General features: G+C 64.1%; 60 protein-coding genes, 1 tRNA gene and 3 pseudogenes (1 of these 64 running past the window's edge). 51 read left to right on the top strand and 13 right to left on the bottom strand.

The features are described from left to right. The 22 genes from rpsC to AC629_RS05455 all read left to right on the top strand — a co-directional run. On the top strand, nucleotides 1-207 hold the end of the coding sequence (gene rpsC, locus AC629_RS05560) for a 30S ribosomal protein S3 (protein WP_084803760.1). 516 nt of this gene lie to the left of the window's left edge; only the last 207 of its 723 coding nucleotides appear in the window; its start codon lies beyond the left edge, outside the window; its stop codon occupies nucleotides 205-207. A gap of 30 nt (nucleotides 208-237) precedes the next feature. Beyond that, nucleotides 238-651, top strand: a complete 414-nt coding sequence (gene rplP / locus AC629_RS05555) for a 50S ribosomal protein L16 (RefSeq protein ID WP_008136349.1) — start codon at nucleotides 238-240, stop codon at nucleotides 649-651. Between the two features lie 5 nt (nucleotides 652-656). Continuing rightward, nucleotides 657-863: a 50S ribosomal protein L29 gene (gene rpmC / locus AC629_RS05550; protein WP_011088144.1), complete on the top strand. Its 207-nt coding sequence runs from the start codon at nucleotides 657-659 to the stop codon at nucleotides 861-863. 13 nt (nucleotides 864-876) lie between these two features. Then, nucleotides 877-1125 (top strand): 30S ribosomal protein S17, encoded by a 249-nt coding sequence (rpsQ, locus tag AC629_RS05545; RefSeq protein ID WP_084803759.1) that lies wholly within the window; start codon nucleotides 877-879, stop codon nucleotides 1123-1125. A gap of 84 nt (nucleotides 1126-1209) precedes the next feature. Beyond that, nucleotides 1210-1578: a 50S ribosomal protein L14 gene (gene rplN / locus AC629_RS05540; RefSeq protein ID WP_084803758.1), complete on the top strand. Its 369-nt coding sequence runs from the start codon at nucleotides 1210-1212 to the stop codon at nucleotides 1576-1578. Then, on the top strand, nucleotides 1578-1892 hold the full coding sequence (gene rplX / locus AC629_RS05535) for a 50S ribosomal protein L24 (RefSeq protein WP_011088142.1): 315 nt from the start codon (nucleotides 1578-1580) through the stop codon (nucleotides 1890-1892). Before rplN ends, rplX begins: the two co-directional genes overlap by 1 nt. After that, the gene (gene rplE / locus AC629_RS05530; RefSeq protein ID WP_084803757.1) at nucleotides 1885-2442 is read left to right on the top strand and encodes a 50S ribosomal protein L5; all 558 of its coding nucleotides are present in this window, start codon (nucleotides 1885-1887) and stop codon (nucleotides 2440-2442) included. The genes rplX and rplE overlap by 8 nt, the downstream gene beginning before the upstream one ends. 46 nt (nucleotides 2443-2488) lie before the next feature. Continuing rightward, a complete protein-coding gene (gene rpsN / locus AC629_RS05525) occupies nucleotides 2489-2794 on the top strand; it encodes a 30S ribosomal protein S14 (RefSeq protein WP_018322268.1) in 306 nt (101 codons plus the stop codon). Nucleotides 2795-2808: 14 nt separating this feature from the next. After that, nucleotides 2809-3207 carry a 30S ribosomal protein S8 gene (gene rpsH, locus AC629_RS05520; protein WP_027554158.1) on the top strand — a complete coding sequence of 133 codons (399 nt, stop codon included), beginning with the start codon at nucleotides 2809-2811 and terminating at the stop codon, nucleotides 3205-3207. Between the two features lie 16 nt (nucleotides 3208-3223). Then, nucleotides 3224-3757, top strand: a complete 534-nt coding sequence (gene rplF / locus AC629_RS05515; protein ID WP_084803756.1) for a 50S ribosomal protein L6 — start codon at nucleotides 3224-3226, stop codon at nucleotides 3755-3757. Between the two features lie 11 nt (nucleotides 3758-3768). Further along, nucleotides 3769-4131, top strand: a complete 363-nt coding sequence (rplR, locus tag AC629_RS05510) for a 50S ribosomal protein L18 (RefSeq protein WP_008549238.1) — start codon at nucleotides 3769-3771, stop codon at nucleotides 4129-4131. A 47-nt stretch (nucleotides 4132-4178) separates the two neighbouring features. Beyond that, nucleotides 4179-4775 (top strand): 30S ribosomal protein S5, encoded by a 597-nt coding sequence (rpsE, locus tag AC629_RS05505; RefSeq protein WP_014494507.1) that lies wholly within the window; start codon nucleotides 4179-4181, stop codon nucleotides 4773-4775. 23 nt (nucleotides 4776-4798) lie between these two features. Then, nucleotides 4799-4993, top strand: a complete 195-nt coding sequence (gene rpmD / locus AC629_RS05500; protein WP_074116734.1) for a 50S ribosomal protein L30 — start codon at nucleotides 4799-4801, stop codon at nucleotides 4991-4993. A 75-nt stretch (nucleotides 4994-5068) separates the two neighbouring features. Beyond that, the gene (gene rplO, locus AC629_RS05495) at nucleotides 5069-5554 is read left to right on the top strand and encodes a 50S ribosomal protein L15 (RefSeq protein ID WP_018322273.1); all 486 of its coding nucleotides are present in this window, start codon (nucleotides 5069-5071) and stop codon (nucleotides 5552-5554) included. 148 nt (nucleotides 5555-5702) lie between these two features. Continuing rightward, the gene (gene secY / locus AC629_RS05490; protein ID WP_084803755.1) at nucleotides 5703-7034 is read left to right on the top strand and encodes a preprotein translocase subunit SecY; all 1332 of its coding nucleotides are present in this window, start codon (nucleotides 5703-5705) and stop codon (nucleotides 7032-7034) included. Nucleotides 7035-7309: 275 nt separating this feature from the next. Continuing rightward, complete coding sequence (locus tag AC629_RS05485) at nucleotides 7310-8179, top strand: adenylate kinase (RefSeq protein ID WP_084803754.1); 870 nt, start codon at nucleotides 7310-7312, stop codon at nucleotides 8177-8179. A 187-nt stretch (nucleotides 8180-8366) separates the two neighbouring features. Continuing rightward, nucleotides 8367-8735 carry a 30S ribosomal protein S13 gene (gene rpsM, locus AC629_RS05480; protein WP_084803753.1) on the top strand — a complete coding sequence of 123 codons (369 nt, stop codon included), beginning with the start codon at nucleotides 8367-8369 and terminating at the stop codon, nucleotides 8733-8735. A gap of 122 nt (nucleotides 8736-8857) precedes the next feature. Beyond that, nucleotides 8858-9247 carry a 30S ribosomal protein S11 gene (gene rpsK, locus AC629_RS05475; RefSeq protein ID WP_012045029.1) on the top strand — a complete coding sequence of 130 codons (390 nt, stop codon included), beginning with the start codon at nucleotides 8858-8860 and terminating at the stop codon, nucleotides 9245-9247. Between the two features lie 112 nt (nucleotides 9248-9359). Continuing rightward, complete coding sequence (locus tag AC629_RS05470) at nucleotides 9360-10391, top strand: DNA-directed RNA polymerase subunit alpha (protein ID WP_084803752.1); 1032 nt, start codon at nucleotides 9360-9362, stop codon at nucleotides 10389-10391. A 144-nt stretch (nucleotides 10392-10535) separates the two neighbouring features. Further along, nucleotides 10536-10952: a 50S ribosomal protein L17 gene (gene rplQ / locus AC629_RS05465; protein ID WP_084803751.1), complete on the top strand. Its 417-nt coding sequence runs from the start codon at nucleotides 10536-10538 to the stop codon at nucleotides 10950-10952. 177 nt (nucleotides 10953-11129) lie between these two features. Continuing rightward, nucleotides 11130-11654, top strand: a complete 525-nt coding sequence (locus tag AC629_RS05460) for a hypothetical protein (protein WP_245331723.1) — start codon at nucleotides 11130-11132, stop codon at nucleotides 11652-11654. 160 nt (nucleotides 11655-11814) lie between these two features. Next, nucleotides 11815-12603, top strand: a complete 789-nt coding sequence (locus tag AC629_RS05455) for an SDR family NAD(P)-dependent oxidoreductase (protein ID WP_084803749.1) — start codon at nucleotides 11815-11817, stop codon at nucleotides 12601-12603. A 186-nt stretch (nucleotides 12604-12789) separates the two neighbouring features. Here the strand turns inward: AC629_RS05455 and AC629_RS05450 are convergent, their stop codons facing one another. Beyond that, entirely contained in the window at nucleotides 12790-13803 is a 1014-nt protein-coding gene (locus tag AC629_RS05450) for a zinc-binding alcohol dehydrogenase family protein (protein ID WP_084803748.1), read from the bottom strand. A 213-nt stretch (nucleotides 13804-14016) separates the two neighbouring features. Then, nucleotides 14017-15618 carry an OprO/OprP family phosphate-selective porin gene (locus AC629_RS05445; protein WP_084803747.1) on the bottom strand — a complete coding sequence of 534 codons (1602 nt, stop codon included), beginning with the start codon at nucleotides 15616-15618 and terminating at the stop codon, nucleotides 14017-14019. Between the two features lie 314 nt (nucleotides 15619-15932). Here AC629_RS05445 and AC629_RS05440 point away from each other — a divergent pair, with 314 nt between their 5' ends. The 3 genes from AC629_RS05440 to AC629_RS05430 are packed head-to-tail and all read left to right on the top strand — an operon-like array spanning nucleotide 15933 to nucleotide 19940. Then, the gene (locus AC629_RS05440; RefSeq protein ID WP_084803746.1) at nucleotides 15933-17339 is read left to right on the top strand and encodes a DegQ family serine endoprotease; all 1407 of its coding nucleotides are present in this window, start codon (nucleotides 15933-15935) and stop codon (nucleotides 17337-17339) included. Then, nucleotides 17336-18673 (top strand): replication-associated recombination protein A, encoded by a 1338-nt coding sequence (locus AC629_RS05435; RefSeq protein ID WP_084803745.1) that lies wholly within the window; start codon nucleotides 17336-17338, stop codon nucleotides 18671-18673. The genes AC629_RS05440 and AC629_RS05435 overlap by 4 nt, the downstream gene beginning before the upstream one ends. A gap of 52 nt (nucleotides 18674-18725) precedes the next feature. Then, the gene (locus AC629_RS05430) at nucleotides 18726-19940 is read left to right on the top strand and encodes an RluA family pseudouridine synthase (RefSeq protein ID WP_084803744.1); all 1215 of its coding nucleotides are present in this window, start codon (nucleotides 18726-18728) and stop codon (nucleotides 19938-19940) included. A gap of 219 nt (nucleotides 19941-20159) precedes the next feature. On the opposite strand, the gene AC629_RS05425 is transcribed toward AC629_RS05430, so the two are convergent. Further along, nucleotides 20160-20606, bottom strand: coding sequence for a hypothetical protein (locus AC629_RS05425; RefSeq protein WP_084803743.1), 447 nt, complete (start codon nucleotides 20604-20606; stop codon nucleotides 20160-20162). Between the two features lie 76 nt (nucleotides 20607-20682). Between AC629_RS05425 and AC629_RS05420 the strand changes: the two genes are divergently transcribed. The 5 genes from AC629_RS05420 (at nucleotide 20683) to AC629_RS05400 (ending at nucleotide 25047) form a co-directional block, all read left to right on the top strand. After that, entirely contained in the window at nucleotides 20683-21477 is a 795-nt protein-coding gene (locus AC629_RS05420) for an ATP12 family chaperone protein (protein WP_084803742.1), read from the top strand. 58 nt (nucleotides 21478-21535) lie between these two features. Then, nucleotides 21536-23161 (top strand): flagellar hook-length control protein FliK, encoded by a 1626-nt coding sequence (gene fliK / locus AC629_RS05415; protein WP_084803741.1) that lies wholly within the window; start codon nucleotides 21536-21538, stop codon nucleotides 23159-23161. Further along, entirely contained in the window at nucleotides 23158-23421 is a 264-nt protein-coding gene (locus AC629_RS05410) for an EscU/YscU/HrcU family type III secretion system export apparatus switch protein (protein ID WP_084803740.1), read from the top strand. Before fliK ends, AC629_RS05410 begins: the two co-directional genes overlap by 4 nt. A gap of 71 nt (nucleotides 23422-23492) precedes the next feature. Then, nucleotides 23493-24311 (top strand): class D beta-lactamase, encoded by an 819-nt coding sequence (gene blaOXA, locus AC629_RS05405; RefSeq protein ID WP_084803739.1) that lies wholly within the window; start codon nucleotides 23493-23495, stop codon nucleotides 24309-24311. A 79-nt stretch (nucleotides 24312-24390) separates the two neighbouring features. Then, entirely contained in the window at nucleotides 24391-25047 is a 657-nt protein-coding gene (locus tag AC629_RS05400) for a carboxymuconolactone decarboxylase family protein (protein ID WP_084803738.1), read from the top strand. A gap of 211 nt (nucleotides 25048-25258) precedes the next feature. Here the strand turns inward: AC629_RS05400 and AC629_RS05395 are convergent, their stop codons facing one another. Continuing rightward, nucleotides 25259-25840: a nucleotide exchange factor GrpE gene (locus AC629_RS05395; RefSeq protein ID WP_084803737.1), complete on the bottom strand. Its 582-nt coding sequence runs from the start codon at nucleotides 25838-25840 to the stop codon at nucleotides 25259-25261. Nucleotides 25841-26004: 164 nt separating this feature from the next. Continuing rightward, on the bottom strand, nucleotides 26005-26409 hold the full coding sequence (locus AC629_RS05390) for a DUF4260 domain-containing protein (RefSeq protein WP_084803736.1): 405 nt from the start codon (nucleotides 26407-26409) through the stop codon (nucleotides 26005-26007). Nucleotides 26410-26558: 149 nt separating this feature from the next. On the opposite strand from AC629_RS05390, the gene AC629_RS05385 reads away from it, so the two are divergent. After that, entirely contained in the window at nucleotides 26559-28091 is a 1533-nt protein-coding gene (locus AC629_RS05385; protein ID WP_084803735.1) for an acyl-CoA carboxylase subunit beta, read from the top strand. 111 nt (nucleotides 28092-28202) lie between these two features. After that, a complete protein-coding gene (locus AC629_RS05380) occupies nucleotides 28203-28550 on the top strand; it encodes a hypothetical protein (protein ID WP_074117538.1) in 348 nt (115 codons plus the stop codon). 301 nt (nucleotides 28551-28851) lie between these two features. Here the strand turns inward: AC629_RS05380 and AC629_RS44950 are convergent, their stop codons facing one another. After that, a complete protein-coding gene (locus AC629_RS44950) occupies nucleotides 28852-29121 on the bottom strand; it encodes a hypothetical protein (protein WP_143198930.1) in 270 nt (89 codons plus the stop codon). 263 nt (nucleotides 29122-29384) lie between these two features. Beyond that, nucleotides 29385-30031, bottom strand: a pseudogene (locus AC629_RS05370) (glutathione S-transferase family protein). Between the two features lie 177 nt (nucleotides 30032-30208). On the opposite strand from AC629_RS05370, the gene AC629_RS05365 reads away from it, so the two are divergent. Together AC629_RS05365 and AC629_RS05360 are read left to right on the top strand one after the other, a co-directional pair. Next, complete coding sequence (locus tag AC629_RS05365) at nucleotides 30209-30523, top strand: DUF4286 family protein (RefSeq protein ID WP_084803733.1); 315 nt, start codon at nucleotides 30209-30211, stop codon at nucleotides 30521-30523. Between the two features lie 182 nt (nucleotides 30524-30705). Then, nucleotides 30706-30990 (top strand): twin-arginine translocation signal domain-containing protein, encoded by a 285-nt coding sequence (locus AC629_RS05360; RefSeq protein WP_084803782.1) that lies wholly within the window; start codon nucleotides 30706-30708, stop codon nucleotides 30988-30990. Nucleotides 30991-31125: 135 nt separating this feature from the next. Here the strand turns inward: AC629_RS05360 and AC629_RS05355 are convergent, their stop codons facing one another. Then, entirely contained in the window at nucleotides 31126-31374 is a 249-nt protein-coding gene (locus AC629_RS05355) for a GCG_CRPN prefix-to-repeats domain-containing protein (RefSeq protein ID WP_084803732.1), read from the bottom strand. A gap of 287 nt (nucleotides 31375-31661) precedes the next feature. Continuing rightward, entirely contained in the window at nucleotides 31662-32360 is a 699-nt protein-coding gene (locus AC629_RS05350; RefSeq protein ID WP_084803781.1) for an ArsR family transcriptional regulator, read from the bottom strand. Between the two features lie 156 nt (nucleotides 32361-32516). On the opposite strand from AC629_RS05350, the gene AC629_RS05345 reads away from it, so the two are divergent. From AC629_RS05345 to AC629_RS05335, 3 genes are read left to right on the top strand one after another with little or no spacing between them, the layout of a single operon-like run. Next, the gene (locus AC629_RS05345; RefSeq protein WP_084803731.1) at nucleotides 32517-32825 is read left to right on the top strand and encodes an NIPSNAP family protein; all 309 of its coding nucleotides are present in this window, start codon (nucleotides 32517-32519) and stop codon (nucleotides 32823-32825) included. Nucleotides 32826-32867: 42 nt separating this feature from the next. Further along, nucleotides 32868-33218, top strand: coding sequence for an antibiotic biosynthesis monooxygenase family protein (locus tag AC629_RS05340; RefSeq protein ID WP_084803730.1), 351 nt, complete (start codon nucleotides 32868-32870; stop codon nucleotides 33216-33218). 51 nt (nucleotides 33219-33269) lie between these two features. Further along, nucleotides 33270-34079, top strand: a complete 810-nt coding sequence (locus AC629_RS05335) for an isocitrate lyase/PEP mutase family protein (RefSeq protein WP_084803729.1) — start codon at nucleotides 33270-33272, stop codon at nucleotides 34077-34079. A gap of 186 nt (nucleotides 34080-34265) precedes the next feature. Here AC629_RS05335 and AC629_RS05330 read toward each other — a convergent pair whose 3' ends face one another. Further along, a complete protein-coding gene (locus AC629_RS05330) occupies nucleotides 34266-34661 on the bottom strand; it encodes a hypothetical protein (RefSeq protein WP_084803728.1) in 396 nt (131 codons plus the stop codon). 184 nt (nucleotides 34662-34845) lie between these two features. Between AC629_RS05330 and AC629_RS05325 the strand changes: the two are divergent. Beyond that, nucleotides 34846-35484 (top strand): annotated as a pseudogene (locus AC629_RS05325) (trimeric intracellular cation channel family protein); the annotation flags it as partial. Nucleotides 35485-35494: 10 nt separating this feature from the next. Here the strand turns inward: AC629_RS05325 and AC629_RS05320 are convergent. Next, nucleotides 35495-36721 (bottom strand): c-type cytochrome, encoded by a 1227-nt coding sequence (locus AC629_RS05320; protein WP_084803780.1) that lies wholly within the window; start codon nucleotides 36719-36721, stop codon nucleotides 35495-35497. 282 nt (nucleotides 36722-37003) lie between these two features. Here AC629_RS05320 and AC629_RS05315 point away from each other — a divergent pair, with 282 nt between their 5' ends. The 9 genes and pseudogenes from AC629_RS05315 to AC629_RS05275 all read left to right on the top strand — a co-directional run bounded on the left by AC629_RS05315 (nucleotide 37004) and on the right by AC629_RS05275 (nucleotide 50566). Next, nucleotides 37004-40495, top strand: a complete 3492-nt coding sequence (locus AC629_RS05315; protein WP_084803727.1) for an indolepyruvate ferredoxin oxidoreductase family protein — start codon at nucleotides 37004-37006, stop codon at nucleotides 40493-40495. Between the two features lie 726 nt (nucleotides 40496-41221). After that, nucleotides 41222-42380: pseudogene (locus AC629_RS05310) on the top strand (thiolase family protein). Continuing rightward, nucleotides 42380-42769, top strand: a complete 390-nt coding sequence (locus AC629_RS05305; protein ID WP_084803726.1) for a Zn-ribbon domain-containing OB-fold protein — start codon at nucleotides 42380-42382, stop codon at nucleotides 42767-42769. Before AC629_RS05310 ends, AC629_RS05305 begins: the two are co-directional and overlap by 1 nt. Before the next feature lie 184 nt (nucleotides 42770-42953). After that, nucleotides 42954-43814 carry a MaoC family dehydratase gene (locus tag AC629_RS05300; protein WP_084803725.1) on the top strand — a complete coding sequence of 287 codons (861 nt, stop codon included), beginning with the start codon at nucleotides 42954-42956 and terminating at the stop codon, nucleotides 43812-43814. 191 nt (nucleotides 43815-44005) lie between these two features. After that, complete coding sequence (locus tag AC629_RS05295; protein WP_084803724.1) at nucleotides 44006-44884, top strand: SDR family oxidoreductase; 879 nt, start codon at nucleotides 44006-44008, stop codon at nucleotides 44882-44884. 123 nt (nucleotides 44885-45007) lie between these two features. Beyond that, nucleotides 45008-45961 carry a dihydrodipicolinate synthase family protein gene (locus AC629_RS05290; RefSeq protein ID WP_084803723.1) on the top strand — a complete coding sequence of 318 codons (954 nt, stop codon included), beginning with the start codon at nucleotides 45008-45010 and terminating at the stop codon, nucleotides 45959-45961. Between the two features lie 4 nt (nucleotides 45962-45965). Beyond that, nucleotides 45966-46760, top strand: a complete 795-nt coding sequence (locus tag AC629_RS05285) for an NUDIX hydrolase (RefSeq protein ID WP_084803722.1) — start codon at nucleotides 45966-45968, stop codon at nucleotides 46758-46760. 80 nt (nucleotides 46761-46840) lie between these two features. Beyond that, complete coding sequence (locus AC629_RS05280) at nucleotides 46841-47755, top strand: DMT family transporter (protein ID WP_084803779.1); 915 nt, start codon at nucleotides 46841-46843, stop codon at nucleotides 47753-47755. A gap of 123 nt (nucleotides 47756-47878) precedes the next feature. Continuing rightward, entirely contained in the window at nucleotides 47879-50566 is a 2688-nt protein-coding gene (locus tag AC629_RS05275) for a PAS domain S-box protein (protein WP_084803721.1), read from the top strand. 103 nt (nucleotides 50567-50669) lie between these two features. Here AC629_RS05275 and AC629_RS05270 read toward each other — a convergent pair whose 3' ends face one another. Continuing rightward, nucleotides 50670-51023 carry a GrlR family regulatory protein gene (locus AC629_RS05270; RefSeq protein WP_084803720.1) on the bottom strand — a complete coding sequence of 118 codons (354 nt, stop codon included), beginning with the start codon at nucleotides 51021-51023 and terminating at the stop codon, nucleotides 50670-50672. Between the two features lie 259 nt (nucleotides 51024-51282). Between AC629_RS05270 and AC629_RS05265 the strand changes: the two genes are divergently transcribed. Continuing rightward, entirely contained in the window at nucleotides 51283-51780 is a 498-nt protein-coding gene (locus tag AC629_RS05265) for a hypothetical protein (protein WP_084803719.1), read from the top strand. Between the two features lie 48 nt (nucleotides 51781-51828). On the opposite strand, the gene AC629_RS05260 is transcribed toward AC629_RS05265, so the two are convergent. Then, the gene (locus AC629_RS05260) at nucleotides 51829-52215 is read right to left on the bottom strand and encodes a VOC family protein (protein ID WP_084803718.1); all 387 of its coding nucleotides are present in this window, start codon (nucleotides 52213-52215) and stop codon (nucleotides 51829-51831) included. 178 nt (nucleotides 52216-52393) lie between these two features. Between AC629_RS05260 and AC629_RS05255 the strand changes: the two genes are divergently transcribed. The 3 genes from AC629_RS05255 to AC629_RS05245 all read left to right on the top strand — a co-directional run bounded on the left by AC629_RS05255 (nucleotide 52394) and on the right by AC629_RS05245 (nucleotide 53831). Next, on the top strand, nucleotides 52394-52966 hold the full coding sequence (locus AC629_RS05255; RefSeq protein ID WP_084803717.1) for a hypothetical protein: 573 nt from the start codon (nucleotides 52394-52396) through the stop codon (nucleotides 52964-52966). 168 nt (nucleotides 52967-53134) lie between these two features. After that, nucleotides 53135-53602: a hypothetical protein gene (locus AC629_RS05250; RefSeq protein WP_084803716.1), complete on the top strand. Its 468-nt coding sequence runs from the start codon at nucleotides 53135-53137 to the stop codon at nucleotides 53600-53602. A gap of 152 nt (nucleotides 53603-53754) precedes the next feature. Beyond that, nucleotides 53755-53831 (top strand) — tRNA-Arg (locus tag AC629_RS05245). The last annotated feature ends 126 nt before the right edge of the window (nucleotides 53832-53957 follow it).

The raw sequence follows: 53957 nt of genomic DNA, 5'->3' as shown, positions 1-53957 counted from the left end.
GTGCCGCTGCACACGCTGCGCGCCGATATCGACTACGGCGTCGCGACCGCGTTCACGACCTTCGGCACCTGCGGCGTCAAGGTCTGGATCTTCAAGGGTGAGATCCTCGAGCACGATCCGATGGCCCAGGACAAGAGAATGGCCGAAGGCGAGGGCAGTGGTAGCGGTGGTGGCGGCCGGCAGCGCCGCGACGCGGCTGCAGCCTGAGCCAGCACAGGAATTTGAGGGCTTAAAGCCATGATGCAACCTAAGAAAACGAAGTTCCGGAAGGCGCATAAGGGCCGCATCCACGGCGTTGCGTCCTCGGGCGCGACGTTGGCGTTCGGCCAGTTCGGCCTGAAGGCGACCGAGCCTGAGCGCGTCACCGCGCGCCAGATCGAAGCCGCTCGCCGCGCGCTGACCCGCCACATGAAGCGCGCCGGCCGCGTCTGGATCCGCGTGTTCCCGGACGTTCCGGTGTCGAAGAAGCCGGCCGAAGTCCGCATGGGCTCCGGCAAGGGTTCGCCGGAACTGTGGGTCGCGCGCGTCAAGCCGGGCCGGGTGCTGTTCGAGATCGACGGCGTCAACACCCAGACGGCGCGCGAGGCGCTGACCTTGGCGGCCGCCAAGCTGCCGATCAAGACGCGCTTCGTCGAGCGCATTGCGGAGTAATGGCCATGGCCCAGATGAAGATCGAAGACATCCGCGCGATGAGCCCCGACCAGCAGGATGATGCCATCCTGAACCTGAAGAAGGAGCGCTTCAACCTGCGCTTCCAGCGCGCCACCGGGCAGCTCGAGAACACCTCGCGCCTGCGCGAGGCTCGCCGTGACATCGCCCGGATCAAGACCGTCGCCGCGCAGACGCGCGCGAAGAAGAAGTAAGAGGCTTACGAAGATGCCGAAACGTACTTTGCAGGGCGTGGTCGTCAGCGACAAGCAAGCCAAGACCATCGTGGTGCGCGTCGATCGCCGCTTCACGCACCCGATCTACAAGAAGACGATCCGCCGTTCGAAGAACTATCACGCGCACGACGAGAGCAACGAGTTCAAGCCGGGCGACATGGTGTGGATCGAGGAATCGAAGCCGATTTCGAAGTTGAAGCGCTGGATCGTGGTCCGGGGCGAACACAAGAAAAGCGCCTGATCTGTTGGCTTTAGCCGACTGACTTCAGGGAAATGTTGAGCGCCGGCTGGGCTGGCGCAAATAGAAAGAGGACGAGGTGCATCAATGATTCAGATGCAGACCAACCTCGACGTGGCCGACAATTCTGGCGCACGCCGTGTCATGTGTATCAAGGTGCTCGGGGGCTCCAAGCGCCGCTACGCCACGATCGGCGACGTCATTGTCGTCTCGATCAAGGAAGCGATTCCGCGTGGCAAGGTGAAGAAGGGCGACGTGATGAAGGCCGTCGTGGTGCGCGTCCGCAAGGACATCCGCCGCGCCGACGGTTCGGTCATCCGCTTCGACCGCAACGCCGCCGTTCTGATCAACAACCAGGCCGAGCCGGTCGGCACCCGTATCTTCGGGCCCGTGCCGCGCGAGCTGCGCGCCAAGAACCACATGAAGATCATTTCGCTCGCGCCGGAGGTGCTGTGATGGCTGCGAAGATCCGCAAGGGCGACAAGGTCGTCGTGCTGACCGGTCGCGACAAGGGTCGTACCGGCGAGGTGTTCGAGGTGCGCCCGGACGCCGGCACCGCGCTCGTGCGCGGCATCAACATGGTCAAGCGTCACCAGAAGCAGACGCAGGCCCAGGAGGGCGGCATCATCTCGAAAGAGGCGCCGATCCAACTGTCCAACATCGCGTATGTCGGCAAGGACGGAAAGCCGACCCGCGTCGGATTCAAGATTCTGGCGGACGGCAAGAAGGTTCGCATCGCCAAGAGCTCGGGAGCTGAGATCGATGGCTGAGACCGCTTACACGCCGCGCCTGCGCGCGGAATACGACGCGAAGATCCGCACGGCGCTGACCGAGAAGTTCGGTTATGAGAACGTCATGCAGGTTCCGCGCCTGGACAAGGTCGTCCTGAACATGGGCGTTGGCGATTCCGTCAACGACCGCAAGAAGGCCGAGACCGCCGCCGCCGAGCTGACCCAGATCGCCGGCCAGAAGGCGATCGTGACCTACTCGCGTTTCGCGATCGCGACGTTCAAGCTGCGTGAGAACCAGCCGATCGGCTGCAAGGTCACGCTGCGCAAGGCCCGCATGTACGAGTTCATCGACCGCCTGGTGACGGTTGCGCTGCCGCGCGTCCGCGACTTCCGCGGCCTGAACCCGAAGAGCTTCGACGGCCGCGGCAACTACTCGCTCGGCATCAAGGAACACATCATTTTCCCCGAGATCGACTTCGACAAGGTCACGGAAGCCCGCGGTATGGACATCACCGTCTGCACCACGGCCAAGACCGACGAAGAGGCGAGGGCCTTGTTGACCGCTTTCAATTTCCCGTTCCGGCAGTGAGACGCTGACCTAAAGCCTCTCAAACGCGGATACCCAGGAGCCAAGCATGGCAAAGAAGAGTTCAGTCGAGAAGAACAACCGGCGCAAGCGGATGGTGAAGAACGCCGCCGCGAAGCGTGAGCGGTTGAAGGCGATCATCGCCGACAAGAAGCTGCCGATGGAAGAGCGTTTCGCTGCGACGTTGAAGCTGGCGGAAATGCCGCGCAACTCGTCGGCGACCCGCATCCGCCTGCGTTGCGAGCTGTCGGGCCGCCCGCGCTCGAACTACCGCAAGAACAAGCTGTCCCGTATCGCGCTGCGCGAACTTGGCTCCAAGGGCATGGTCCCGGGCCTCGTGAAGTCCAGCTGGTAAGGAGGGTCGTTTAGATGTCTACGCACGATCCAATCAGCGATCTGATCACCCGCATCCGCAACGCCCAGATGCGCTCCAAGACCAAGGTGTCCACGCCTGGTTCGAAGATGCGCGAGAACGTGCTCGAGGTCCTCAAGACCGAGGGCTACATCCGCGGCTACGCCACGCTCGAGCATTCCTCGGGCCGCAGCGAGATCGAGATCGAGCTGAAGTATTTCGACGGCGAGCCCGTCATCCGCGAGATCGAACGTGTCTCCAAGCCCGGGCGTCGCGTTTACGCCTCGGTGAAGAACCTGCCGCGGGTCAATAACGGGCTCGGCATTTCGGTGTTGTCGACGCCGAAGGGGATCATGGCCGACCACAGCGCGCGCGACGCGAATGTGGGCGGTGAAGTCCTCTTCACGGTGTTCTGAGAAGGATTTTTGATCCATGTCACGTGTTGGCAAAAGGCCTGTGGCGGTGCCGTCGGGTGTTACCGCGACCGTCGATGGGCAGACCGTCAAGATGAAGGGGCCGAAGGGCCAGCTTCAGTTCGTCGTCCATGACGAAGTCGAGGTGAAGCTCGAGAACGGCCAGGTGAAGGTCAAGCCGCGGGCTGAGACCAACCGCGCGCGGGCGCTGTACGGCACCGCTCGCGCCCAGGTCGCGAATCTGGTCGAAGGCGTCACCAAGGGCTTCGAGAAGAAGCTCGAAATCACCGGCGTCGGTTACCGCGCCGCGATGCAGGGCAAGAACCTGCAGCTCGCGCTCGGCTACAGCCACGACGTGGTCTATCCGATCCCGGAGGGGATCACGATCACAGTGCCGAAGCCGACCGAGATCACGGTGACCGGCAGCGACATCCAGCGCGTCGGTCAGGTCGCCGCCGAGATCCGCGCCTATCGTCCGCCGGAGCCCTACAAGGGCAAGGGCGTGAAGTATGTTGGCGAATTCATCTTCCGCAAGGAAGGCAAGAAGAAGTAACGGAGCCGGTCATGTCGAAAGCCAAGGTTACGAATGCCCGGCGCAAGCGGAGTGTGCGGCTGAAGCTGCGCCGCTCCGGTGGCGGCCGTCCGCGCCTGTCGGTGTTCCGCTCGTCCAAGCACATCTACGCCCAGGTCATCGACGACCTGAAGGGCGAGACGCTGGCCTCTGCCTCGTCGCTCGAGAAAGCGATGCGCGACGGCGGCAAGACCGGCGCCGACATCGATGCGGCGAAGGCGGTCGGCAAGCTGCTGGCCGAGCGCGCCGCCGAGAAGGGCGTCAAGGAAGTCGTGTTCGATCGCGGCAGCTATCTCTATCACGGGCGCGTCAAGGCTCTTGCCGACGCTGCGCGTGAGAGCGGGCTGAGCTTCTAACAGAATTTGAGGATTGAGGCGTAAGCCTCTGAAGGATTGGAAAAACCATGGCAGCTGAACGCGAACAACGTGGTGGACGCGATCAACGCGGCGGCGGACGTGAACGCAGGGAGCGCGAGGAGCGCGACAGCGAGTTCGTCGACAAGCTCGTCCACATCAATCGCGTGGCCAAGGTCGTCAAGGGCGGCAAGCGCTTCGGTTTCGCAGCGCTGGTCGTGATCGGCGACCAGAAGGGCCGCGCCGGCTTCGGTCACGGCAAGGCGCGCGAAGTGCCTGAGGCGATCCGCAAGGCAACCGAGTCCGCCAAGCGCAACCTGACCCGCGTGTCGCTGCGGGAGGGCCGCACGCTTCATCACGACATCGCCGGCCGTCATGGCGCGGGCCGTGTCTACCTGCGTGCAGCTCCAGCCGGTACCGGCATCATCGCCGGTGGCCCGATGCGCGCCGTGTTCGAGACGCTCGGCGTTCAGGACGTGGTGGCGAAGTCGATCGGCTCGTCGAACCCGTACAACATGGTTCGCGCGACTTTCGACGCGCTGAAGCATCAGGATTCGCCGCGTTCGGTCGCAGCCCGCCGCAACATCAAGGTGTCCACTCTGCAGTCCCGCCGTATCGGCGGCGATGCCGAGGCGGCTGCCGACTAACGGAAGCTTTGGAGTAGACTCCCATGGCCAAGGCCAGCAAGACGATCAAGCTCGAGCAGACCGGCAGCGCGATCCGCCGCCATCACTCGCAGCGCTCGACGCTGATCGGGCTCAAGCTCAACAAGATCGGTCGCACCAGTGAACTGCCGGACACCCCGGCGGTCCGTGGCATGATCGAGAAGGTTCACCATCTCGTCCGTATCGTCGACGAGAAGTAAGCAAAGGCGCTTGATCCCGAAAAGCGGGCACCGGTTTTCGGTGATGATCATGCGCAAGACACAAGGAGAAGGGCGATGAAGCTCAGCGATATCGCCGACAACGCCGGCTCGCGCAAAAAGCGTATGCGCGTCGGCCGCGGCATCGGTTCGGGCAAGGGCAAGCAGTCCGGCCGCGGCGGCAAGGGCCAGACCGCGCGTTCGGGCGTGCGCATCAAGGGTTTCGAGGGCGGCCAGATGCCGATGCATCGCCGTCTGCCCAAGCGCGGCTTCAACAACATCTTCCGCGTGGAGTTCGCCGAGATCAATCTCGACCGGCTCCAGGAAGCGGTCGATGCCAAGAAGATCGACGCCGGCAGCGTCGTGAACGTCGAAGCGCTGGTGAAGGGCGGCGTGCTGCGGCGCGCCAAGGCCGGCCTGCGGCTGCTTGGCCGCGGCGAGCTCAAGTCCAAGCTCAACATCGAAGTCCACGGCGCCACGAAGACCGCGATTGCAGCGGTCGAGAAGGCGGGCGGCTCGGTGAAGATCCTCGCCCCTGCCAAGGAAGAAGGCGAGGCGGCGTAACATCTGCGTCATTGGCCCGCGGCTCGCGGGCCTTTACGCATGCGGGACGTGGACTTATCGAAGCCGAGCCCCAGATAATGTCCGGCGTCCGCTAAAGTAGCCCGGCCGCGGGCATAACGGCGCGTAAGGCGGCGGGAGAAAGTCCAAGATGGTCTCTGCAGCGGAACAACTGGCAGCCAATCTCAATTTCGGCGCGTTTGCCAAGGCCGACGAACTGAAGAAGCGCATCTGGTTCACGCTGGGTGCGCTGCTCGTTTACCGGCTCGGAACCTACATTCCGCTGCCCGGTATCGATCCCAACATCTGGGAACAGGTGTTCCGCTCGCAGGCGGGCGGTATCCTCGGCATGTTCAACATGTTCGCCGGCGGCGGCATCCACCGCATGGCGATATTCGCGCTGAACATCATGCCGTACATCTCGGCCTCGATCATCATCCAGCTCCTGACCACCGTCTCGCCCCAGCTCGAGGCGCTGAAGAAGGAAGGCGAGGCCGGCCGCAAGACCCTGAACCAGTACACGCGCTACCTGACGGTCATCCTGGCAGCATTCCAGTCCTACGGTATCGCGGTGGGCCTCGAAGGCGCCGGCAACGTCGTCAGCGAGCCCGGCATGTTCTTCCGCCTGTCCACGGCGATCACGCTGACCGGCGGCACCATGTTCCTGATGTGGCTGGGCGAACAGATCACCTCGCGCGGCATCGGCAACGGGATCTCGCTCATCATTCTCTCCGGCATCGTCGCCGAGCTGCCCGCGGCGCTCGCCAACATGCTCGAGCTCGGCCGTCAAGGCGCGATGTCGACCGGCCTGATCCTTGTCGTCATCATCATGGCGATCGCCGTGATCGCCTTCATCGTGTTCATGGAGCGCGCTCAGCGCCGGCTGCTGATCCAGTATCCGAAGCGCCAGGTCGGCAACAAGATGTTCGAGGGCCAGTCCTCGCATCTGCCGCTCAAGCTCAACACCTCGGGCGTGATCCCGCCGATCTTCGCGTCATCGTTGCTCCTGCTGCCGACGACGGTTGCGAACTTCAACGCGGGCAGTGGGCCGGAATGGTTCCAGTGGATCACCACGCAGCTCGGTCACGGCCGTCCGCTGTTCCTGATCCTCTATCTCGCGCTGATCGTGTTCTTCGCGTTCTTCTACACCGCGATCGTGTTCAACCCGACCGAGACCGCGGACAATCTGAAGAAGCACGGCGGCTTCATCCCGGGCATCCGTCCCGGCGAGCGCACCGCGGAATATATCGACTACGTGCTGTCGCGCATCACTGTGCTCGGCGCGATCTATCTGGCGATCGTCTGCTTGATCCCGGAGATCCTGATCTCCTACGCCTCGGTGCCATTCTATTTCGGCGGCACCTCGCTGCTGATCGTCGTCAGCGTCACCATGGACACGGTGGCGCAGGTGCAGGGCTATCTGCTAGCCCATCAGTACGAAGGCCTGATCCGGAAGTCGAAGCTGCGGGGCCGCCGCCGCTAAGCGCGGCGCCCTCTTATGTCGGCGCGAATGCGCCGCCGATTCGCCGCGCGAGCAACGCGCGGCGCCCGCCGAGGCCATCACCCAGGCATTCGATCGCATCGGCAGAGCTGCTCTCACTGCAGCGAAACACTGATTTCAAAGGCCTTGTTGGCGTCCGCCCATTCGCTCCCCTATGATATGGGTAGCGGTGCGGCGCCGATTATGGTTTGCACTGTTCTCGAACTTCAAACACAGGTGCGCGACGTATCGCTCACCAATCCGGGGGGCGTACGCCGATGAGAATTATACTTCTGGGGCCGCCGGGGTCGGGCAAGGGGACCCAGGCGCAACTTCTGGTGCAGCGCTATGGCATCGTCCAGCTCTCGACCGGCGAGATGTTGCGCGCAGCCGTTGCGGCGGGAACGCCGGTCGGACTCAAGGCCAAGGAGATCATGGCCGGCGGCGGCCTCGTGCCCGACGAGATCGTGGTCGGAATCATCTCCGACCGAATCGACCAGCCGGACGCCAGGAACGGCTTCATCCTGGACGGTTTCCCGCGCACCGTTCCGCAGGCCGAGGCGCTCGACGAACTGCTCAGGCACAAGCACCTCAAGCTCGATGCGGTGATCGAGCTGCGCGTCAACGAAAGCGCGCTTCTGAGTCGCGTCGAGACTCGCGTCGCCCAGATGCGGGAGCGCGGGGAGGAGGTTCGGGTCGACGACACCCCGGAGGTCCTGACCAAGCGGCTTGCCAGCTACCGCAGCCAGACGGAGCCACTGATTCACTACTATTCCGAGCGGCGGAAGCTCTCGACCATCGACGGCATGATGGCTATCGACGAGGTCACCCGCGCCATCCATCGCCAGCTGCTGGCGCTCGGGGCGGTCGAACCCAAGACGCATGCCCGAAGCGCAGCCAAGGCTGCCCCCGCCAAAAAGGCCAAGGCCGCGAACAAAGCGGCCCAAAAGCCGGCGAAAACGGCCAAAAAGGCCGCCAAATCCGCGAAAAAGGCCCCCAAGAAGGCCGTTAAGGGCACCTACAAGGCAGCCAAGAAGACCGCCAAGAAGACGGTAAAGAAAGCGGCCAAAAAGACCGCCAAGAAGGTTGTCAAAAAGGGTGCCAAAAAGGCCGCAAAAAAGGTCACGAAAAAGCGAGCCAGGCGCTAGCAGCGGTTGACGGAAGCCCCCGGAATCCCTTAATAAGCCCCGCATCCAAGTCGGATAGTTTCAGACGATGCCGGGCCCCAGGAAGACCGGGGGTGGGCGTCGTGTTCGCGTTTGTGAACACCTGCCCGAGAAAGCAAGCACTTAAAGACCGATTCCTGACGAGGGATCGGCAACAGGAGAGAAGGCCGTGGCCCGTATTGCCGGCGTGAACATTCCCACCAACAAGCGCGTGCTGATCGCGCTCCAGTACATCCATGGCATCGGCGCGAAGAACGCCGGTGAGATCCTGGAGAAGGTGAAGATCCCCGAGGATCGTCGCGTCAATCAGCTCAGCGACGCCGAAGTGCTCCAGATCCGCGAAGTGATCGACCGCGACTATCTCGTCGAGGGCGACCTGCGTCGTGAGGTCGGCATCAACATCAAGCGTCTGATGGACCTCGGCTGCTATCGCGGCCTGCGTCATCGTCGCGGCCTGCCGGTGCGCGGTCAGCGTACCCACACCAATGCGCGTACGCGCAAGGGCCCGGCCAAGGCCATCGCCGGCAAGAAGAAGTAAGTTTTCGAATCCAATCGCGGCGTGTGGCGAAAGGGGATGACCCGTTCGCCACGCGCCTTTCGTTCCACAGGTGTAGCCGCTGGCGTTACGGCGGCGTTTGAGATCTCCAGGAAAGGTAGTCAATGGCCAAGGAAGCCACCCGCGTTCGTCGTCGTGAGCGCAAGAACATCGCCTCCGGCGTCGCGCATGTGAACTCGTCGTTCAACAACACGACCATCACCATCACCGACGCGCAGGGCAACACGATTGCCTGGTCCTCCGCCGGCACGATGGGCTTCAAGGGCTCGCGCAAGTCGACCCCGTACGCCGCGCAGGTTGCCGCCGAGGACGTGTCGAAGAAGGCGCAGGAGCACGGCATGCGCACGCTGGAAGTCGAAGTCGCCGGTCCCGGTTCAGGCCGCGAGTCGGCGCTGCGCGCACTCCAGGCCGCAGGCTTCACCGTCACCTCGATCCGCGACGTGACCACGATCCCGCACAACGGTTGCCGTCCCCGCAAGCGTCGGCGCGTTTGATACCAAGTTGCGGGCGCATTGACGCCCGCGATGACTTTTTGCGAAGCCGCGGGAATGATCTGCGGCCTTTCTCCAACGCCAGTATTTTGAACTGTCAAATTGACTGGCCTGTATGGGTGAAACAGTGACGATCCAGAAAAATTGGCAAGAACTGATTCGACCGAACAAGCTCCAGGTCACGCCCGGCAGCGATTCGACCCGTTTCGCGACCATCGTCGCCGAGCCGCTCGAGCGCGGCTTCGGCCAGACGCTCGGCAACGCGCTGCGCCGCATCCTGCTCTCCTCGCTCCAGGGCGCGGCGGTGCAGTCGGTGCACATCGACGGTGTGCTGCACGAGTTCTCCTCGATTGCTGGCGTCCGTGAAGACGTCACCGACATCGTGCTCAACATCAAGGACATCTCGATCAAGATGCAGGGCGAGGGCCCCAAGCGCATGGTCGTGAAGAAGCAGGGCCCGGGCGTTGTCACCGCCGGCGACATCCAGACCGTCGGCGACGTCACCGTGCTCAACCCGGACCTCCAGATCTGCACCCTCGACGAGGGCGCCGAGATCCGCATGGAGTTCACGGTCGCCACCGGCAAGGGCTATGTGCCCGCCGAGCGCAACCGTCCCGAGGACGCGCCGATCGGCCTGATCCCGGTCGACAGCCTGTACTCGCCGGTCCGCAAGGTCTCCTACAAGGTCGAGAACACCCGTGAGGGCCAGATCCTCGACTACGACAAGCTGACCATGACGATCGAGACCAACGGCGCGATCTCGCCGGATGACTCCGTGGCTTACGCCGCGCGTATCCTGCAGGATCAGCTCAACGTGTTCGTCAACTTCGAAGAGCCGCGCAAGGAAGTCGCCCAGGAGATCATCCCGGACCTCGCCTTCAACCCGGCCTTCCTCAAGAAGGTGGACGAGCTCGAGCTGTCGGTGCGTTCGGCCAACTGCTTGAAGAACGACAACATCGTCTACATCGGCGACCTCGTGCAGAAGTCGGAAGCCGAAATGCTTCGCACCCCGAACTTCGGCCGCAAGTCGCTGAACGAGATCAAGGAAGTGCTGGCCCAGATGGGTCTGCACCTCGGCATGGAAGTGCCGGGCTGGCCGCCGGAGAACATCGACGAGCTCGCCAAGCGCTTCGAGGATCACTACTAAGTTTGGCGAATAGGGAGAGGCGAATAGCGAATAACAACTCGCTACTCGCCATTCGCTACTAGCTATCTGGGCGAACGCAGGCAGCCCACCTGAGCAACATGTCCGACGAACCGTCGCGGCAGTTTTAACGTAAGGACTAATCACATGCGTCACGGCAAGGTTCATCGGAAGCTCAACCGCACCGCCGAGCACCGCAAGGCGATGTTCGCCAACATGGCGGCCGCGCTGATCAAGCACGAGCAGATCGTCACCACGCTGCCGAAGGCCAAGGAGCTGCGCCCGATCGTCGAGAAGCTCGTTACGCTCGGCAAGAAGGGCGGTCTGTCGCTTCGCCGCCAGGCGATCGCGGAGCTGCGCGATGTCGACATGGTCAAGAAGCTCTTCGACACGCTGGCGACCCGCTACAAGGACCGCCAGGGCGGCTACACCCGCATCATCAAGGCCGGCTTCCGTTACGGCGACAACGCTGCGATGGCCGTAATCGAGTTCGTCGATCGCGACGTCGATGCCAAGGGCCAGGACTCCGGCCCGGTGCAGGAGAAGGAAGCCGACGCGGCTTAAGTTCTTCGCGATCTGGAAAAATCAAAAGCGGCGCCTGGTGCGCCGCTTTTTTATTTTTGGTCATGGGCATTGCATCCGCGCCTTCGAGCCCGGGATTTCTAGCGCCACGACGGGTTGCCATTGAACCTAAGGCGCGATGATTCATCCTAAGAGTCATAGCGCTTTGGACTAGTGGAGATGAGATTGAGAATATTCGTTAAGCCGCAATACTGGGCTCTATGTTTTTTTGCGGCGCTGTTGGCCTTCTGGCCACTTTCAACCGTGCGCGCCGACCAGCCGTTTCAACGCTTCGAGCCGCTTTTGATTGATCTGAACGGTTGGAAGGGCAAGAAGCCGGAAGGCATGTCGATGCAAATGTCCGACGCAAGCATGACCTCCGCAACGCGCGAGTACGAGCGCGGTTCGGGGCAGCTGCATGCTTCTGTCTTGGTCGGGCAGGCCGCCGTCGGAGCCTTGCCGCAGGTCGAGAGCGGGATGAACATTTCGACATCTGAAGGTCACGCGATCTCAACGACCATCAATGGCATGCCGGTGCTCAAGAGTTACAACATCGCGGACAAGTCCGGCATGCTCATCGTGGCGTTGAGCAAGAGCGCCGTGTTCAGTCTTGGCTATGAAAACATCTCTGAGGATGAAGCGCTGGCGCTCGCCGAGAAATTCGACTGGAAGGCGCTCCAGCAGATGGCCGCTCAAATAAAGTGACGGCGCAGGTGCGTTAAGCGGAAGCGGCGAGAGCTTTTCCGAGAATCTTGAAAGCGGCGCCTCGGGCGCCGCTTTCTGTTTGCCTCACTGATTGGTGAGCGGCGATTGCGACAGCCTGAGCTCCGCCCGATATCTCCATCAGCATCAATGGAGATAACGCATGAAGATCGACCTTTCCGGAAAGACTGCCCTCGTGACCGGCTCGACTGCCGGCATCGGCCACGCCATCGCCAAGGGTCTCGCAGGCTCGGGCGCGAGCGTGGTGATCAACGGCCGCGGTCAGGACAAGGTCGACGCGGCCGTGCGCAAGCTGGAAGGCGTGGGGGCTAAAGTGCGCGGCATCGCCGCTGACGTCTCGACCGAGGCGGGTTGCAAGGCGCTTGTATCGGCGCTGCCGGAGGTCGACATCCTCATCAACAATGCCGGCATCTTCGAGCCAAAGGATTTTTTCGAGATCCCGGACGAGGACTGGAGCCGCTTCTTCGAGGTCAACGTCATGAGCGGCGTGCGGCTGTCGCGCGCTTACCTGAAGGGTATGCTCAAGCGCAATTGGGGTCGCATCGTCTTCATCTCATCTGAATCCGGCCTCAACATTCCTGTCGAGATGATCCACTACGGCATGAGCAAGACGGCCCAGCTCTCGGTTGCGCGCGGCCTCGCGCAGCTCACCCGCGGCACCGGCGTTACCGTCAATTCCGTACTGCCGGGTCCGACCATGTCGGAGGGCGTTGAGACCTTCGTGAAGGATCTCGCCAGGCAGAATGGGCAATCGGTGGAGGAGGCCGCGGCCAATTTCGTCAAGCAGCATCGCCCGAGCTCGCTGATCCAGCGCTTCGCCAGCGTCGACGAGATCGCCAATATGGTGGTCTATGTTGCGTCGAAGGAAGCGTCCGCGACCAACGGCGCGGCGCTGCGGGCTGAGGGCGGCATCGTCAATACGATCGCTTGAGGTCCGCGCATGAGGCGCCCAAGCTACGGCAGACGGCGCTGGAGCGGCGGCTGATGTTCGTCGAGGGCGTGTTGGAAGCGTAGGGTGGGTTAGCCGAAGGCGTAACCCACCATTTCTGCGTCGAGGCTGAGAGCGAAAGGTGGGGTACGCTGCGCTAACCCACCCTACACACCTGCGTTGCGGCCGCTACCACCCCTCCAGCACGATCTTGCCGCGCGATTTCCCGCTCTCGAGCAGCGCGTGCGCGCGCTTGAGATTGGCTGCGTTGATCGTGCCAAAAGTCTGGTCGAGCGTTGTGCGCAAGACGCCCTTGTCGATGAGGTCGGCGACGTCATTGAGCAGATGATGCTGCGCGATCATGTCTGGCGTCTGGAACGAGGAGCGGGTGAACATCGATTCCCAGTGCACAGAGATCGCCTTGCCCTTGAATGCGGCAATCGCGAATTCCGGCGGATCGTCGATCAGGCCGAACCGGCCCTGCGGCGCCATGAACTCGGCGATCGACTTGTAGTGCTGGTCGGTGAAGGTCAGGCTCGCCACCAGCGCAACCGGCGGCAGCTTCAGTTTCTCGATCTGCTCCTTCATCGGCTTGGCGTGGTCGATGACCGCGTGCGCGCCAAGATCGAGGCACCATTTCCGCGACTCCGGCCGCGTCGCGGTCGTGAGTACCGTGAGCCCGGTAAGGCGGCGCGCGAGCTGGATCAGGATTGAGCCGACGCCGCCCGCGCCGCCCGTGATCAGCAGCGTGCGCGGATCAACGCTCTTTCCGGGCACTGCGCCGAGACGATCGAACAGCAACTCCCAGGCGGTGATGGAGGTGAGGGGAAGGGCAGCAGCCTGCGCGAACGAGAGCGACTTCGGCTTGTTGCCGACGATGCGCTCGTCGACCAGATGGAATTCTGAGTTGGTGCCCTGGCGCAGGATGGAGCCCGCGTAAAACACCTCATCGCCCGGTTTGAACAGCGTGACCTCGGGGCCGACGGCATCGACCACGCCGGCCGCATCATAGCCCAGAATCTTCACCTCGCCCTCGGGCGGGGCGGCGCGCTTGCGCACCTTGTAATCGACCGGATTGGCCGAGATCGCCTTTACGGCGACGCGGATGTCGCGCCCCCTGGGCTCGGACTTCGCGGTCTCGAAATCGATCAGCGCGTCCTGATCCTCGATCGGAAGCGATTTCTTGTAGCCGACGGCCTTCATGGCTTGTCTCCATCAGATGGCGCTTTAGCTCAGGCTGGGCGCCTTGGCTTGCTAACTGTCCCGCTGGCTCCGCTTTGGCAAGTACTGTAAATTCGGGGACATAGTCCCTGTCTGGATACTAGTGCCGAAGCGCGCGGCCTGAAAGAAGGAAGCCGGGAGCGGTCGTGCCGCTCCCGGCTTTTGCGTCTCGGCGACGGAATGCGCGACTTCAGATCAGAAAGCGACCTGGGTCCGCATCGCTATCGCGTCGAACTTCGAGCCCGCATTCACCGCAGAGGTGGGGCTCGCCTGCTTGGAGATGTCGCCATGCAGGTAGTTCAGCATGAAACGGACGTTGTTGTTGACGTACCAGTTCAGCGCGGCGGTGTAGATGGTTTGCCGTCCACCCGCGATGCCGGCTGCCGTCGCGAGCTGATCGTTCAGGTTCATCATGCTCACGCGTCCGGCGATTTCCCATGCACCCCAGCCGCCGCCGGTGAGTGAGAACGGATTCGCCGGCTTGATGCCGCCATAAGCGGCCACCGCCGGATTGTAGGCACGTGTCTCGCCGGTCAGCGCGTAGCCGACCTGCGCGTAGCCGCCATCGAATTTCAGGTTCGGCGCACCGAACGGCGGCAGGCCGGTATTCGCAGTGCGCTCGACATTGAACCAGTAGTATTCGCCCTGCGCGATGAGCGGGCCATAGGTCCCCGCCGCTTCGACGCCGTAGACCTGTGCCCCGGAAACGTTGGCGATCGCACCGGTCGATATCAGGTTGGTCGGATCGATCCGCAGCTCAGGGCGGTCGCTGAGCGTGAGCGTCTGCGCCTGCGTCACCAGATTGCGCGGCGGCTGGATCAGCCACTCCGCATCGGCACCGAAATGCAGCGAGTAGCCGTTACCGTTGATCGGATTGCCGGCGATACGGACGGCCGCGCCAAATTGCTCGCTGGTGCCGGGCGGAGAAACGCTGGACGCAGAGTGGATCTGGCCCGTGGTCGGTCCGGTGACATAGGCACCCATCCAGAGTTGGTCATTCCACCAGCGGGTGCCGACGGCCGAACGGAAGTCACCGGCTGCGATATTTTGTGCGATGAGGCCAACCGAAGCACGCTCCATGAACAGGATGTCGTTGGAGCTTGTGGATTCGTCGAGCGTCCAGGCCAGGTCCATGATGCCGGCTTCGATCGCCATCTTGCCGCCGAATGGCTTGAGGCCGGTGTAGCTCAGATAGGCATTCTCGACGCCTGATGTCCCGCCGCCCGGCAGCGAGCCGGGCGCCGTGCCGCCGAAGCCGTCGGACGAGCCGCCGAAGTCATAGATCAGGGCGTAGTTCCAGTCGCCAAAGAACTTGCCGACGATGCCGATACGTGCACGGCGAAGGTTCTCGCCGCTGTCGAGCTGTTGCGGCACCGTCGATGCCGTGTTGGGACGATAATTGTAACCGCCGACATCCCAGTGTACGCGGCTCGTAATGGCGACGCAGTTCTGTTCGTCCGCGGTGCAGATGGTCGGCCGGTTGTTCGGCATCGTCACCACGACCCCGGACGCCGGTGCCGGGGCTTTGACCGGGATCGCCGCATTGGCGCTGGCGACCGCGGCCTTCGCCTCCGATCTCGCTTCGGCCTTTGCTTCGGCCTTGGCTTTCGCCGTTGCCGCCGTGTTCGCCGCGGTCTGACTTTGGAGCTTGTCGAGCTTCTGCTCCAACATCTTCAGCTGCTGCTTCAGGAGCGCGATCTCCTGTTCGCTGTTGCTTGCCGATTGGGCATGGGCCTGCGAGGCCGCCAGCGCGCCGGCGAGACCGATCGCCGTGGCTGCAATTCTTGTCCTGCTCACATCATGACTCCATCGTTTGACGAACTTCCCCAAGTCGCAACGGAGAGCCTAAGAATGATCGATGACTACCCCGCGACGCTGCGCCCCGGTTGCGTGGGTTCCCACTGAAGCAAATTCGCCGCAACCGAATCCGCCGTGGACCAGAATGCAAGATGACGCGTGTCATGCCAATCCGCGGCCCAGGGCAAATTGCCATTTCGCACGCTGGGCTTGCATTTGGGAGACACTGGAAGGGGGCCGATTATTGCCGCCCGGCGCCCTTCTATTGGCGGGCGAACGGGCCTATATTCCGTCGTCTTTTCCGAGAGGTAGGAATGTTTCGATCGACCTGGACCGCCGCCGTCACGGCATTGTGCATAGCCTTTACGACCCACTTCAATCCGGCCGCCGCACAGGACCGCCGCGTCCCGTCGTCGCCGGCCGAGCTGCGGCTGTCCTATGCGCCGATCGTGCAGCGGGTGCAGCCGGCGGTCGTCAACGTCTATGCCGCCAAGGTGGTTCAGAACCGCAATCCGCTGCTTGACGACCCGATCTTCCGCCGCTTCTTCGGCGTACCGGGCCAGCAGCAGGAGCAGGTGCAGCGGTCGCTCGGTTCGGGCGTGATCGTCGATTCGTCCGGGCTCGTCGTCACCAACGTCCACGTCATCGAAGGTGCCGACCAGGTCAAGGTTTCGCTGTCGGACAAGCGTGAGTTCGAGGCCGAGATCGTGCTGAAGGATTCCCGCAGCGATCTTGCGGTGCTGCGCCTCAAGGACAGCCGCGAGAAGTTTCCGGCTCTCGAGTTCACCAATTCGGACGAGCTGATGGTGGGCGATGTCGTGATGGCGATCGGCAATCCCTTTGGTGTCGGCCAAACGGTAACCCACGGCATCATCTCGGCACTCGCGCGCACGCAGGTCGGCATCACCGACTACCAGTTCTTCATCCAGACCGATGCGGCGATCAATCCTGGCAATTCCGGCGGCGCGCTGGTCGACATGAACGGCCGGCTCGCCGGCATCAACACCGCGATCTATTCGCGTTCCGGCGGCTCGCAAGGCATCGGCTTTGCGATCCCGGCCAACATGGTGCGCGTCGTCGTTGCCTCCGCCAAGAGCGGCGGCAAGGCGGTGAAGCGCCCATGGCTTGGTGCGAAGCTGCAGGCGGTGACGCCCGAGATCGCTGAAAGCCTCGGCCTGCGTTCGCCGACCGGTGCGCTGGTCGCGAGCGTGGTGCAGAACGGGCCCGCGGCGAAGGCGGGCCTGAAATCCTCCGATCTCATCATCGGGATCGACGGCCAGACCGTGGACGATCCCAACGCCTTCGACTACCGCTTCGCGACGCGTCCACTCGGCGGCTCCGCGCAGGTCGACGTGCAGCGCGGGGGCAAGCCGGTCAAGCTGACGGTGGCGCTGGAGACGGCGCCCGACATCGGCCGCAACGAACTCGTCGTCACCGCGCGCTCGCCGTTCCAGGGCGCGAAGGTCTCGACCATCACGCCGGCAGTCGCCGACGAGCTGCATCTGGACGCCGACACCGAAGGCGTCGTGATCACCGATCTCGGCAGCGACAGTGCGGCCGCGAGTGTCGGCTTCCAGAAGGGCGACATCATTCTGGCGGTCAACAACCAGAAGATCGGTAAGACCGGCGACCTCGAGAAGGCCGCAGGCGAGCGCCCGCGGATCTGGCGCATCACGCTGGTGCGCGGTGGCCAGCAGATCAACGTCACGCTGGGCGGATGAGTCCGAAGCGACCACAGGAGACGCCAACTCTCTTTGCCGCTGCTGGGCTCGATCACGAGGCTCCGCATCCGCTGCCGGACCGGCTGCGCCCGCGCGCGCTCTCGGAGGTTGTCGGCCAGGATCACATCCTCGGTCCCGACGGCGCGCTGACGCGCATGCTGGAGACGCGCACGCTCGGCTCGCTGGTGTTCTGGGGCCCGCCCGGCACCGGCAAGACCACGGTGGCGCGGCTGCTGGCGGACGCGACGGACCTGCATTTCGAGCAGATCTCCGCGGTGTTCTCCGGCGTCGCCGACCTGAAGAAGGCGTTCGACGCCGCGCGGGCCCGCCGCGAGATGGGCAAGGGCACGCTGCTGTTCGTCGACGAGGTGCATCGCTTCAACCGTGCCCAGCAGGATTCCTTTCTGCCGGTCATGGAAGACGGCACCGTGGTCATGGTCGGCGCCACCACCGAAAACCCGTCCTTCGAGCTCAACGCGGCGTTGCTCTCTCGCGCGCGCGTGCTGGTGTTTCGCTCGCTCGATGCGGCCGCGATCGAAAAACTGTTCGTGCATGCCGAGGAGGTCGAGGGCCGCAAGCTGCCGCTCGATTCGGAGGCGCGCGCGGTGCTGGTTCGCATGGCCGACGGCGACGGCCGGGCCTCGCTGACGCTCGCCGAGGAGGTCTGGCGCGCCGCGCGCAGGGACGAGATCTTCGACGCCGCGCAATTGCAGGAGATCCTGCAACGCCGCGCGCCGATCTACGACAAATCGGCCGACGGCCATTACAACCTGATCTCGGCGCTACATAAGTCGGTGCGCGGCTCTGACCCCGATGCCGCGCTCTACTACCTCGCGCGCATGCTCGATGCGGGCGAGGACCCGCTGTTCCTGGCCCGCCGCGTCGTGCGCATGGCGGTGGAGGACATCGGGCTCGCCGACCCGCAGGCCCTTGTCATCGCCAATGCCGCCAAGGACGCCTTCGACTTCCTCGGCCATCCCGAGGGCGAGCTCGCGATCGCGCAGGCCGTGGTCTACCTCGCCACCGCGCCGAAATCGAACGCGGTCTACACCGCCTTCGGCACGGCGATGCAGGTCGCCAAGCAGGCCGGCTCGCTGCTGCCGCCGAAGCACATCCTGAATTCCCCGACCAAGCTGATGAAGTCGGAAGGCTACGGCACCGGCTACGAATATGACCACGACGCCCCCGACGCCTTCTCCGGCCAGGACTATTTCCCGGAAGCCCTCGGCCGCCAGACCTTCTACGACCCGCCCGAGCGCGGCTTCGAGCGCGAGATCCGCAAGCGGCTGGATTACTGGGCCAAGCTGCGAAGGGAGCGGGGCGGTTCGCGCTAGAAACGGCCATTTCGCCGTGACGGCAGCCGGCTTTTAGGGTACGCAAGCATCCATGAGCCGACGCATCAAAAGAACCGATCCAAAGCCCCGTTCGCGCGATGAGCGCAAGGAAGCGCGCCCGTTCAAGGCGCGCAGCGCGAAAACAGCCGGGCCGCGTTCGGGGGCCAAGCCGGGTGCGAAGCCACCGCGCTTTGCCGGTGAGCGCGCTGAGCGGCGCGCGCCCAAAGCTGCGCTGGAAACGTCTGCGCCGGCAAAGCCGGTCGAAGCGTTGCTGCCGACCAAGGTTCAGACCGTCACCGTGACGGCCGACGAGAACAACATGCGCGTCGACCGCTTCCTCGAAGCGCGCTTTCCGGGCCTGTCGTTTTCGCATATCCAGCGCGTCGTCCGGAAAGGCGAGCTGCGTGTGGATGGCAAGCGCGTCGACAGCAAGGACCGCCTGGAAGAGGGCCAGAGCGTCCGCATTCCGCCGCTCAAGCTCGACACGCCGAAGGCAGCCGGCCCGCTGTCGGAGGCCGCGCAAAAGACGCTTGCCGCGCTGAAGGAGATGACGATCTACGAGGACGACGACGTTCTCGTCCTCAACAAGCCCGCCGGCCTCGCCGTGCAGGGCGGCTCCGGCATGACACGACACATCGACCAGATGCTGGAGGTGATGCGCGATTCCAAGGGCCAGAAGCCGCGCCTCGTGCACCGCATCGACAGGGAAACGTCGGGCTGTCTGCTGATCGCAAAGACGCGCTTTGCCGCCTCGCACCTGACCGGCGCGTTCCGCTCGCGGTCAGCGCGAAAGGTCTATTGGGCGCTGGTGCCGGGTCTGCCGAAGCCCAAGCAGGGCCGCATCTCGACCTTCCTCGCGAAGGAGGAGGGCGAGGACGACACCATCATGCGCATCGCCCAGCACGGCGACGAGGGCGCGAGCCACGCGGTGACCTATTATGCGGTGGTCGAGACCGCCGGCAACAAGCTGACCTGGGTGTCGCTGAAGCCGGTGACGGGCCGCACCCACCAGCTCCGCGCCCACATGGAACATATCGGCCATCCCATCGTCGGCGATCCCAAATATTTCAACATCGAGAATTGGCAATTGCCGGGCGGCCTGCAAAACCGGCTGCATCTGCTCGCGCGCCGCATCGTCATTCCACACCCGCGCGGCGGCGTGATCGACGCCACCGCGCCGCTGCCGCCGCACATGCAGCAGTCATGGAATCTGCTCGGGCTCGACGCATCCAGATTTGATCCGATCGAGAACGCGCCTGAAGAGTAGGCAAGCGAAACATCAGAGCGCGCAGCTAGCCACACTCTCCGCTGTCGTCGCCCGGCTTGACCGGGCGACCCAGTATCCCAGAGACGTCGGTGTGACACGGAGAAGCCGAGGCGTACTGGATGCCCCGGTCAAGTGTTTAGTCTGAGGACATGGCCGACACCGTTCCGCAAGCCGGGGCATGACATCGATTGTGGAGCCGCAGCCTAGTCCCAATCCCCCTCAATTCCGGAACTGCTCGAGAAACATCCGCAAGGAGTCGTGCGGGGTCTCGACATCCGTGATCAGCCAGCCTTCCGGCCCGTTGACCAGGATGAAGTTCAGCGTCACCCGGCGGCCGTCATTGTCGAAATTCGCCGCGACATAGGTCTTGTCGTATTGCCTGCGGATAACTGTGATCGCGATTGGGCCGAGCTTCCAGCTCGGGCTCTGGACCAAGAAATCATAGGGCTCGACCCTCGGCGCGCTCCAGGCCTTGCGCAGGCTGGGATCGAAGAATTGCCGGGCGGTGGCATCATCCCTCGGCAGGCCTTTCGACAGCTCCGGCGCGCCCTCGCCGTAATAGGCATAGACGTTGCGCACGAGCGATTCCGGGGTGCGGAAGCCGGCCTCCGCCGCGGCCAGCCCAAGCCCGGTGAACAGGGCCACGATGCCCGCAAGTTCCCTCATACCCGCCGCTCGCTTTATCGGCCGCCGGTCTTATCTTAAAAGCCTAGCATTCAGCGGCGGAGACCGGAAACTCAAGATGCGCGAATTGTTCGATGAAGCCGCGGGGCAGTCTCCGCTCGATCCGCGTGAGGCGGCCCGCCAGTCTGCGCGCACGCCGCAGCGCAAGCGCTTCTACAAGGAGGCCGGCCTCGCCGAGGCCGAGGGCGGCTTCGCCATCACGCTCGATGGCAAGCCGATCCGCGCGCCCTCCGGCCGCCAGGTGGTGATCCCCTCGCGCGCGCTCGCCGATGCGGTGGCCTCCGAATGGGCCACCCAGGGCGAGACGATCGATCCCGTGACCATGCCGCTGACACGGATCGCCAACAGCGTGGTCGAGGGCGTGGTCGACCGCGTCGAGCTCGTCAGCGACGACCTCGCAAAATACTTCCAGACCGATCTGTTGTTCTACCGCGCCGGCCATCCCCAGGCTCTGGTCGCGCGCGAGGCCGCGCATTGGGACCCCGTGCTGTTCTGGGCGGCGGAGACGCTGGGGGCGCATTTCATCCTGTCCGAGGGCATCATGCATGTGAAGCAGCCGGACGAGGCGATCCAGACTGCGCGCGCCGCGCTGCCCGGGGATGCCTGGTCGGTTGCGGCGCTTCATATGGTCACGACGCTGACCGGCTCGGCGCTGCTAGCGCTGGCGCTGGCCCACGGCGTGCGCGATGCCGGCCAGGTCTGGGCAGCCGCCCATGTCGATGAGGACTGGAACGCCGACCAATGGGGCGTGGACGAGGAAGCGGCAGCGCGCCGGGCCACTCGCCTGAGGGATTTCGAAGCCGCCGTGGCGGTTCTGGCGGGCGTGAAGCCGCCCGCGGCCAAAGGTCCTTAACGACAGGTTTACGACGGCGGCCTTAGGGTGGGCTCGCGTTCCACCGGGCCCCGTTGAGATGCCGACGCCGATAAGCTCGATCGTTCCGGTCAATGCCGCCAGCCCCGTGGCTGATGCGGCGACGCCTGACCTTGTGCTTCAGACCGGCAGCGTGGTCGACGCCAAGGTCGTCAGTGTGCTCGCCGACAATCTGGTGCGGATCGCGATCGCAAATCTCTCCCTCGACGTGATGTCGGAAGTGGCGCTGTCGCCGGGCCAGAACCTCCAGCTCGCGGTGTCGCAGAATGACGGCGCGATCCGGCTCGCCATCGTCAACGGGGCAGGCGAGGCGGCGGCCGATCAGGTCACGCTGACGCCGCGTGCGGCCTCGCTGGTGGAGAGCCCGCCGCTTGCGCCATCAGTCAATGCGCCACGCAACACGCTGACCCCATCGGAGCAGGTCGCCGTCACCGTGGCCTCGGCCGAGGCCGCGGCCAAGCAGGGCAGTCAGGCGCCGCTGTTCGCCAATCTGGCCTCCGTCGTGACCGGCAGCGATCTGCCGGCGGGACTGAAGCAGGCGGTGCTGGCCGTGCTGGCGCAGCAAACCCCACTCAATGCCGGGCTCGATGGACCCGACATCGAATCTGCCTTCCAGAAATCCGGGCTGTTCCTCGAGGCCTCGCTCGCCGCGGGCGCAGCGCCGTCATCCGGCACCGTGCCGGACCTGAAGGCAGCGCTGCTGGTGCTGCGTCAGACGCTGGCGACGCTCGAGACCGCGGCTCCGCAGGCGCCTGCGCAAGGCGCCGCGCTTCCTGCGAGCGCCACCGTGACACCGCAGCCCGCCGCCGCGCCGGCTCAGGCCGCGGGTGAGGCGGCGCCGGCTGCGTTATTGTCGCCCGAACCGGACATCGCCCAAGCTCCGCAAATGCCGCGCAGCGCGGCCTTCGCGGCCGCCGTGCTCGCTGAAATCGCCGCCGACGTCTCCCAAGCCGCGGTGCCGCGAACGATGTCCGCTGGCCTCGCCGCGAGCCTCCTGCAGGAGGTCACGCAGAACCTGCCGCACATGACCGGCAACGTCCCCGGTTCGAACAAGGCCGTGCCTGATGGCCACGTCTTCGAGGCGGCCGCGCGCGCAACGCCGCCGCCGATCCGCGGCGCGCTGCCGTCGCCGCAATCGATCGCTTCGGCATCGCTCGCGCCCGATACCCCGCTGGCTGCGACCGTGCATCGCCTGCTCGACGACATCGATGCCGCGATCGCACGGCAGACCTTGCTTCAGGTCGCTTCACTTCCTGATCGCACCGATGCCAGCGGCCATCGCATCGATCCGGCCGTGCCGCAGTGGAATTTCGAAATTCCCTTTGCAACCCCGCAGGGCACCGCGATGGCGCAATTCGAGATCTCGCGCGACGGTGGCAGCGAGTCCGCCGATCCCGCCAAGCGCGCCTGGCGCGCGCGCTTCTCGCTCAATGTCGAGCCGGCCGGCCCCGTGCATGCGCTGATCACGCTCAACGGCGAAAAGACCTTCGTGCGGATGTGGGCGGAGCGGCCGGCGACCGCGCAGCAGCTCCGCGCCGGCGTCGGTGAGCTCAATCAGGCGCTGACAAGGGCCGAGCTCAAGCCCGGCGACATCGTGGTCCGCGATGGCACCCCGCCGCAGCCTGCGCCGGCCCGCGCCGGGCATTTCTTGGATCGCGCCACGTGAGCGATGAGTCCAAGCTCGCGATCGCGCTGCATTACGAGAAGGGCAGCAACGCGCCTGTTGTCGTCGCCAAGGGCAACGGCACGATCGGCGCAAAGATCGTCGAGATCGCCAAATCGAACGACATCCCGATCGAGGAGAACGAGATCCTGGCCGGCGCGCTCTCCAAGGTCGAGCTCTGCGAGGAGATCCCGCCCGACCTCTACAAGGCGGTCGCCGAAGTGCTGGTGTTCGTGCTGCGGCTGTCGGGCCGGGCGCGGTAAATGCTGTCATCGTTTGACCAGATATCGGCGGCATTGTAGCCGTCCCTTTCGTCATTCAACGGACACTGCTCTTGCTGACCCGCCGCTCCACCCTCGGCCTTCTTGCCGCAGCCGCCACCATGCCGCAGCGCGCGCTCGCTCATGTCGCGCCGCCGCGCAATGAGATCCGCGAGAGCCTGGCAAAGCGCTTCACCGACCTTGGCACAGCCGGGACCTTCGTCGCCTACAAGGTCGACGACTATCTGATTGTCGCCAGCGACAACGAGCGTTCGGGCGAGGGCAAGCTGCCGGCCTCGACCTTCAAGATTCCGAACTCGCTGATTGCGCTCGAAACCGGCATTGTCGCCGATCCCGACAAGGACGTGTTTCCGTGGGACGGTGTGAAGCGTCCGATCGAAGCCTGGAACAAGGATCACACGCTGCGCAGTGCAATCGCGGTAAGTTCGGTGCCGGTCTATCAGGAGATCGCGCGCCGCATCGGGCAGGAGCGTATGCAGAAATATGTCGATCTGTTCGACTACGGCAATCGCGATATCGGCGGCGGCATCGACCAGTTCTGGCTCACCGGAGCCTTGCGCATCGATCCGGTCGAGCAGATCGACTTCGTCGACCGGCTGCGCCGTCGCGTGTTGCCGATTTCCAAGCGCAGCCAGGATCTCGTCTGTGACATCCTGCCGGTGACCAAGGCCGGCGAGAGCGTCATCCGCGCCAAGTCCGGGCTGTTAGGGGCGGAGCGCGGTGAGCCGTCGCTCGGCTGGATGGTCGGCTGGGCCGAGAAGGGCGGGGCGCAGACAGTGTTTGCGCTCAACATGGATTGCCGCGAGCCGCGCCACATCGAGGCCCGCATGACGCTGACGCAAGCCTGCCTTGCCGAGATCGGCGCGATCTAGCTTCACCGCGCTGGCGCATACTAGGCCGCTCGACTAGCATCGTCCCGACCAAGCAAGAATAATGGTCGGGAGGAAAACAATGAACTCAAAGCCGCTCTGGCTGTCGTCGCTCGCGCTTGCCGCTGCGGGCGGCTGGCTCGCTGCCACGATGTTGGCCGCACCCGCCACCAGCAAGGAGCCGCGCTTCCCGCAGCTCACCATGGACCAGCTCGACGCGAGGCAGAAGCCGCTCGGTGAGCAGATCATGAAGGTGTCGAGCGTCGGCATCGGCGGTCCCTACAATCCGATGATCCGCAGTCCCGTGCTCGGCCAGCGGCTGTTCGACCTGTTCCACTATCTGCGCTGGGAGACGTCGGTCCCGACTAAGCTCAACGAATTTGCGATTCTGATCGTCGGGCGGCAGTGGCGCTCGCAGGTGGAGTGGTTCGCCCACGCGCCGCTGGCAGCAAAGGCGGGCCTGTCGCCGGACATCATCGCGGAGCTCAAGGCCAACAAGCGCCCGTCGAAGATGGCCGAGGACGAGGCTGTCGTCTACGACTTCGTCACCGAGCTCACCACCACCAAGAAGGTCACCGACGAGACCTATGCGCGGGCGAAGAAGGTCTTCAACGACCAGCAGATCGTCGACCTCACGGCGGTCGCCGGCAATTACGTGATGGTCGCGATGCTGCTGGCGATGGCGGAAGAGACGACGCCGCCGGACAAGCAGGAGCCGTTCAAGCCAGGCGAGCCGTAAGAAGAGCTTTCTTGCGGCCATCCTTCGAGACGCCCGCTTTGCGGGCTCCTCAGGATGAGGTCTTGCTTCGCGGAAAAATGTGAGACCCTCATGGTGAGGCGCCCGCGAAAGCGGGCGTCTCGAACCATGCAGGCCGCGCAGTCTCTCAGCGCCAAACCGGCTTGCCGGCCGCCGGACGCCGCGCTGTCAATTCGTCAGCCTTGGCGCCGGGTCAGGCGCTATCGGTCTTCTTCGCCGTCAGCGCCTGGTCGATCGCAAAACCGCCGATCTCGCTTATCGCCTGCGAGATCGGGTCGCCGTTGCGGGCAAAGCCGTCGCAGAGGAAATCGAACTGTGTCCGTGCCAGGCGCAGCACCTCGATCGGCACGGAGACCGCGGTCTCGTTGAAGCTGTCGACGGAGGCGCGCAGCGTCTCGAGCTCGCCGGTGAGCTTGCTGATATGGCTTTCGGCATCCTGCATCAGGCCGAGCAGCCTGCCGCGCTCGGCATCGAACGCTGCGCGCTCAGTGGCGGCAGCCGAGGTCACGTCCGCAAGTTGCTTCCGCAAGGTCTCGATCTGAGCGACCACGAGCTCGGTGCCTTCACGCAGCTTGACGAGGCGCTTGTTCTCTTCCTGTTGCTCGTGAAAGAGCCGCTCGGCCGACATAGCCCGCTTCGTGAGCGATTCGATCAGCGCTGCGGCGCGCAGCAGCATCTCGCCGTTTTGCCCCGACACCATGCTGGCCATCCGGCGCAGGAAGTCGGTGGTCTCGGACGATGATTTCGGCGGCAGGGGGACGACCGTCGCGGACATTGGGTGATGCTTGCAGCCAGACGTGGTGACCGCCGCCGTACCGACTGAGCTCACGCAACATTCGGCGTCTGATCGTGGAACCCGAGCAAGCCTGAATCGGCTGGCCTGGTCAACCGGCGAGGGCAGGCAAAAAAGCCGCAGTCCCGCCGCCAAAGCGCTCGGGGTCAGGCGTCCTTCTGCCGGCCGATCCGGCCGAGATGGGTGAAGCCGAACCCGGCCGAATATTTCAGGCCAAAGCCGAGCGCCCGGTCGATGCCGATATGGGCGAGCCAGATCAAGGCGATTGACAGGGTGAGGGGCGAGGCGAAGCCGAAGCCCAGCGTCATCAGCGTCACCGGCAGCATGTAGCTGTGGGCGACGTTGTAGACGAGGGCGCCGAATTTGGCGTCCGACAGGTATGCCAGGAAGCTCAGATCGGGGACGAAGAAGAGCAGGGCGAACACCAGCCAGGAGCCGCCCCAGACCGCGTAGAGCATCACCATGCCCGCAAACAGGGTCAGGCCCTCCAGGCGGAGCAGAATATTGACGCCGCCCGTCGCAGCGCCGGTCTCGGCAGCTTTCTCGTTCATGGTCGCCTCCCATGCAAAACTTTGTAATTCCTTGCGCTTTCACGCTGCGGCAGGGCAGCCCTGCGACGCCGAAAGCAGCTTCCCGGCTCGCAAAATGCCGTGTTAGAACCCCCGGCAATCGCATTTAGGCTAAGAACTGGCGGGAGCAAATGAAACATATCCTGGACGCCCTTGAAGAACGTCGTGCCGGCGCAAAGCTCGGCGGCGGGCAGAAGCGCATCGACGCGCAGCACGCCCGCGGCAAGCTGACCGCGCGCGAGCGCATCGAGCTCCTGCTCGACAAGGGATCGTTCGAGGAATTCGACATGTTCGTCGAGCACCGCTCGACCGAGTTCGGCATGGAGAAGACCAAGATCCCCAGCGACGGCGTCGTCACCGGCTGGGGCACCGTCAACGGCCGCAAGACGTTTGTGTTTGCCAAGGACTTCACCGTGTTCGGCGGCTCGCTGTCCGAGACCCACGCGCTGAAGATCACCAAGCTGCAGGACATGGCGATGAAGGCGAGGGCGCCCATCATCGGCCTCTATGACGCGGGCGGCGCCCGCATCCAGGAGGGCGTCGCGGCGCTCGCCGGCTATTCCTACGTGTTCCGCCGCAACGTGCTCGCCTCCGGTGTGATCCCGCAGATCTCCGTCATCATGGGCCCCTGTGCCGGCGGCGACGTCTATTCGCCGGCGATGACCGACTTCATCTTCATGGTGAAGAACACCAGCTACATGTTCGTCACCGGCCCCGACGTGGTGAAGACGGTGACCAACGAGGTCGTCACGGCCGAAGAACTCGGCGGTGCCTCGGTACACGCGACGCGCTCCTCGATCGCCGACGGTGCCTTCGAGAACGACGTCGAGACGCTTCTGCAGATGCGGCGCCTGATCGACTTCCTGCCGTCCAACAACACCGACGGCGTGCCGGAATGGCCGAGCTTCGACGACATCGGCCGCGTCGACATGTCGCTCGACACGCTGATCCCCGACAATCCGAACAAGCCCTACGACATGAAGGAATTGATCCTGAAGGTCGTGGACGAGGGCGACTTCTTCGAGATCGCGGAGTCCTTTGCCAAGAATATCGTCACGGGCTTTGGCCGCATCGCGGGCCGCACTGTCGGCTTCGTCGCCAACCAGCCGATGGTGCTGGCGGGCGTGCTCGATAGCGACGCCTCGCGCAAGGCCGCGCGCTTCGTCCGCTTTTGTGATGCCTTCAACATCCCGATCGTCACCTTCGTCGACGTGCCGGGGTTCCTGCCGGGCACTGCGCAGGAATATGGCGGCCTGATCAAGCACGGCGCGAAGCTGCTGTTCGCGTACTCGCAGTGCACCGTGCCGCTGGTCACCGTCATTACCCGCAAGGCCTATGGCGGCGCCTTCGACGTCATGGCCTCCAAGGAAATCGGCGCCGACATGAACTATGCCTGGCCGACCGCCCAGATCGCGGTGATGGGCGCGAAGGGCGCGGTCGAGATCATCTTCCGCTCTGACATCGGCGACCCCGACAAGATCGCTGCCCGCACGAAGGAATACGAAGACCGCTTCCTGTCGCCGTTCATCGCGGCCGAGCGCGGCTACATCGACGACGTCATCATGCCGCACTCGACCCGGCGGCGCATCGCCCGCGCGCTGGCGATGCTGAAGGACAAGAAGACGGAAATGCCGGCGAAGAAGCACGACAATTTGCCGTTGTGAGAATGCGTAGCGCGGATGAGCGTAGCGACATTCGGGTCTTTACTCAGGTCCCCGCATGTCGCTTCGCTCATGCGGGCTACTGATTTCTTCTGATTTGGTATCCTCGATCCAATGACCGAAGACGATCTGACTGACGAGATTTCGGACATCGAAGATCGGATCGCGGCGCTCGCCGAGATCGCCGAGCGATGCCGGAAGTTCATTCTGGCGTCGAAGATCGCCATCGGCGGTGGTGCCGCGCTGTTGTTGATCACGATCCTCGGCCTGTTGGGGACAGGCCTGACCGCTGCGCTCGGATCGATCGCCCTGGTGCTGGGCGGGATCGTGTCGCTCGGTTCGAACATCAGCACGTTGCAGCAAACCGAGAGCGCCATTGGTGCTGCGGAGGCGCGCCGTTCGGCATTGATCGGCAGGATCGACCTTCGCGTCGTCGCCGATACGCCGATGAAGCTGGTCTGATGGCGGCGCTTCGATGGCGGAACGGCACGCTCGCGACGCGATAGAGCAAGGAGGCTTCTTCCAGCGCCCGACTGAGGTCAGCCATTGGCGCAAACCAGAACGCATGGCTGAGCAGTGGGGCGCGCGAACAAAAAAAGCCCCCGAGAGGAAACCCATAATGGGAATCTTTGGGGGGCCATTTTTTAGCGAAGCTCGTATTGAAAAAGTGCGGAGTTTCTATTTGCACACCCGCCCCGGTTCTCCTTCACTGGCTGCTCGATCTGCGGTTATCCCGCTCTCGGTCGTCACAGCACCAGCTTGGTCAATTGCCGTGATAATCACAGGACGCGCACATATTACCAACTTGATCCATGTTCTGCTTAGGACTGTAGCCTGAGTCGTGCAGATTCTGCCTGTAGAGTGCCCAAGCAGGTCGTTCGTCAATACTAGCCCCTGCTGGAGGAGGGCCAGCAGTCATCACAGTTGATCGGTATTTCTGATGGAGTGATGAAACATGATGCTGATTACTACCAGCATTAGCTGACACAACACCAAAGGCTAATGTGGCTGCAATAAGAAGTGCGGTCTTCATGATACACCTCCTATAAGGCAACGGAGTTGCTGCCAAAGCAAGTTTACTGCTTCTGTCAACCGGTTCATTGTGAACTAGCTCACATCGTCGCACGTCGAAGCGACTTCCTTCATGACCTCGAACATGTCCACTTTCTTCCATCACCTGTGCGTGTTCACGCTGGTCGCAGCGGTCGCGGTCGAATTCACGCTGATCCGGCAGGAACTGACGGGTTATCCTGCTCTGTGCGGCTGTGATGGCGCGGGGAGGGTGGGTTTAGCCGGTCAGCGCGCTGCATCCGCCGCGGCGAAATGCGCCATCTGGTCCGCGCGGGCTTTGACGAAGGCCGGGCGGGCCGTGGCGCGGGTGACATAGCGGCGGCAGCCGGATGGTCCGTGAGCCCGTCGAAGCGATCGACGAGGCGCAGTACGTCCGACATCAGGATGTCGGCGACGGAGAAGGAGCCCGCCAGCCATTCGCGGTCGGCCAGCACCGGCTCCATGTGCTTGAGGCGGAGCTTGAGGAAGTTGTCCAGAAATTTCCACGCCGGTGTATCGCTCGCATTCCCGGTGAACTTGAGGAGCGACCAGGGCAGGCTCGCCACCTCCACCGAATTGAGCGCGGCGAACATCCATTCCGTCGCCTCACTGCGGCCGCGCTGATCGGTCGGCATCAGCTCTGGATTGCGCTCGCCGAGATGGAGCAGGATGGCGCCGCTCTCGAAGATCGAGAGGTCGCCATCGGTCAGCCACGGCACCTGGCCGAACGGCTGGTGCGCGAGATGCGCGGCGCTGCGATCGCCGAACGGCACGCTCGCGACGCGATAAGGCAAGGCGGCCTCTTCGAGGGCCCAGCGCACACGCAGGTCGCGCACGAAACCTCGCGGTAGCTCGGGAACCCAATCGAAGGTGGTGAGGGTGAGGTTGGCCATTCGGTGTCTCCGTGTCCCGGTTCAGAGGAAAGGACGAGCGGCGGGTGCGCGTTCCGACAAGCGGGAGATTATTTTCGTTCCTTCCCTTACCGACACGACGGAAAATCGGTCGTGTGGGCTTTTTGTTGTCGCCACTATGACCGGCTATGCTGACGCCAAACAACAGGAGGAACCCCGATGCCAGCCGCCTTCTTCGTCGTCCGTGCGATCGTGACAGACCCCAGCAAGCGCGCCGCTTTCGACAAATGGTACGAGAGCGAACATGTGCCCGACGCGGTGAAGGCGTTCGGCGTGAGCAAAGCCTGGCGGTTCTGGAGCTTAGATGATCCCTCGCTACATCTGGCGATGTATCAATTCGATGACGAGGCCAAGCTCGCGGCGATGCTGAAGGGCGATGCGCTGAAGCGGCTCGTCGCCGATTTCAACCGCGACTGGCCCGATGTGAAGCGATCGCGCGAGACGCTGGTGCTGGCGCAGGAGTTTGCGAAGTAGGCAGATCGTGGTCCGGATGAGCGCAGCGATATCCGGGGAAAGCGTTCCCGCATGTCGCTTCGCTCATGGCTACGAATCCTGTCACCAAGTTCAATGAAGCTGAACGTGCGATTCAGCGGCAGTTCATGTCCCGACCGCAACACTTCCTCGGCATCACTTGCTCGATCGCGGGAGGATATGTCATGGAGCGCAGGAACTTTTTGAAATTTGCAATCGGTGCCGCAGCGGGAGCGGCCGCGTTCACCGCCGCCGCACAAGCCGCGCCGCTGTCGCCGCGGCCGCTCGGTGATATCAGCATGCCGCAAGGCAATCCGGACGCTCATCCCGCCGTCACCACCAGCGAGGAAGCCGCCCAGCTGAAGCCCGAGCAGGTGCGCTGGCATGGCCACGGCCACTGGGGTTGGCGCGGCCGCCACTGGGGCTGGCGCCACCGTTGGCATCGCCGCCGCCACTGGCGGCACTGGTAACGCCGCTCCGCCAGGAGGGCCTGCAAACGCCAATCGGGGACCGCGCTTTGCTGTCCCCGTTTTTGTTCATCCTGATGAAAGAAAATGGCCGCGCAGGCTTTCGCCGCGCGGCCAGGTCACAATACGAAGGTCAGATCAGAGCGGGCGGCAGCGGCCAGCGTACCAGCGGAAGCCATAGGGGCACACGCGCGGTCGCGGCGCTACGACGACCGGCGGGGCGACCACGACCGGCGGGCGAGCCACGACGACCGGACCGCGCATCGGACGGCAGTGGCCATAGGCGCCACGATACCAGCCGGGGCCGCAGCCGCCGGCGGCGCGGGCCGCCTCGCTGAAACCGACGACCGCGCTCGCGAGCATGACGGCGGCAAACAGAAACTTCATTTGATCTTCCTTCTCGTCTTTTGGGGGGCAGGGCGCCTGCGGCGCACATTGAATCAAAAGACACGATTCGACAGGTTAAATTGTGCGACATGTCGGCACGGCGCGATCCAAACCTGCCGATCATGACGTGAATGCGGCATGAACGTTCCCCGCATGCGGCTTCACGCCGCTAGCGGTCGAGAAAACCCAGCACCAGGTCTGTGTACTTCTCCGGCGCTTCGAGGAAGACGGTCAGCACGAGATGGGCAACACGGTCGGGATAGGATGTTGTTCACGCGCAGTTGTGTTTAGTCCTTCGCGTTCCCGAACAATGCCGCAAACTGCTTTTCGCCGGTGCGCGTGAAGTTCACGACGCGGCTGCCGGGCGTGGGATCGCGCGCAGCCCATTTCAATTCGGCGAAGCGCTGCATCATGGCGGCCCCGAGCGTGCCGGCGAGATGGTGGCGCCGCTCGCTCCAGTCGAGGCAGGCCTTGCATACCGGGCGGCGCGGATGGGCGAGCGTCTCGGGCGAGATCTGCAGATGCTTTGCGAGGAAGCGCTCGCCCTCAGCCGTCAGCTCGATCTCCTGTTTCTTCTGCCTGACCAGTTGGCGCTCGCGCATGGTGTCGAGCATCTGCACGCCGAGGTCGCCGGCAAGGTGATCGTAGCAGATGCGCGCGCGCCGCAGCGCCGGATCCTTCGGCCCGGTGCGCACGCGCATGTGACCGGTCCGTGCGGCGAGGCCCGCAAGGCCCTCGAGCACGCCGGCGACGTCGTCATCGGTGAGGCGGTAGTAGCGGTGGCGGCCTTGCTTCTCCGGTTCGACCAGTCCGCCGGCTTCCAGCTTCGCAAGATGCGAGCTGGCGGTCTGCGGCGTGATGCCGGCCTCCTGCGCGAGCTCGCTCGCGGTCAGCGCGCGGCCGTTCATCAGCGCGGTGAGCATGTTGGCGCGGGCGGGGTCGCCGACGAGCGAAGCGACCATGGCGATGTCGGGGCCTGATTTCATGCTTCGATGGTAGCCGAAGCATTGCGGTCGGGCAAGGGCGTAGCGTGTCTCGGCAAACACGTCATTGCGAGCGAAGCGAAGCAATCCAGATTGCTTCAGCGGCGACGGTGCCGCTCGCGCTTCTCGTAATGACGGCGAAAACGTCAGGAGCCCATCATGTCCGTCACCGTCTTCATCCGCTACCAGCTCGATCCCTTCAAGCGCGCGCAGTTCGAGGAATATTCGAAGCGCTGGCTCACCATCATCCCGAAATGCGGCGGCGATCTCATCGGTTATTTCATGCCGCACGAGGGCACCAACAACATCGCTTTCGCGCTGATCACTTTCGAGAGTCTCGCGGCCTATGAAGCTTATCGCGCCCAGCTGCGGCAGGATGCGGAGGGCATGGCCAATTTCCATTTTGCCGAGGACAACAAGTTCATCCTCGCGGAAGAGCGCACATTCCTGCGCAAGGTGGTAGTGTAGGCCAGAACACCTAGGCCAGAGTACCGTTAGCAGGAGACACCCATGATCGCCGTGATTTTCGAAGTCTGGCCCAAGCCGGAACACCGCCAGACCTATTTCGACCTCGCGGCCGATCTGAAGCCGATCCTGCAAACCATCGACGGCTTCATCTCGGTCGAGCGCTTCGAAAGCCTGACCGAGAAGGGCAAGCTCTTGTCTTTGTCGTTCTGGCGGGATGAGGCAGCAGTGCAGGCCTGGCGCAACACGATGGAGCATCGCCGCACCCAGGCCAAGGGCAGGGCACAGATATTTGCCGATTACCAATTGCGCATCGCCAGCGTCGTCAGAGATTACAGCATGACCGATCGCGAGCAAGCGCCGAAGGACAGCCGCGCCGTGCACGACGCACACTAGCGTTCGCGTTGGCGCGTGCCTATGTCTGCGCGGCCAACAAGGGAGAGAAACATGCACGTAACGACAGCGGACAAGCGCGCGACATTCAGGAAGATGCACGAGAGCGGCTGCTTCATCCTGCCCAATCCGGTCGACGTCGGCAGCGCCAAGGCGTTGCAGCATCTGGGTTTCAAGGCGATCGCGTCATCGAGCGCGGGCTTTGCCTGGACCATAGGCAAGGCCGACAACCGTGTCAGCGTGGAAGACGTCTGTCAGCATCTGGCAGCATTGAGTTCGGCGGTCGACATCCCCGTGAACGCGGATTTCGAGGGCGGCTTTGCGGTCGAGCCGGAGAAGGTTGCGGAGAATGTCGAGCTCGGGGTGCGCACCGGCGTTGCCGGCCTGTCGATCGAGGATTCCACCGGCGACAAGGACAAGCCGATCTACGACCGTGCGCTTGCGATCGAGCGCATCAAGGCGTCGCGCAAGGCGATCGGCGACAGCGGCACGCTGCTGGTCGGCCGCTGCGAGGCGTATTTGTGGGGCGTCACCGATCTCAAGCTCGTGATTGACCGGCTCACCGCGTACGCCGATGCCGGCGCCGATTGCCTCTACGCGCCGGGGCTGAAAACGCGCGAGGACATCGCCGCGGTGGTGAAGGCGGTGCATCCAAAGCCGTTCAATCTCCTGATCGGCGGCTCCGGTCTGTCGTTGCAGGAAGCCGCCGATCTCGGCGTGCGCCGGATCAGCGTCGGCGGCTCGCTCGCGCGTGCCGCATGGGGCGGCTTCATGCGCGCTGCGAAGGAGATGGCGGAGAAGGGGACGTTCACCGAGCTCGGCAGCGGATATCCCGGCGGCGAGCTCAACAAGATGTTCAGCTAGAGGCCAAACGGATAGCGGCGGGATGTGAGGTCCCGCCGCTTTCTCCTACGCCCCACGTCATGCCCCGCCTTGCGCGCACTTACGCATCGGGGCGGGGCATCCAGTACGCCGCAGCTTCTCGATTTGAACTCCGCCGTCTCTGGAATACTGGATCGCCCGGTCAAGCCGGGCGATGACAGTGTGGCGTTACTTCGCGCCGTCAGACGGCGCCGGAGTATCAGGAGCCGGCTTGTTCGGCGCAGCACCCGTGGTCACGCCCGGTGCGGTGTTGTTGCGCGGCGTCACGTCACGCATGCCGGGAGGTGCAGCCGGATTGGCGGGCTGCGTCTGCTGAGCGCTCTGCGTCGCCGGCGGGTTGCTCGCCTGGTTGTTGCCCGTGCTCGTGTTGTTCAGGCCGTAGAACACGGCGCCCAGCACCACGGCTATTGCCACAGCAAACAGCGCGACCTTGCCACTGGAGGCGGGGCCTTCGCCAAGCTCGGGATCGGCCTGAAGATCGGCATCGCGGCGCGCCGCGCGAAGATACTCATCGTCGGCGAGGTTCGGGCGATACGGATCGTTCGGAAAACGGTCGTCAGCCATCGATTGGTCTCCTCGTTGATTGCGGTGAGACAACCCGTGGATGCGAGATTCTGTTCCGAGCTCCCTAGTGCTTTCGTCGCGTGTTGCCCTCGCGTTGGGAATCGGAACCTGTTCATCTCGGATGAACCCTTGTTCATCCTGGAACCCTAGACGTAAGTTCCACCATCGAGATAGGGAAGAAGAGATGTGGAGCATGGAGAGCGACAGCGTACTGTATTTCCTGTCGCTGGTTGCGGTGGCCGCACAGGGCATGACGGCCGCGCTTGCGGCTGGCCGGCGCAGCATGGATTGGCTAGGCGTCTGCTTCCTCGGCTGCATCACCGCGCTCGGCGGTGGCACGCTGCGCGATCTCCTCCTCGGACACTATCCGCTGGCCTGGGTTGCGAACCCCGTTTATCTCGCGCTGGCCGGAGGCGCGGCCTTCGTCACCATCCTGTTTGCGCGCCTCGTGCATCGGCTGAAGGTCGCCTTCATCGTACTCGACGCCATCGGCCTCGTCGTCTTCACCATGGCCGGTTGCAACGTCGCTTGGCAGATGGATGCCTCGCTGCCGATCGTCATCGTCTCCGGCATGGTGACAGGCTGTGCCGGCGGTGTCTTTCGCGACGTGCTCTGCAACGACGTGCCGCTGTTGTTTCGCTCCGAGCTCTACGCCAGTGTCTCGGTCGTGACCGGACTGTTCTATGCGACCGCCTTCGGCCTCAAGCTCAACGCGGAGCTCTGGACCATTTTGACTTTCGTCCTCGGCATCAGCTTCCGCCTCCTCGCGGTACGCTACAAATGGGAGATGCCGAAATTCGTGTTTACGGGAGACGAGGAGCGGGGGGCCTTAGCTACGGCTCCTGCTTCCGCGCTTTCGCCACCTGCGCCGGCGTCACCAGCGGTGACGCGTTGCCCCAGGAATTGCGGATGTAGTTGGTCACCGCCGCGATCTCCACGTCGGATAACTGCTTCGCATAGGCCGGCATCTCACCGGCGTTCGGCGCGCGCGGCGTCGTCACGGTGTGTGCGCCGTCGAGAATGATCCGCACGGTGGAGGATGGATTGACCGATTGCAGCAGCGCGTTGGCAGGCAGCGGCGGATAAATGCGCGGCGCGCCGGAGCCGTCGGCTTCATGGCAGGCGATGCAGAGCTTCGCGTAGACGGCCTGGCCGGCTTTCATTTCGGCATCGTCAGGCGGCGTCACGATCGTCTCGCGCCGCGCCGACGGCAGGCTCTTTAAGTAAACCGCGATCGCATTCACGTCGGCATCGCTCATCTTCGACGTCGAGTTGACGATGACCTCAGCCATTGGCCCGTCGGCATGGCTTTTGGCGTTGCGCCCGCTTTGCAGATATTCGGCGACGTCCTCGACGCTCCATGATTTCAGACCTGCGCGGGGCGCGCCATCGAGTCTTGGCGCGTACCAGCCGCCGACTCCGTTGCCCGACAGCGGCTGCGCCTGCTTGTCCGCGCCAAAATAGTTCTTCGGCGTGTGGCAGGCGCCGCAATGGCTGAGGCCGGTGACGAGATAGCCGCCGCGATTCCACGCCGCGCTCTGGCTCTGGTCCGGCTCGAACAGACCGGGCTTGAAATACATGTAGTTCCAGACCCGCATCAGCCCGCGATGACTGAACGGCCAACGCAGCTCCGGTGGTTTGTTGCGGCTGGTGATGGCCGCGAGCGTTCCGAGATAGGCGCGGATCGCCAGCGTGTCGTCCTTGGTCATCCGCGTGAAGTAAGGGTAGGGGAAGGCCGGGTAGTAGTTGGAGCCGTCAGGCGCGATGCCGTAGCGCAGGGCGCGGGTGAAATCGGCGTCGGCCCAGGCGCCGATGCCGGTGTCGCGGTCCGGCGTCAGGTTCGGCGTATAGATCGCGCCGAAGGGCGTGTCGATGCGCTTGCCGCCCGCGAACGGCTTCGCCGGATCGGCGGTGTGGCAGCCCGCGCAGTCGCCGGCCTCGACCAGCGTCTTGCCATGTGCGATCAGCTCCGGCGACGGCTCGGCGGCGATGGCCACGCTCGCAACCGCACTGCACAATGCCAAACCCACAAGAGCCCAGCCAGCCAGAATCGTCCGCATCGAAAGCCTCTCCTGCGACCAATCGAGGTCATCCCGCATGATAGGGGCGTCACGTCATTTCGCGACGGCGGGGGTATGGTGACACAAATTGAAAATGCGTGACGCCTAGCAGCCACGAAATTGCGATTTTTACCCGGCGCTCCGTTTGGTCCAGATTTGTGATGCGGAGCGTTAAATATCCGACATAAAGTGGCACAGGTGGTCGGCGCGCCCTAGCTAAAAACGACGGGCAGGCAACGGCTTAAGTCAGCAAGACCTGAACAGGGCGGTAAAGGGGACAGCATGGGTATCAACCAGGGTCCGATCAGTCTCGATCAAAAATACACCCAGGAAACCGGACACGTCTTCACTACGGGCATCCAGGCCCTGGTCCGCCTGCCGATGGCCCAGATCCGGCGCGACCGCGCCAACGGCCTCAACACCGCGGGCTTCATCTCCGGCTATCGCGGCTCGCCGCTCGGCGGCTATGACCAGCAGCTCTTCGCCGCCCGCAAGCATCTCGAGCAGTACAACATCAAGTTCCAGCCCGGCGTGAACGAGGATTTGGCTGCGACGGCGGTCTGGGGCTCGCAGCAGCTCAATCTCTCGCCCGGCGCCAAGTACGACGGCGTGGTCGGCATCTGGTACGGCAAGGGCCCCGGCGTCGACCGCTGCGGCGACGTGTTCCGCCACGGCAATGCCGCTGGCTCGGCCAAGAACGGCGGCGTGCTGTGCCTTGCCGGCGACGACCACGGTGCAAAATCCTCGACTGTCCCGCATCAGTCCGACCATGCCTTCATCTCGGCGCTGATGCCGTATCTCTATCCCTCGAGCATCCACGAGATGATCGAGATGGGCCTGCTCGGCATCGCGATGTCGCGCTACTCGGGCTGTTGGGTCGGCATGAAGGTGATCACGGAGACGGTGGAGACCACCGCCGAGATCGATCTCACCGACGAAATGAAGCCCTTCATCATCCCCTCCGATTTCGAGTTGCCGCCCGGCGGCCTCAACCTCCGCTGGCCCGACGACCGCTTCGAGCAGGACCGGCGCCTGCAGGACTACAAGGGCTTTGCCGCGATCGCCTTTGCGCGCGCCAACAAGGTCAACCGCATCACCATGGATTCGCCGAACGCCCGCTTCGGCATCATGGCATCAGGCAAGAGTTATGAAGACGTGCGGCAGGCGCTGCGCGAGCTCGGCATCACCGAGCAGGTCGCCGCCAAGATCGGCCTTCGCCTCTACAAGATCGGCATGCCCTGGCCGCTCGAGCCGGAAGGCGTGCGCCAGTTCGCGGTCGGACTCGAGGAAATCTTCATCATCGAGGAACGGCGCGAGATCGTCGAGAACCAGGTCAAGCAGGAGCTGTTCAACTGGCGCGACGACGTCCGCCCGCGCATCGTCGGCAAGATGGACGAGCACGACAAGCGCTTCCTGACCTTTTCGGCCGAGCTTACCGTCGCTTCGCTTGCGACTTCGCTCACGGAGCGGCTTCTCCGACTTAATCTCAACCCCGAGATCGCGGAGATGCTCCGCGCCAAGGCCGACTGGTTCAACGGCCGTCAGGCAACCCAAATGCAGGCGGTCGCTCCGGTCTCTCGCGTGCCGTATTTCTGCTCCGGCTGCCCGCACAACACCTCGACCAAAGTGCCGGAAGGCAGCCGCGCGCTCGCCGGCATCGGCTGCCACTTCATGGCGCTGTGGATGGACCGCTCGACCGAGACGTTCACGCATATGGGCGGTGAGGGCGTGCCGTGGGTCGGCATCGCGCCCTTCACCAACGAGAACCACATCTTCGCCAATCTTGGCGACGGCACCTATTTCCACTCGGGCCTTCTCGCCATCCGCCAGGCGGTCGCCTCCAAGACGAATATCACCTACAAGATCCTCTACAACGACGCCGTCGCCATGACTGGCGGCCAGCGCCATGACGGCGATCTCTCGCCGCAGCAGATCACGTTCCAGCTCCACGCCGAAGGCATCCGCGAGATTTACCTGGTCTCGGAGGCGCCCGACGCCTATCCGGCCGACACCATCGCGCCGGGCGTGAAGAAATATCACCGTGACGAATTGCAGAACGTCATGAAGATGTGCCGGGAGTACAACGGCACCTCGGCGATCGTGTTCGTGCAGACTTGTGCCGCCGAGAAGCGCCGCCGCCGCAAGCGCGGCCTGATGGAAGATCCGGCGCGCCGCGTCATGATCAATCCGGCCATCTGTGAAGGCTGCGGCGACTGCTCGGTGCAGTCGAACTGCATCTCGGTTGAGCCGCTGGAGACCGAGTTCGGACGCAAGCGCGCCATCAACCAGTCCGCCTGCAACAAGGACTATTCCTGCCTGAAGGGCTTCTGCCCGTCCTTCGTCACCATCGACGGCGGCAAGCCGCGCCACCGCGCGCCGGCCGATCTCTCTGACATCGGCGCGCTGCCCGAGCCGGCCTCGCGGCCGACGCTCGACAAGCCCTATAACATCGCCGTCGGCGGTGTGGGCGGCACCGGTGTGCTGACCATCGGTGCGCTGCTCGGCATGGCCGCTCATATCGAGGGCAAGGCCTCGATGATCCTGGACATGTCGGGCCTCGCGCAAAAGGGCGGGGCGGTGCTGAGCCACGTCCGCCTGTCGGATCATCCGGCCGAGGTGACCTGCTCGCGCATCGTCACCGGCACGGCCGACGTGGTGCTTGCCGCCGACGAGGTGGTCGCGGTCGCCAAGGATACGATCTCGCTCTGCGACACCAGCCGCACCCGCGGCATCATCAACAGCCACATCATCCCCACCGCGGACTTCGTCCTCAACCGCGACTTCAACTTCCAGACCCGCAAGCTCAACGCGGTGCTGGAGACGGCCTTGCACAAGGACTCCGTCTTCTTCGATTTCACCCAGCCAGCCGAGCAGCTTCTCGGCGACTCCATCGCCACCAACATGATGATGATGGGCTACGCCTATCAGAAGGGCCTGCTGCCGCTTTCGGCGGAAGGGATCGAGCAGGCGATCGAGGTCAACGGCGTCTCGGTCAAGATGAACAAGGAAGCCTTCCGCCTCGGCCGCCTCGCGGTCGCCGACCGCGCGCGCCTCACGGACATGCTGAAGGGGACGGACGCTGTCGTCGCGCCGAAGACGCTGGACGCGATGACGCTGGATGAGGTCATCGAGCATCGCGCCAAGCATCTGACCGCCTATCAGAACGGCCGTCTCGCCAAGCGTTATCGCAAGCTAGTCGATCAGGTTCGCGATGCCGCGAAGCAGGGCGGTTATGACGACGCGCTGACGCGCGCGGTCGCGGTCAATTACGCCAAGCTGCTGGCCTACAAGGACGAATATGAAGTCGCGCGCCTCTTCACCGACGGCGCCTTCGAGCAGCAGCTCCGCGACCAGTTCGAGGGCGACTTCAAGTTCAACTTCAATCTCGCCCCGCCGATCCTGGCGAGCGGCGTCGATGCGCTGGGCCGCCCGAAGAAGCGCGCCTTCGGCCCGTGGATGCTGAACGTGCTCCGCGTGCTGGCGAAGTTCAGGTTCCTGCGCGGCACGCCACTGGACATCTTCAGCCGCAGCGCCGACCGCAAGCTCGAGCGCGATCTGATCGCCGGCTACGAGAAGGACGTCGCCACCGTGCTCGGCCTGTTGTCGCCGGTCACCGTCGACACCGCCGTTGAGCTGCTCTCGCTGCCCGACCGCATCCGCGGCTACGGCCCGGTGAAGGAGAAGGCCGTCGTGGACGCCAAGGCCCGCTACGCCCAGCTCGCCGCCGACTTGGCGAACCCGCCGCCAGCGCCACGCCAGATCGCGGCGGAGTAGGGACGCTTAAAAGGCAAGGGCTCTCGTGCCCCGGACGCAGCGCAGCGCTTCCCTGGCGATGCGAAGCATCGTCCAGTGCAGCGGTGCGCTGCAGAGCCGGGGCCCACGTTAAAGCGATGTGCGCGCCGGCATGGGTCCCGGCTCTGCGCAGCAACGCTAAAGCGTTGCAGCGCGTCCGGGACACGAGAGTTTCCTGATGAATCGGTAGGGTGGGCAAAGACGCGAGGCGTCGTGCCCGCCATCTCGCCCGAATTGCACCGAAGAGGTGGGCACACTGCGCTTTGCCCACCCTGCGATTTCCTGTTTGAAATCAACCACCGTTCTACTGTGCATGGGGTTGTTTTCGTAAAAAAGAAAATCGCTTGTGCCGTCGGGCAAAACACCTTTACGATTTTGGTTAGTCGAGATGCTCGTGCCCCGGACGCAGCGCAACGCTTCCCTGGTGATGCGAAGCATCGTCCAGTTTAGCGGTGCGCTGCAGAGCCGGGGCCGATGTTGCAATGATTTATGTGGCGGCATGGGTCCGGGCTCCGCGCAGCAACGCCACAAGCGCGTTCACGCGCGTCTTCGACGCGCTATGCGCATTGCAGCGCGTCCGGAACACGAAAGCATCACTTGCGCCCACCCGCTACCCTCTCGCCCGACGGAATATTTCCGCGCTTGCCAATCAGCCCACCGCGGTTCAGAAAAACGGAGCAAGAAGAAACGCGAGCGGAGACCTGAACTTTGACCATCAAGGGCAAGGCCTACATTGCCGGGATCTACGAACACCCGACCCGGCATGCGCCGGACAAATCCACCGCCCAGCTCCACGCCGAGGTCGCCAAGGGTGCGATCGAGGATGCCGGGCTCAGCAAGGACGATATCGACGGCTATTTCTGCGCGGGTGACGCGCCCGGCGGCGCCTGGCCGATGGTCGACTACCTCGGCCTGAACACCAAGAAGCTCCGCCACGTCGATTCCACCGAAACCGGTGGCTGTTCCTACATCATCCATCTCGGCCATGCGGCTGAAGCGATCGCGGCGGGCAAGTGTTCGGTTGCGCTGATCACGCTCGCCGGCAAGCCGCGGACGGGGGGTGATGCCGCCGCGCGCGGCGGGCGCCGAGGTCGATTTCGAGTCCGCTTACGGCGCGACCACGCACAATGCCTATGGCATGTGTGCCATGCGCCACATGCACGACTATGGCACCACGAGCGAGCAGCTCGCTTGGATCAAGGTCGCGGCCTCGCATCACGCGCAATACAATCCGCATGCGATGCTCAAGGACGTCGTCACCGTTGAGGACGTGCTGAACTCGCCGATGATTTCCGATCCGCTGCATCGCATGGATTGCTGCGTCGTCTCCGACGGCGGCGGCGCGCTGATCGTGACGACGCCCGAGATCGCCAGGAGCCTGAAGAAGCCGCTGGTCAAGCTGATCGGCCATGGCGAGGCGATGAAGGGCCCGCGCGGCGGCAAGGATCTCGATCTCACTTACTCCGCGGGTGTCTGGTCCGGTCCGCGCGCGTTCGAGGAAGCCGGCATTACGCCGAAGGACATCAAATACGCATCGATCTACGACAGCTTCACCATCACGGTGCTGATGCAGCTCGAAGACCTCGGTTTCTGCAAGAAAGGCGAGGGCGGCAAGTTCGTCGCCGACGGCAACCTGATCTCGGGCGTCGGCAAGCTGCCGTTCAATACCGACGGCGGCGGCCTCTGCAGCAACCATCCCGTCAATCGCGGCGGCATGACCAAGATCATCGAGGCCGTCAGGCAGCTGCGCGGCGAGGCGCATCCGAAGGTGCAGGTCAAGAACTGCGATCTCGCCATCGCCCACGGCACCGGCGGCCTCCTCGGCGTCCGCCACGCCGCCTCGACTGCCATTCTGGAGCGCGTGTGATGAGCGAAGCAAAGAAATATCCGGCCCCGGTGACCAATCCGGAGACCGCAGCGTTCTGGGACGCGGCCAAGCAGGGCAAGTTCATAATCAAGCGCTGCACGGCGTGCGGCGAAGCACATTACTTCCCGCGTTCGATCTGCCCGTTCTGCTATTCGGACAAGACGGTGTGGGAGGAGTCTTCGGGCGAGGGCACGATCTACACCTACAGCCTAATGCGGAAGTCACCGAACGGTCCCTATGCGATTGGCTACGTCACGCTGAAGGAAGGCCCGTCGGTGCAGACCAATTTCGTCGACTGCGATCTTGAGAAGCTGAAGATCGGCCAGAGGGTGAAGGTGGTGTTCAAGCCGACAGACGGCGCACCGCTGCCGTTCTTCACGCCGGTTTAATTGGCGTGCCGCGTAGGGTGGGTAGAGCGAAGCGAAACCCACCGACGCTAGCGATGATGGGTTTCGCTGCGCTCTACCCATCCTACGACGAGTTTGCCGCACGGCTCTCGCAGCCCTCTCCCACAGGGGGAGAGGGCACTTCGACTGGCAGCGGCGCATAAGAATTCGGAGAGGAAACCAGAAAATGTCCGCCAGATACGAAGAACTCAAGGGCCTGAAAAACATCGGCCAGAAATACAGCTTCACCGATCGTGATGTGATGCTCTACGCCTATGGCATCGGCCTCGGCGCCGATCCGATGGATGAGAAGGAGCTCGCCTTCGTCAACGAAGGCACGCTGACGCCGCGGGCGCTGAAGGTGGTGCCGACATTTGCGTCCGTCGCCGCCTGGGGCGCGGGCCCCGGCGAGATGAACCTCAACCGCGTGATGGTGGTCGATGGCGAGCGCGACATCACCTTCCACCAGCCGCTGCCGGTCGCCGCGCACATCACCGCCGACTCCTCCGTTGTCGAGGTCTACGACAAGGGCAAGGACAAGGGTGTGGTGATCAGCCATCAGACCGTGCTGAAGAACGAGAAGGGCGAGAAGCTCGCTACTCTTGTTGCCTCGCGCTTTGCGCGCGGCGATGGCGGCTTCGGCGGCCCGAACCTGACCCAGCCCGATCCGCACAAGATTCCCTCGCGGAGCCCCGACAAGACCATCGACATCACCACGCGTCCCGACCAGGCGCTGGTCTATCGCCTCTGCGGCGATCGCAACCCGCTGCACTCCGATCCCGAATTCGCCAAGAAGGCCGGCTTCCCGCGCCCGATCCTGCACGGCATGTGCACCTACGGCATCACCTGCCGCGGCGTGCTCCAGACCTACGCCGACTACGATGCAAGCGCGTTCCGCCAGCACGTCGCGCGGTTCTCGTCGCCGGTCTTTCCCGGCGAGACCGTGACCATGGACCTCTGGAAGGACGGCAACGTGATCTCGTTCGAAGCCAAGGTGAAGTCGCGCGGCGTCACCGTGATCAAGAACGGCAAGACGGTGCTGGGTTAGGAGGGCACCGGCGGCTCGCTCCCTCGTCCCGCTTGCGGGGAGAGGGGGGGAGGGGGAGTCTCCACGAGGACAGTGACAGTCGAGTTCGCGGAGGCTCCCCCTCACCCTGAAATCAAGCTGCGCTTGATTTCAGGCCTCTCCCCGCACGCGGGGAGAGGCGAAGCAAGAAACAAAAACAGGGAGAAGCCACCATGGGACTACTCGACGGCAAGGTTGCGCTGATCACCGGCGCGGGCGGGGGGCTCGGTGAGGCCTATGCGAAGCTGTTCGCACGGGAAGGGGCCTCGGTCGTCGTCAACGATCTCGGCGGCCCCCGTGACGGCTCCGGCGCCGACAAGTCGATGGCGCAACAGGTGGTGGATGCGATCAAGGCGGAGGGCGGCATGGCGGTTGCCAACGGCGCCGACATCTCCACCATGGAGGGCGGCCAGTCGGTATTCGACGACGCCATCAAGCATTTCGGCCGCGCCGACATCCTCGTCAACAACGCCGGCATTCTACGCGACCAGACCTTCGCCAAGGCCTCCGAGGCCGACTGGGACAAGGTCATCAAGGTGCATCTGAAGGGTACCTTCTGTTGCACCATGCCGGTGTTTCGCTGGATGCGGGAAAATGGCGGAGGTGTCATCGTCAACACCTCGTCGACCTCCGGCCTGATCGGCAATTTCGGCCAGACCAATTACGGCGCAGCCAAGGGCGGCATCTGGGGCCTGTCCAACGTGCTGGCGATCGAGGGCCGCAAATACAACATCCGGATCTGGACCCTGGCCCCGGGCGCTCTGACCCGCATGACCGCAGACCTGCCCCGCTATAAGGAGAACCCGGGTGCGGCGCTGGGGCCGGACGGCATCGCGCCGGCCGTGCTATACATGGTCAGCGATTTGTCGGGCGACCAGACCGGCAAGGTGCTGGGCGTGTCCGGGTCCCGCGGCGTGCGCGAAATGCGGATGATGGAGATGGAAGGCTGGAAACCGCCGCACACGGGCTGGAAGGCCCAGGACATCGTTGATCATGCCAAGGAGATCTTCTTCTCCGAAGAGCAGATCAAGATGGGCGCGCGGCGGTTTTAGAAGGCCGTCATCCCGGGGCACGCGAAGCGTGAGCCCGGGATGCATACTCCGGATCGTGGTTATGGATTCCGGGCTCGCGACTGCGTCGCGCCCCGGAATGACGAATGAGAGGACAGACGAACGATGAAACTCACCGCCGACGCCAAGGGCACCTTCGCAATCGCGCCGACGCCGTTCCACGACGACGGCCGGATCGACGAGCGCTCGATCGACCGCCTGACCGATTTCTACGAGGAGGTCGGCTGCGACGGCGTCACGGTGCTCGGCATCCTCGGTGAGGCGCCGAAGCTCGATGCGGCCGAGGCCCAGCAGGTGGCGGTGCGCTTCGTCAAGCGCGCCAAGAAGATGCAGGTGATCGTCGGCGTCTCCGCGCCGGGCTTTGCGACCATGCGCTCGCTGGCAAAGGCGTCGATGGATGCAGGCGCGGCCGGCGTCATGATCGCGCCGCCGCCGTCGCTCCGCACCGACGACCAGATCATCGGCTATTTCAAGCAGGCGGCGGAGGCGATCGGTCCGGACGTGCCATGGGTGCTCCAAGACTATCCGTTGACGCTGTCGGTAGTATTCACGCCCGCGGTGATCCGCAAGATCGTCACGGACAATGCGAACTGCGTCATGCTCAAGCACGAGGACTGGCCGGGGCTGGAGAAGATCTCGACGCTGCGCAACTTCCAGAAGGACGGCTCGCTCCGCCCGCTCTCGATCCTCTGCGGCAATGGCGGCCTGTTCCTCGACTTCGAGATGGAACGCGGCGCCGACGGCGCCATGACCGGCTATGCCTTCCCCGAGTTGCTGATCGACGTCGTGCGGTTGTCGAAGGAGGGGAAGCGCGATGCCGCGCATGACCTGTTCGACGCCCATCTGCCGCTGATCCGCTACGAGCAGCAGCCGGGCGCCGGCCTTGCCGTGCGGAAATATGTGCTGCAGAAGCGCGGCATCATCTCCTCCAGCGTCCAACGCAAGCCGGGCGCAACCATCACGCCGGCGGCAAAGGCGGAGGTCGACTATCTCCTGTCGCGCGTCGCACGTGTCGACAAGCGCGCCAATCTTGGGCCGCAATCGAGCGCCGCAGGTTAGTCCCATGTCCGAGATATCAGCATCGCGTCCCGCCTCGACGATCCTCCTGCTGCGCGACGGCGCAAAGGAGATCGAAGTCTTCATGATGGTCCGCCACCACCAGATCGAGTTCAACTCGGGCGCGCTGGTGTTTCCGGGCGGCAGCGTCGACGCCGGCGACAAGGAGATTGTCGCCCGGTCTGATCTGTATTCGGGTGGCGAGGCCTTAAGCGAAGCGGACCGCGGCTTTCGTATCGCCGCGATCCGCGAGACTTTTGAGGAGAGCGGCATTTTGCTGGCGCGAGCGAAGGACTCGGGCGCGCCAATCGATGCCAGGCGCGCCGGGGAGATTGCGGATGCGCATCGCGTTGCGCTCAACGAGCACAAAATCAGCTTCCTGAGCATCCTGGCCGATAACGGCCTCCAGCTCGCGCTCGATACGCTGCTGCCTTACGCGCACTGGGTCACGCCTGAAGGCCTGCCGAAGCGCTTCGACACCTGGTTCTTCCTCGCCGCCGCGCCGCCCGATCAGCTCGGCGCCCATGACGGCCGGGAGTCGACGGACTCGATCTGGGTGTCGCCGCGCGAGGCGGTGGAGGGCGGCGAGAGCGGCCGCTTCAAGCTGCCGTTCCCGACCACGCGCAATCTGATCCGGCTCGCCAAGCAGGGCAGCGTGAGCGCGGCTCTGGACCATGCCCGCGGCATGTCGATCGTCACGGTGCTGCCTGTCATGACCAAGACCGATAGCGGCCGCCAGCTCCGCATCCCCCGCGAAGCCGGCTATGACGGCGAGGTGTTCGAGGTCGGGGCGGTCGGCTAGGACACTTCGACATCCAGCGAAGTATTGCTGACCGCGGACGCGCTAGGTTCCGCCCATCGCGAATGGACGGGACGGATCAGATGGACAACCGGCAGGACACCAACATCGCCGTCGAGCTGGCGCTGCTGGTCGCGCTCGCAACGCTCTGGGGTGGCTCCTACACCTTCATCAAGCTCGGCGTCGCCACCATCCCGCCGATCACGCTGATCGCCGCGCGCACCGCGATCGCGGGCCTGCTGTTGCTGCTCGTCATGTGGGCGCGCGGCGTCCGGATGCCGAGGGACGGCGCGACCTGGCAGCGCTTCGCGTTCCAGGCCGTGCTCAACAGCGTCATCCCCTGGACACTGATCGCCTGGGGCGAGCGCCATGTCGATGCCGCGCTCGCGACGATCCTCAACTCGGCCGCGCCGATCTTCACCTTCCTGCTCACCGCAATGGTCACCCGTCACGGGGCGACGACGCCGCGAAAGCTGTTCGGCGTGGTCGCCGGCATGGCCGGCATTTGCCTGATCGTCGGCGTCGATGCCTTCCGGGACATCGGCAGCGGCCTCGTTGCGGAGGCGGCGATCGTCGCCGCCACTGTCTGCTACGCCTGCGCCGCGATCTTCGGCCGCAGCTTCAAGGGTCTCGATCCGATGGCGCCCGCCGCCGGCTCGCTGCTGGCGGGTTCGGCGGTTCTGATCCCGGCCTCGCTGGTCGTCGAGCAGCCGTGGACGCTGTCGCCCTCGCTGAGCTCCGTGATGGCGCTGCTGGCGCTCGCCGTGCTCTCGACCGCGGCGGCCTTCGCGATCTACTTCCGCCTGATCCAGACCCTCGGCTCGGTCGGGACCACCGCGCAGGCCTATCTCCGCGTCCCGATCGGGGTGGCCATCAGCGTCGCCTTCCTCGGCGAGACCTTGAGCCGGACTGCCTGGATCGGCCTTGCCTGCGTGGTCCTCGGCGTCACCGCGATGACGATCCCGGCCTGGCGGCCGGTCAGCGTCAGACCGTCATAATCGGAGGAGAGAAGGGCGGCAGGCCCCCGATATTTAAGGATATTCGGGCTCCGAGGCATGTTCCCCCGGGGCCGCAATACGTCGTATATTGGACCGCCAGTAGCCGCCCGGTCCAAAACACCAATGTCCGCCGAATTGACGCCGACCCCTGAGAAGAAGCGAACATTTTCGCTCTCGATCGGCCAGCTCACGTTCGGCAGCTTCCTGTTGGTGCTGGCGGTGATCATCGTCACCTCGACCGCGAGCGTGATCGCGATCCGGCACATCGACACAACCTTCGCCGAGCTGCAGCGGCTCCAGAGCGTCGGCGACCTCGCCGAAGACATCGACCGCCGCATGAACGAGCTGCGCCTCGCGGCGCGCGACTTCGTCACCGATCCCGGCGCGGGCATCCAGTTCAAGCAGGTGGGGGAAGCGGCCTCGACGCTGAGCGACATCCTGAAGAAGACCCGCATCGAGCTCGCGCCCGAGCAGCAGGACATGATCGACGGGGTCACCGAGCGGCTTGCGACCTATCGCAGCGGCCTCGAGCGCATCTCGACCCTGATTGATCGCCGCGCCCTGCTGCTTGCCGGTCTGCCGCCGCTGCGCGACAAATTCGACGCGGCGGTCTCCAGCACTGCGGATCGCGAGCTGGCCGCGCGTCTGTCCGAGGCGCAGAGCCGCATCGCAATGGGGTTGTTCGCCCGCAATCCGTCTGCGGCCGAACAGGCTGCGCAGAGCATGCGGACGATGGACATTGCGGATGCCAAGTTGAAGGCGGCCGTGAGCGACTATGCCGAGGCGATCATCGCGGTGGCGGTCCGGGAGCGGCAGATCGCCGACATCGATCGCGACGTGCTGGGGACCGAGGGGCGGCTGATCGGGCGCGTCACCGAATTGCTGCGCGAGGTCAGCGCACGGCGCGGTCACGTGCTGTCGCGCGACTTCGCCCGCACGCTGACGGAAGCGCGGTGGCAGAGCATCGTGTTCGGCACCATCTGCGTACTGATCGGCATGCTCGCGGCGGGCTTCGTGGTGCGGCGGACCGTCCGGCCGCTTGCGAAGATCGCAAGGTCGATCCGCGCTCTGGCCGCCGGCGAGAAGCAGACCTCGATCCCGTCCGCCGACCTCGATAACGAGATTGGCGACATCGCGCGGGCGGCCGAAGTGTTCCGCCGCGCGCTGGAGGAGGCCGACACGGCGCGCGAGGCGGCGGTGCGCGCGCTCACCGAGCAGCGCCTCGCCGAAGAAAGCTACCGAAAGCTGTTCGAAGGCTCGGTCGACGGCATCTATGTCACGACGCCGGCCGGCGATCTCCTCAACGCCAATCCGGCGTTGGCGCGGATGATGGGCTATGACAGCCCGAAGCACCTTATCGGCAGCGTCAACGACATCGCCCACACAATCTATGTCCACCCCGAGGCGCGCGCCGAATATCAGCGGCTGATGGCACGCGACGGCATGGTGCGCGAGTTCGAGTACCAGGTGCGCCAGCGCAGCGGCGACATCCTGTGGCTCTCCGACAGTGCCACAGGCGTGCGGGACGAGGCGGGCAACATCGTCCGCTACGAGGGCACGCTGCGCGACATCACCGATCAGAAGCGGGCGGAAGACGCCATCGCCGAAGGCCGGCGCCTGCTCCAGCAGGTCATCGACACCGTGCCTGCGGTCATCAACGTCAAGAACCGCGACCTGCGCTATGTGCTGATGAATCGTTACATGGCCGGCATCTTCGGCATCGAGCCTAGCGATGCCATCGGCCGCACCACCGCCGACCTGATGTCGCGCTATGGCGCAGCCAAGACCGACGAGAACGACAAGAGTGTGCTCAGGCTCCGCAAGGGGCTGGGCTTCTACGAGGAGGAGTACCAGGACTCCTCCGGTAACATGCGGCAATGGCTTGTCAACAAGCAGCCGCTGCTCGATGCCGAGGGCGAGATCGAGCGGATCGTCACCGTGGCGCTCGACATCGGCGAGCGCAAGCGCGGCGAGCAGGAAATGCGCAAGGCCAAGGAATCCGCCGAGACCGCGCTGCGCAATCTGCGCGAGACGCAGGCCTCACTGATCGAGGCGGAGAAGCTTGCCGCGCTCGGGCGGCTCGTTGCCGGCGTCGCGCATGAGGTCAACAATCCCGTCGGCATCAGCCTCACGGTGGCCTCCGCGCTGGAGCGCAAGACCGCGACGTTCACGTCCCAGGTCGAGCGCGGCGAGCTCCGCCGCTCCACGCTCAACGATTTCCTCAAGACCAGCCGCGACGCGTCCTCGCAGCTCGTCTCCAATCTCAATCGTGCCGCCGAGCTGATCCAATCGTTCAAGCAGGTCGCGGCCGATCGCAACTATTCGGACCAGCGCATCTTCGATCTCGGCGACCTTACCGAGCAGGTGGTGATGAGTCTGCGGCCGGGCCTGCGCAAGCACAATCTGACGCTCAACGTCGACTGCCAGCCGAGCCTGACCATGAACAGCTATCCCGGCCCGTACGGACAGGTGCTGACCAATCTGTTTCTCAACTCGGTGGCACATGCCTTTCCGGACGGGCGTCCGGGGATCATCGACATCCAGGTGCGCGAGTCCGGCAAGGACAATGTCGAGATCATCTTCTCTGACAATGGCTGTGGCATGTCGCTCGACGTCCGCCGCCGCGCCTTCGATCCGTTCTTCACGACGCGGCGCGACCAGGGGGGCACTGGCCTCGGCCTGCACATCGTCTACAGCATCGTCACCAATCGCCTCGGCGGGCGGCTCGATCTCGATTCCGAACAGGGCGAGGGGACACGCATCCAGATTATCCTGCCGCGCGTCGCTCCGCTCGAACAGGCGGCGGAGTGACGTGGAGCCAATTCCGTTCCGATGGAATCGGAATGGGGCTCGAGATTCTTATTTTGACGCGTTTTCTTTACGCGAACCGGTATCCACTTCGCTCGAAAACGCTCTAGTCTGCCTCTGCGAGCTTGTGGAGGGTGGCGCCGAAAATCAGGCTGGCCTTGCCGACGAGCGCAGTCCCAGTCATCTCCGCGCTTGTATCGGTGAAGGTGCCGTTGACGCCGATGCCGACCGGCGCGGCACCGCCGAACAGCGGATTGTCATCGCCACGAGGCGAGGTGTGCCGCTGCACCAGGACCTCGCCCTTGAAGGTGTTGTTGTCCCTCACCGTGTAACTGCCGGTGTAATAGAGATAGGCATCGCCGCCAAGAATCTTGCCGTCGCGGAAAAGGATCACGCCGCTGCCCTTGCCGACTCGACCATCGAGCAGGGTTACGTGAATTGAATAGAGGCCGTTCTTCATAACGTCCCGTCAGCCAGCCGCCATTGCCCAAGGCGGACTGGTCCAGCTTTTATGCCAAAGCGCGTTCGCGCGCGCAACGCGGCAGTCGCCGATGGTCGTGACCGACCGCTGCGACGCGAGCCTTAGTTGTCCGGGCTTGTGTGTGATACTGTCATGACAGTCTCATCATGCAGCGAGGCCAGTCGACGCGAATCAAAGTTGGCCCGCGAAATGCATAACCGTTGTTGCACTGGCCGCGGGGTGCTGGAGCAAGACGAGCGTGATCAACTGGATTGATTCCGGCGGCGATGAGCCGCATCTGTGCAGTGTGCGTCCGACGAATTGCAAAAGCGAGCACTGGAGGACGCGTAGCAAGATACGCTGGCGAAGCGCGGCAAGCCTCACTTGCGTTTTAGCCTTGATAGCGTTCGCTGGGCCATTCGGCTACGCGCGCGATCGCGGCCAGTTCGTCAACACCAATGCCGAATTGAAGGCCTGGTTCGACGGTCTGCGCAGCGGCAAGGGGCCGTGCTGCTCCGATGCGGACGGTTCGGCGCTCTCGGACACCGATTGGGAGAGCAAGGACGGGCACTATCGTGTCCGCGTTCCGCGCCTCGGTTATGTTGTCGACGGCCAGCAGCAGGACTTCGTCTGGGTCGACGTGCCCGAAGAAGCCGTGATCTCGGAGCCTAACCGCGTGGGACGTACCATGGTGTGGCCGATCTACGGCTACACCGGCGTCACCATCCGTTGCTTTATGCCCGGTAGCATGACTTAGCCGGGCGACAGCACGCCCGGCTTCTCGTCGACGCCCTATGCGGGTGCGTCAGGTGTATTTCTTGTCGCGCTCGAGCAGCTCGATCGAGATGCCTTCGGGGCCGCGGATGAAGCAGACGCGGACGCCGGGCCGGATCGTTGTCGGCTCGCGCGTGAACGTAACCCCTTTAGCCTTGATCTCGGCGGCAACGGCGTCGATGTCCTTCACTGAGAGGCCGAAATGGTCGAGACCCTGATGGGGGTGCGATGGCGGCGGGTTGACGGCGCTGTCGCCTTCGAGCGGCGCAATGAAGATCCTGGCTCCGCCGAGATTGACGTCGATCCGTCCAGGCGCGCGCACGATCTCGCCACCGAGGGTGTCTTGCAGCCAGGCCGCGGTAGCCTCCGGATCGGGGCTGCGCAGATGGACGTGATCCCAAGTGACGACGACTGGCATTTCATTTCCTCCCGACGGGGTCTTCGACTTTGCGGCGGATGCTAGCGGCGCTAGCCGGTGATCGCCACCATCCTTGCCGATTCGCATGCGCGGGAACCTTAGTTGGCGTGCCGGATTAAGGTAAGCAGTGGTCGGGTCCGTCGTCGAACGGGCTTCGGCCGCTATCGGTGATTCAACCATGAACGCCAGGCTCGATCGGATCGGATTGGGACGCTTCGCCGGGATCGGCGAGAGAGTGGCGCGGGCCGTGACAATCGCGAGCGTCTCATTTGGCCGCAGCCTGTTGTGGCTGCTGGCGGTAATCATCGTCGGCTGCGGTGTCTGGATGCTGCTGCCCCTCTCCAAAGGCAACGGCGCCCAACCGGTGAAGTCGGAACTGGCGCCCGTCGAGACGGCTCCCTCGGGCGATGCGGCAGCCGCGGTCTCGCCGGCTTCCGAAGCTCAGACTCCGGCAATGGCTGAACTCAATCGCCTCAGGATTTCCTCGCAGACCTGGCGGCGCGGCGGCCTTGGCTCGAAGGCGCTGGTGACGTTCACGCTGCGAAATGACAATGACTATGCCGTAAAGGATGTCGAGATCGTCTGCGCGTTTGCGCGGCGCGACGGCAGTCATCTGACCGACCGCAGCCGCGTGCTGGCGGACCCGGTCAGCATGAAGAGCCGCAAGACCTTTGCGCACATCCCCGTTGGTTTCGTCAACGTGAATGCCGATCAGGCGAAGTGTTCGCTGGTCGCAGCACGGCGTGCGTAGAGGTAGAGGGCGCCACCTTCTGATAGCGGAAAAGTGACCCTCCCTGGCGCTTGGCCAAAAAACTTGGCGTCACCATTTGAACCGAGGAGCTGGGCCAGGAACCAATTAGAGGATCGCCGGTTAAGGCGAGGAACCCACGCGGGGATGCGGGGGGGCGGAGCGCGGTTGATGCCCATCTTTCGGTATTTCATGTTCGTCGGTGGAGCCTTGCTCGCACTGTTGTTTGTGGTGGATTACGTTCTGCCCTCAGAGCCGGCTACACAGGCCATCGCCACATCAAGCAACGACCAGCCGCCGATCCGCATCCGGTCTGATCGCCACTTGCCCGACCGCGTCGTGCTCGACACCAGTCAGCCGACGATTGCCGCGCCGGTGGTAACCGCCGCGGTCGTTGCGCCGCAGCCGCCGGTGCAGGAGAGCACGGCCTTGGCTGACATGTCCGCCAAGGCGCGAGTGCGCGAGACGTTCGCCCAGTTCACGCCGAAGCCCGAGGCGGCCGCAGCGAAGAAGACCCCGGTCCAGCACAAGCGCAGGGTCGCCAGGGCGCATCCGGCGCCGCAGTTCGGGCAGCAATTCGGCCGGCCCATGATGGTGGCACAGCAGCCGCATTTCGGGCTCTTCAATATGACCTGGTGACAGCGCCTTCGACCCGCCTCGAAACGAGGCGGGGAGGGCTTTTTATTGGCCAGCCTCTCTGCTAATTCGAACATATCCGAACGACGCGCCCCGGCGATGGCTTGTCCAGCACCGTCAGGTGGCGTTCGCGGAGGGCCCGTCATCGGGTCAGGGCGCTCGTAGCTCAGCTGGATAGAGCATCGGATTTCGATTCCGAGGGTCGGAGGTTCGAATCCTTCCGAGCGCGCCAGCAATATCAAAGTGTCCAGACCGAAGACATCGGTAACAGATCGTACCTAAGACATAGGTGACAACCTCGTGCCGAGCGGGTTGCCGATTGGTTGCAAGGTCATTTACTCCAGGGTCGATCCAGCCA

This window comes from Bradyrhizobium sp. NAS80.1, from assembly GCF_001908205.1.
Lineage (GTDB): Bacteria > Pseudomonadota > Alphaproteobacteria > Rhizobiales > Xanthobacteraceae > Bradyrhizobium.
This window is presented reverse-complemented; position numbering and strand designations above follow the sequence as displayed.

Coding starts and splice junctions, on each gene's coding strand:
- AC629_RS05260 (WP_084803718.1), bottom strand. CDS start 52,215: ATGCCAGTCGTCGTCACTTGGGATCACGTCCATCTGCGCAGCCCCGAT.
- AC629_RS05355 (WP_084803732.1), bottom strand. CDS start 31,374: ATGAAGTTTCTGTTTGCCGCCGTCATGCTCGCGAGCGCGGTCGTCGGT.
- AC629_RS05300 (WP_084803725.1), top strand. CDS start 42,954: ATGTCCGCCAGATACGAAGAACTCAAGGGCCTGAAAAACATCGGCCAG.
- AC629_RS05440 (WP_084803746.1), top strand. CDS start 15,933: ATGTTTCGATCGACCTGGACCGCCGCCGTCACGGCATTGTGCATAGCC.
- AC629_RS05270 (WP_084803720.1), bottom strand. CDS start 51,023: ATGAAGAACGGCCTCTATTCAATTCACGTAACCCTGCTCGATGGTCGA.
- AC629_RS05400 (WP_084803738.1), top strand. CDS start 24,391: ATGAACTCAAAGCCGCTCTGGCTGTCGTCGCTCGCGCTTGCCGCTGCG.
- AC629_RS05275 (WP_084803721.1), top strand. CDS start 47,879: ATGTCCGCCGAATTGACGCCGACCCCTGAGAAGAAGCGAACATTTTCG.
- AC629_RS05385 (WP_084803735.1), top strand. CDS start 26,559: ATGAAACATATCCTGGACGCCCTTGAAGAACGTCGTGCCGGCGCAAAG.
- AC629_RS05330 (WP_084803728.1), bottom strand. CDS start 34,661: ATGGCTGACGACCGTTTTCCGAACGATCCGTATCGCCCGAACCTCGCC.
- AC629_RS05450 (WP_084803748.1), bottom strand. CDS start 13,803: ATGAAGGCCGTCGGCTACAAGAAATCGCTTCCGATCGAGGATCAGGAC.
- AC629_RS44950 (WP_143198930.1), bottom strand. CDS start 29,121: ATGAAGACCGCACTTCTTATTGCAGCCACATTAGCCTTTGGTGTTGTG.
- AC629_RS05320 (WP_084803780.1), bottom strand. CDS start 36,721: ATGCGGACGATTCTGGCTGGCTGGGCTCTTGTGGGTTTGGCATTGTGC.
- rplO (WP_018322273.1), top strand. CDS start 5,069: ATGAAGCTCAGCGATATCGCCGACAACGCCGGCTCGCGCAAAAAGCGT.
- rplR (WP_008549238.1), top strand. CDS start 3,769: ATGTCGAAAGCCAAGGTTACGAATGCCCGGCGCAAGCGGAGTGTGCGG.
- rpsH (WP_027554158.1), top strand. CDS start 2,809: ATGTCTACGCACGATCCAATCAGCGATCTGATCACCCGCATCCGCAAC.
- AC629_RS05295 (WP_084803724.1), top strand. CDS start 44,006: ATGGGACTACTCGACGGCAAGGTTGCGCTGATCACCGGCGCGGGCGGG.
- rpsN (WP_018322268.1), top strand. CDS start 2,489: ATGGCAAAGAAGAGTTCAGTCGAGAAGAACAACCGGCGCAAGCGGATG.
- AC629_RS05350 (WP_084803781.1), bottom strand. CDS start 32,360: ATGAAATCAGGCCCCGACATCGCCATGGTCGCTTCGCTCGTCGGCGAC.
- AC629_RS05425 (WP_084803743.1), bottom strand. CDS start 20,606: ATGAGGGAACTTGCGGGCATCGTGGCCCTGTTCACCGGGCTTGGGCTG.
- AC629_RS05360 (WP_084803782.1), top strand. CDS start 30,706: ATGGAGCGCAGGAACTTTTTGAAATTTGCAATCGGTGCCGCAGCGGGA.
- rplF (WP_084803756.1), top strand. CDS start 3,224: ATGTCACGTGTTGGCAAAAGGCCTGTGGCGGTGCCGTCGGGTGTTACC.
- AC629_RS05340 (WP_084803730.1), top strand. CDS start 32,868: ATGATCGCCGTGATTTTCGAAGTCTGGCCCAAGCCGGAACACCGCCAG.
- fliK (WP_084803741.1), top strand. CDS start 21,536: ATGCCGACGCCGATAAGCTCGATCGTTCCGGTCAATGCCGCCAGCCCC.
- rpsE (WP_014494507.1), top strand. CDS start 4,179: ATGGCAGCTGAACGCGAACAACGTGGTGGACGCGATCAACGCGGCGGC.
- AC629_RS05485 (WP_084803754.1), top strand. CDS start 7,310: ATGAGAATTATACTTCTGGGGCCGCCGGGGTCGGGCAAGGGGACCCAG.
- AC629_RS05250 (WP_084803716.1), top strand. CDS start 53,135: ATGCCCATCTTTCGGTATTTCATGTTCGTCGGTGGAGCCTTGCTCGCA.
- rpsQ (WP_084803759.1), top strand. CDS start 877: ATGCCGAAACGTACTTTGCAGGGCGTGGTCGTCAGCGACAAGCAAGCC.
- AC629_RS05390 (WP_084803736.1), bottom strand. CDS start 26,409: ATGAACGAGAAAGCTGCCGAGACCGGCGCTGCGACGGGCGGCGTCAAT.
- AC629_RS05305 (WP_084803726.1), top strand. CDS start 42,380: ATGAGCGAAGCAAAGAAATATCCGGCCCCGGTGACCAATCCGGAGACC.
- AC629_RS05435 (WP_084803745.1), top strand. CDS start 17,336: ATGAGTCCGAAGCGACCACAGGAGACGCCAACTCTCTTTGCCGCTGCT.
- rplE (WP_084803757.1), top strand. CDS start 1,885: ATGGCTGAGACCGCTTACACGCCGCGCCTGCGCGCGGAATACGACGCG.
- AC629_RS05290 (WP_084803723.1), top strand. CDS start 45,008: ATGAAACTCACCGCCGACGCCAAGGGCACCTTCGCAATCGCGCCGACG.
- AC629_RS05285 (WP_084803722.1), top strand. CDS start 45,966: ATGTCCGAGATATCAGCATCGCGTCCCGCCTCGACGATCCTCCTGCTG.
- AC629_RS05335 (WP_084803729.1), top strand. CDS start 33,270: ATGCACGTAACGACAGCGGACAAGCGCGCGACATTCAGGAAGATGCAC.
- AC629_RS05460 (WP_245331723.1), top strand. CDS start 11,130: ATGAGATTGAGAATATTCGTTAAGCCGCAATACTGGGCTCTATGTTTT.
- AC629_RS05470 (WP_084803752.1), top strand. CDS start 9,360: ATGGGTGAAACAGTGACGATCCAGAAAAATTGGCAAGAACTGATTCGA.
- AC629_RS05455 (WP_084803749.1), top strand. CDS start 11,815: ATGAAGATCGACCTTTCCGGAAAGACTGCCCTCGTGACCGGCTCGACT.
- AC629_RS05365 (WP_084803733.1), top strand. CDS start 30,209: ATGCCAGCCGCCTTCTTCGTCGTCCGTGCGATCGTGACAGACCCCAGC.
- rpsK (WP_012045029.1), top strand. CDS start 8,858: ATGGCCAAGGAAGCCACCCGCGTTCGTCGTCGTGAGCGCAAGAACATC.
- rplX (WP_011088142.1), top strand. CDS start 1,578: ATGGCTGCGAAGATCCGCAAGGGCGACAAGGTCGTCGTGCTGACCGGT.
- AC629_RS05255 (WP_084803717.1), top strand. CDS start 52,394: ATGAACGCCAGGCTCGATCGGATCGGATTGGGACGCTTCGCCGGGATC.
- AC629_RS05420 (WP_084803742.1), top strand. CDS start 20,683: ATGCGCGAATTGTTCGATGAAGCCGCGGGGCAGTCTCCGCTCGATCCG.
- rplP (WP_008136349.1), top strand. CDS start 238: ATGATGCAACCTAAGAAAACGAAGTTCCGGAAGGCGCATAAGGGCCGC.
- AC629_RS05280 (WP_084803779.1), top strand. CDS start 46,841: ATGGACAACCGGCAGGACACCAACATCGCCGTCGAGCTGGCGCTGCTG.
- rpmC (WP_011088144.1), top strand. CDS start 657: ATGGCCCAGATGAAGATCGAAGACATCCGCGCGATGAGCCCCGACCAG.
- rplQ (WP_084803751.1), top strand. CDS start 10,536: ATGCGTCACGGCAAGGTTCATCGGAAGCTCAACCGCACCGCCGAGCAC.
- AC629_RS05315 (WP_084803727.1), top strand. CDS start 37,004: ATGGGTATCAACCAGGGTCCGATCAGTCTCGATCAAAAATACACCCAG.
- secY (WP_084803755.1), top strand. CDS start 5,703: ATGGTCTCTGCAGCGGAACAACTGGCAGCCAATCTCAATTTCGGCGCG.
- rpmD (WP_074116734.1), top strand. CDS start 4,799: ATGGCCAAGGCCAGCAAGACGATCAAGCTCGAGCAGACCGGCAGCGCG.
- AC629_RS05430 (WP_084803744.1), top strand. CDS start 18,726: ATGAGCCGACGCATCAAAAGAACCGATCCAAAGCCCCGTTCGCGCGAT.
- AC629_RS05345 (WP_084803731.1), top strand. CDS start 32,517: ATGTCCGTCACCGTCTTCATCCGCTACCAGCTCGATCCCTTCAAGCGC.
- AC629_RS05380 (WP_074117538.1), top strand. CDS start 28,203: ATGACCGAAGACGATCTGACTGACGAGATTTCGGACATCGAAGATCGG.
- rplN (WP_084803758.1), top strand. CDS start 1,210: ATGATTCAGATGCAGACCAACCTCGACGTGGCCGACAATTCTGGCGCA.
- AC629_RS05395 (WP_084803737.1), bottom strand. CDS start 25,840: ATGTCCGCGACGGTCGTCCCCCTGCCGCCGAAATCATCGTCCGAGACC.